The organism is Virgisporangium ochraceum, from assembly GCF_016863655.1.
Lineage (GTDB): Bacteria > Actinomycetota > Actinomycetes > Mycobacteriales > Micromonosporaceae > Virgisporangium > Virgisporangium ochraceum.
On sequence record NZ_BOPH01000108.1, the window covers coordinates 1 to 57671 of the forward strand.

At 73.6% G+C, this 57671-nt stretch carries 47 protein-coding genes and 1 pseudogene (1 of these 48 running past the window's edge); 14 read left to right on the plus strand and 34 right to left on the minus strand.

Annotated elements, in window-relative coordinates:
• Positions 1–7: 7 nt before the first annotated feature.
• Positions 8–2380, minus strand: a complete 2373-nt coding sequence (locus Voc01_RS39300; protein ID WP_203932782.1) for an ATP-binding protein — start codon at positions 2378–2380, stop codon at positions 8–10.
• Between the two features lie 179 nt (positions 2381–2559).
• Between Voc01_RS39300 and Voc01_RS39305 the strand changes: the two genes are divergently transcribed.
• The 6 genes from Voc01_RS39305 (at position 2560) to Voc01_RS39330 (ending at position 8860) form a co-directional block, all read left to right on the plus strand.
• Positions 2560–3738, plus strand: a complete 1179-nt coding sequence (locus Voc01_RS39305) for a S8 family peptidase (protein WP_203932783.1) — start codon at positions 2560–2562, stop codon at positions 3736–3738.
• A gap of 186 nt (positions 3739–3924) precedes the next feature.
• On the plus strand, positions 3925–4740 hold the full coding sequence (locus tag Voc01_RS39310; RefSeq protein ID WP_239160827.1) for a pentapeptide repeat-containing protein: 816 nt from the start codon (positions 3925–3927) through the stop codon (positions 4738–4740).
• 123 nt (positions 4741–4863) lie between these two features.
• Positions 4864–5895 (plus strand): magnesium and cobalt transport protein CorA, encoded by a 1032-nt coding sequence (locus Voc01_RS39315; RefSeq protein WP_239160828.1) that lies wholly within the window; start codon positions 4864–4866, stop codon positions 5893–5895.
• Positions 5896–6045: 150 nt separating this feature from the next.
• Positions 6046–7062, plus strand: coding sequence for a glycoside hydrolase family 11 protein (locus Voc01_RS39320; RefSeq protein ID WP_203932784.1), 1017 nt, complete (start codon positions 6046–6048; stop codon positions 7060–7062).
• Between the two features lie 140 nt (positions 7063–7202).
• The gene (locus Voc01_RS39325) at positions 7203–8291 is read left to right on the plus strand and encodes a cupin domain-containing protein (protein WP_203932785.1); all 1089 of its coding nucleotides are present in this window, start codon (positions 7203–7205) and stop codon (positions 8289–8291) included.
• Positions 8288–8860 (plus strand): maleylpyruvate isomerase family mycothiol-dependent enzyme, encoded by a 573-nt coding sequence (locus tag Voc01_RS39330; RefSeq protein WP_203932786.1) that lies wholly within the window; start codon positions 8288–8290, stop codon positions 8858–8860. The genes Voc01_RS39325 and Voc01_RS39330 overlap by 4 nt, the downstream gene beginning before the upstream one ends.
• Before the next feature lie 39 nt (positions 8861–8899).
• On the opposite strand, the gene Voc01_RS39335 is transcribed toward Voc01_RS39330, so the two are convergent.
• The 6 genes from Voc01_RS39335 to Voc01_RS39360 form a co-directional block, all read right to left on the minus strand.
• On the minus strand, positions 8900–10057 hold the full coding sequence (locus Voc01_RS39335) for a thiolase family protein (RefSeq protein WP_203932787.1): 1158 nt from the start codon (positions 10055–10057) through the stop codon (positions 8900–8902).
• Positions 10054–10896 (minus strand): fumarylacetoacetate hydrolase family protein, encoded by an 843-nt coding sequence (locus tag Voc01_RS39340; RefSeq protein WP_203932788.1) that lies wholly within the window; start codon positions 10894–10896, stop codon positions 10054–10056. Before Voc01_RS39340 ends, Voc01_RS39335 begins: the two co-directional genes overlap by 4 nt.
• Before the next feature lie 10 nt (positions 10897–10906).
• Complete coding sequence (locus Voc01_RS39345) at positions 10907–12121, minus strand: FAD-dependent monooxygenase (protein WP_203932789.1); 1215 nt, start codon at positions 12119–12121, stop codon at positions 10907–10909.
• A 128-nt stretch (positions 12122–12249) separates the two neighbouring features.
• A complete protein-coding gene (locus Voc01_RS39350) occupies positions 12250–13170 on the minus strand; it encodes a PaaX family transcriptional regulator (protein WP_203932790.1) in 921 nt (306 codons plus the stop codon).
• Complete coding sequence (locus Voc01_RS39355; RefSeq protein WP_203932791.1) at positions 13167–14315, minus strand: cytochrome P450; 1149 nt, start codon at positions 14313–14315, stop codon at positions 13167–13169. Before Voc01_RS39355 ends, Voc01_RS39350 begins: the two co-directional genes overlap by 4 nt.
• A complete protein-coding gene (locus tag Voc01_RS39360; RefSeq protein WP_203932792.1) occupies positions 14315–15493 on the minus strand; it encodes a cytochrome P450 in 1179 nt (392 codons plus the stop codon). The genes Voc01_RS39355 and Voc01_RS39360 overlap by 1 nt, the downstream gene beginning before the upstream one ends.
• 82 nt (positions 15494–15575) lie before the next feature.
• Here Voc01_RS39360 and Voc01_RS39365 point away from each other — a divergent pair, with 82 nt between their 5' ends.
• The 4 genes from Voc01_RS39365 to Voc01_RS39380 are packed head-to-tail and all read left to right on the plus strand — an operon-like array spanning position 15576 to position 21076.
• On the plus strand, positions 15576–16622 hold the full coding sequence (locus Voc01_RS39365; RefSeq protein ID WP_203932793.1) for an ABC transporter substrate-binding protein: 1047 nt from the start codon (positions 15576–15578) through the stop codon (positions 16620–16622).
• Positions 16623–16626: 4 nt separating this feature from the next.
• Positions 16627–18387 carry an ABC transporter permease gene (locus tag Voc01_RS39370; protein WP_203932794.1) on the plus strand — a complete coding sequence of 587 codons (1761 nt, stop codon included), beginning with the start codon at positions 16627–16629 and terminating at the stop codon, positions 18385–18387.
• A complete protein-coding gene (locus Voc01_RS39375; protein ID WP_203932795.1) occupies positions 18387–19472 on the plus strand; it encodes an ABC transporter ATP-binding protein in 1086 nt (361 codons plus the stop codon). The genes Voc01_RS39370 and Voc01_RS39375 overlap by 1 nt, the downstream gene beginning before the upstream one ends.
• A gap of 41 nt (positions 19473–19513) precedes the next feature.
• Entirely contained in the window at positions 19514–21076 is a 1563-nt protein-coding gene (locus tag Voc01_RS39380; RefSeq protein WP_203932796.1) for an FMN-binding glutamate synthase family protein, read from the plus strand.
• Here the strand turns inward: Voc01_RS39380 and Voc01_RS39385 are convergent.
• The 12 genes from Voc01_RS39385 to Voc01_RS39440 are packed head-to-tail and all read right to left on the minus strand — an operon-like array spanning position 21073 to position 33107.
• Positions 21073–22317: a 2-hydroxyacyl-CoA dehydratase family protein gene (locus Voc01_RS39385; RefSeq protein ID WP_203932797.1), complete on the minus strand. Its 1245-nt coding sequence runs from the start codon at positions 22315–22317 to the stop codon at positions 21073–21075. The two genes, Voc01_RS39380 and Voc01_RS39385, sit on opposite strands and share 4 nt — an antisense overlap.
• Positions 22314–23273 carry a 2-hydroxyacyl-CoA dehydratase family protein gene (locus Voc01_RS39390; RefSeq protein ID WP_203932798.1) on the minus strand — a complete coding sequence of 320 codons (960 nt, stop codon included), beginning with the start codon at positions 23271–23273 and terminating at the stop codon, positions 22314–22316. Before Voc01_RS39390 ends, Voc01_RS39385 begins: the two co-directional genes overlap by 4 nt.
• Entirely contained in the window at positions 23273–24499 is a 1227-nt protein-coding gene (locus tag Voc01_RS39395) for a CaiB/BaiF CoA transferase family protein (protein WP_203932799.1), read from the minus strand. Before Voc01_RS39395 ends, Voc01_RS39390 begins: the two co-directional genes overlap by 1 nt.
• The gene (locus Voc01_RS39400) at positions 24496–25623 is read right to left on the minus strand and encodes a CapA family protein (protein WP_203932800.1); all 1128 of its coding nucleotides are present in this window, start codon (positions 25621–25623) and stop codon (positions 24496–24498) included. Before Voc01_RS39400 ends, Voc01_RS39395 begins: the two co-directional genes overlap by 4 nt.
• Positions 25620–26396 carry an amino acid ABC transporter ATP-binding protein gene (locus Voc01_RS39405; RefSeq protein WP_203932801.1) on the minus strand — a complete coding sequence of 259 codons (777 nt, stop codon included), beginning with the start codon at positions 26394–26396 and terminating at the stop codon, positions 25620–25622. The genes Voc01_RS39400 and Voc01_RS39405 overlap by 4 nt, the downstream gene beginning before the upstream one ends.
• The gene (locus Voc01_RS39410) at positions 26393–27262 is read right to left on the minus strand and encodes an amino acid ABC transporter permease (RefSeq protein WP_239160829.1); all 870 of its coding nucleotides are present in this window, start codon (positions 27260–27262) and stop codon (positions 26393–26395) included. The genes Voc01_RS39405 and Voc01_RS39410 overlap by 4 nt, the downstream gene beginning before the upstream one ends.
• On the minus strand, positions 27259–28203 hold the full coding sequence (locus tag Voc01_RS39415) for a transporter substrate-binding domain-containing protein (RefSeq protein WP_203932802.1): 945 nt from the start codon (positions 28201–28203) through the stop codon (positions 27259–27261). Before Voc01_RS39415 ends, Voc01_RS39410 begins: the two co-directional genes overlap by 4 nt.
• Positions 28204–28228: 25 nt before the next feature.
• A complete protein-coding gene (locus Voc01_RS39420) occupies positions 28229–28681 on the minus strand; it encodes a MaoC family dehydratase (RefSeq protein WP_203932803.1) in 453 nt (150 codons plus the stop codon).
• The gene (locus Voc01_RS39425) at positions 28678–30171 is read right to left on the minus strand and encodes an acyl-CoA synthetase (protein ID WP_203932804.1); all 1494 of its coding nucleotides are present in this window, start codon (positions 30169–30171) and stop codon (positions 28678–28680) included. The genes Voc01_RS39420 and Voc01_RS39425 overlap by 4 nt, the downstream gene beginning before the upstream one ends.
• Positions 30164–31075, minus strand: coding sequence for an SDR family NAD(P)-dependent oxidoreductase (locus Voc01_RS39430; protein ID WP_203932805.1), 912 nt, complete (start codon positions 31073–31075; stop codon positions 30164–30166). Before Voc01_RS39430 ends, Voc01_RS39425 begins: the two co-directional genes overlap by 8 nt.
• 50 nt (positions 31076–31125) lie before the next feature.
• On the minus strand, positions 31126–32577 hold the full coding sequence (locus Voc01_RS39435) for an MFS transporter (protein ID WP_203932806.1): 1452 nt from the start codon (positions 32575–32577) through the stop codon (positions 31126–31128).
• Positions 32574–33107: a GNAT family N-acetyltransferase gene (locus tag Voc01_RS39440; protein ID WP_203932807.1), complete on the minus strand. Its 534-nt coding sequence runs from the start codon at positions 33105–33107 to the stop codon at positions 32574–32576. Before Voc01_RS39440 ends, Voc01_RS39435 begins: the two co-directional genes overlap by 4 nt.
• Positions 33108–33282: 175 nt before the next feature.
• On the opposite strand from Voc01_RS39440, the gene Voc01_RS39445 reads away from it, so the two are divergent.
• Positions 33283–35199 (plus strand): hypothetical protein, encoded by a 1917-nt coding sequence (locus Voc01_RS39445; RefSeq protein WP_203932808.1) that lies wholly within the window; start codon positions 33283–33285, stop codon positions 35197–35199.
• 6 nt (positions 35200–35205) lie between these two features.
• Here Voc01_RS39445 and Voc01_RS39450 read toward each other — a convergent pair whose 3' ends face one another.
• On the minus strand, positions 35206–36282 hold the full coding sequence (locus Voc01_RS39450) for an Lrp/AsnC family transcriptional regulator (protein WP_203932809.1): 1077 nt from the start codon (positions 36280–36282) through the stop codon (positions 35206–35208).
• A gap of 72 nt (positions 36283–36354) precedes the next feature.
• On the opposite strand from Voc01_RS39450, the gene Voc01_RS39455 reads away from it, so the two are divergent.
• Entirely contained in the window at positions 36355–37770 is a 1416-nt protein-coding gene (locus Voc01_RS39455) for an MFS transporter (RefSeq protein WP_203932810.1), read from the plus strand.
• Here the strand turns inward: Voc01_RS39455 and Voc01_RS39460 are convergent.
• The 4 genes from Voc01_RS39460 to Voc01_RS39475 all read right to left on the minus strand — a co-directional run bounded on the left by Voc01_RS39460 (position 37724) and on the right by Voc01_RS39475 (position 45637).
• Positions 37724–38548 (minus strand): class I SAM-dependent methyltransferase, encoded by an 825-nt coding sequence (locus tag Voc01_RS39460; RefSeq protein WP_203932811.1) that lies wholly within the window; start codon positions 38546–38548, stop codon positions 37724–37726. The genes Voc01_RS39455 and Voc01_RS39460 overlap by 47 nt on opposite strands.
• 89 nt (positions 38549–38637) lie before the next feature.
• On the minus strand, positions 38638–41598 hold the full coding sequence (locus tag Voc01_RS39465; protein ID WP_203932812.1) for a winged helix-turn-helix domain-containing protein: 2961 nt from the start codon (positions 41596–41598) through the stop codon (positions 38638–38640).
• An 83-nt stretch (positions 41599–41681) separates the two neighbouring features.
• On the minus strand, positions 41682–41873 hold the full coding sequence (locus tag Voc01_RS39470) for an MbtH family protein (RefSeq protein WP_203932813.1): 192 nt from the start codon (positions 41871–41873) through the stop codon (positions 41682–41684).
• Positions 41870–45637: a non-ribosomal peptide synthetase gene (locus Voc01_RS39475; protein ID WP_203932814.1), complete on the minus strand. Its 3768-nt coding sequence runs from the start codon at positions 45635–45637 to the stop codon at positions 41870–41872. The genes Voc01_RS39470 and Voc01_RS39475 overlap by 4 nt, the downstream gene beginning before the upstream one ends.
• 168 nt (positions 45638–45805) lie before the next feature.
• On the opposite strand from Voc01_RS39475, the gene Voc01_RS39480 reads away from it, so the two are divergent.
• Positions 45806–48172 (plus strand): ATP-binding protein, encoded by a 2367-nt coding sequence (locus Voc01_RS39480; RefSeq protein ID WP_203932815.1) that lies wholly within the window; start codon positions 45806–45808, stop codon positions 48170–48172.
• On the opposite strand, the gene Voc01_RS54295 is transcribed toward Voc01_RS39480, so the two are convergent.
• From Voc01_RS54295 to Voc01_RS53585, 4 genes and pseudogenes are all read right to left on the minus strand, one after another.
• Positions 48144–48272, minus strand: a complete 129-nt coding sequence (locus Voc01_RS54295) for a hypothetical protein (protein WP_275423804.1) — start codon at positions 48270–48272, stop codon at positions 48144–48146. The two genes, Voc01_RS39480 and Voc01_RS54295, sit on opposite strands and share 29 nt — an antisense overlap.
• A 10-nt stretch (positions 48273–48282) precedes the next feature.
• The gene (locus tag Voc01_RS39485) at positions 48283–51018 is read right to left on the minus strand and encodes a cation-translocating P-type ATPase (protein WP_203932816.1); all 2736 of its coding nucleotides are present in this window, start codon (positions 51016–51018) and stop codon (positions 48283–48285) included.
• 21 nt (positions 51019–51039) lie between these two features.
• Positions 51040–51459 (minus strand): NAD-binding protein, encoded by a 420-nt coding sequence (locus Voc01_RS53580; RefSeq protein ID WP_307781607.1) that lies wholly within the window; start codon positions 51457–51459, stop codon positions 51040–51042.
• Positions 51454–51963, minus strand: a pseudogene (locus Voc01_RS53585) (NAD(P)-dependent oxidoreductase); the annotation flags it as partial. The gene Voc01_RS53580 and the pseudogene Voc01_RS53585, both read right to left, overlap by 6 nt.
• A 20-nt stretch (positions 51964–51983) precedes the next feature.
• Between Voc01_RS53585 and Voc01_RS39495 the strand changes: the two are divergent.
• Entirely contained in the window at positions 51984–52580 is a 597-nt protein-coding gene (locus Voc01_RS39495; RefSeq protein ID WP_203932817.1) for a hypothetical protein, read from the plus strand.
• On the opposite strand, the gene Voc01_RS39500 is transcribed toward Voc01_RS39495, so the two are convergent.
• The 6 genes in view from Voc01_RS39500 to Voc01_RS39525 are tightly spaced (at most 12 nt apart) and all read right to left on the minus strand, a layout consistent with a single transcriptional unit that may run on beyond the window.
• On the minus strand, positions 52562–52897 hold the full coding sequence (locus tag Voc01_RS39500; RefSeq protein WP_203932818.1) for a VOC family protein: 336 nt from the start codon (positions 52895–52897) through the stop codon (positions 52562–52564). The two genes, Voc01_RS39495 and Voc01_RS39500, sit on opposite strands and share 19 nt — an antisense overlap.
• Entirely contained in the window at positions 52897–53877 is a 981-nt protein-coding gene (locus Voc01_RS39505) for an LLM class flavin-dependent oxidoreductase (protein ID WP_203932819.1), read from the minus strand. The genes Voc01_RS39500 and Voc01_RS39505 overlap by 1 nt, the downstream gene beginning before the upstream one ends.
• The gene (locus Voc01_RS39510; protein ID WP_203932820.1) at positions 53874–54830 is read right to left on the minus strand and encodes an enoyl-CoA hydratase/isomerase family protein; all 957 of its coding nucleotides are present in this window, start codon (positions 54828–54830) and stop codon (positions 53874–53876) included. Before Voc01_RS39510 ends, Voc01_RS39505 begins: the two co-directional genes overlap by 4 nt.
• 12 nt (positions 54831–54842) lie before the next feature.
• Positions 54843–55823, minus strand: coding sequence for an LLM class flavin-dependent oxidoreductase (locus Voc01_RS39515; RefSeq protein WP_203932821.1), 981 nt, complete (start codon positions 55821–55823; stop codon positions 54843–54845).
• Positions 55820–57256, minus strand: a complete 1437-nt coding sequence (locus tag Voc01_RS39520; protein WP_203932822.1) for a class I adenylate-forming enzyme family protein — start codon at positions 57254–57256, stop codon at positions 55820–55822. Before Voc01_RS39520 ends, Voc01_RS39515 begins: the two co-directional genes overlap by 4 nt.
• Positions 57253–57671, minus strand: the final stretch of a protein-coding gene (locus tag Voc01_RS39525; protein ID WP_203932823.1) for an LLM class flavin-dependent oxidoreductase. The gene runs 562 nt beyond the window's last position; only the last 419 of its 981 coding nucleotides appear in the window; the start codon falls outside the window, past its right edge; the stop codon is at positions 57253–57255. The genes Voc01_RS39520 and Voc01_RS39525 overlap by 4 nt, the downstream gene beginning before the upstream one ends.

Genomic DNA, 57671 nt, shown 5'->3' on the forward strand with positions numbered 1-57671 from the left:
AGGGCAGCTAGCCGAGCCGGGCCCGGATCGCGTCGGCGTTGGTGTGGCCGAGGGAGTCGAAGACGGCCAGCGCCTCCCGCCACGCGGTCCGGGCCGCGTCCGCGTCGCCGAGCGCGTCGCGGACGTCGCCGACGTGCGTCAGGGCCTGCGCGGTGTAGTACGGCTCGCCGAGCGCGCGGAAGAACTCCAGCGACCGCGTGTGGTACGACGCGGCGCGCTCGTACTCGCCCATCGCGAAGTACACGCATCCGAGGCTGTCGAGCGTGTTGGCCTGGCCGATGTCGTCGTCGAGGCTCCGGTACAGGTCCAGGGCGCGCTGACACTCCGCCACCGCCTGCCCGTGCTGGCCGACCTGCGACAGGTACCACCCGACGACGTTGCGGGCGTGCGCCTGCGCCGGCAGGTTGCCGAGCTCGGTGAACAGCGCCAGGGCGTGCTCGGAGTGGCGCAGCGCGTCGGCGTGGCGGCCCAGGTGGTCGACCGTCCAGGCGATCCGGTAGTGGATCCAGGCCACGCCTTCGCGGTCCCCCCGCCGGGTGTTGATCGCCAGGGCCCGCTCCAGGTGCGTGTACGCCTCGTCGAACCGCCCGAGGCGGGTGCAGGTCTGGCCGAGGTCGCGGCGAACGGCGGCCTCGGCGGCCGGATCGACGTCTCGCACGGCGGCGAGCGCGGCCTCCTGCGTGGCGAGCGCGTCGTGCCAGCCGTCGCGCAGGTGCAGGAAGTAGAACATCGACCAGGCCAGCTGCCACGTGTGCCGGTCGAGGCCGGCGTCGCGCGCGCCGCGCACCGCGGCGAGCAGCACCTCGCGTTCGGCGGTGAACCAGGCGATCGCCGCGCGGTGGTCGGCGACCGGCTCGGGCCGCACGCCGGGCGCCGGCGGGTCGGGGGTCATGTCGTCGCGGGGCGCCGACAGGATCCTGGCGGCGGCGTACGCCGTGTGCAGGTAGTGGTCGAGGACCCGCAGCCGCGCGGCGGCGCGCTCGGCCGGCTCGACCGCTGCGGCCAGCTCGGCCGAGTACTCGCGCAGCAGGTCGTGCAGCACGTACCGGCCGGGCGCGCTCTCGATGAGCAGGTTCGCCCGGACGAGCTCGGTGACCGACGCGCGGGCGTCGGCACCCGCCAGGCTCGTCACGGCCGCGGCGGAGATGTCCGGGCCGGGGTGCAGCCCCAGCAGCCGGAACAGCCGCGCGGTCGCCGGCCGCAGCCGGGTGTAGGACCACGAGAGGACCGTGCGGAGGTCCGTCGTCGGGTCGCCGCCGTCGAGGGCGTCGAGGCGGTTGGACCGGGTGAGCTCGGCACCGAGGCTCGCCAGCGGGAACGTGGGGTTCCCGGCCGCCCGCGCGGCCACGATCGACAACGCGAGCGGCAGCCGGGCGCACGCCTCGATGAGCAGCTGCGCGGCCGCCGGTTCCGCCGTGAGCCGCCCGGCACCGAGCCGGCCGGCGAGCAGGTCGCCGGCCTCGTCGACGCTGAGCAGGCCCAGCGGCAGCGGGCGGGCGCTGTTCACGGTGAGCGCGGTCAGCTGGTCGCGGCTGGTCACCAGCACCAGGCAGCCGGCGGACCCGGGCAGCAGCGGCCGCACCTGGTCCACCGAGGCCGCGTTGTCGAGCACGATCAGCATGCGCCGGCCGGCCATCGCGGTGCGGTACAGCCCGGCCCGGGCACCGGGGTCGGACGGGATGCGGTCGGCGGGCACGCCGAGCCCGTCGAGGACGTGGCGCAGCGCCTCGTCGGGCGGCAGCGGCGGTCCCGTCGGTTCGAACCCCCGCAGGTTGACGAAGAACTGGCCGTCGGGGAACCGGTCGGCGACCCGGTGCGCCCAGTGGACGGCCAGCGCGGTCTTGCCGACGCCGGCGGTCCCCGAGATCACCGCGACGGTGACCTCGGTGGTCAGCAGCCCGTCGAGCAGGGTGAGCTCGACGGCCCGGCCGGCGAAGCCCGCCACCCGGGCGGGCAGCTGGCGGGGGATCGACGGATGCGCACCCGTCACCGGTTCGCCCGCCGCCGGCGGCTCGAGCGCCGGCACCGGACGGCGGCCGGTGGCGTCCTTCTTCGGACGCCGTTGCGTCTCCTCGACGCGGTCGCGCGCCGAGGCGAGCGCGCCCTGTTCGACCGGCGTCGCGCCGAAGAGATGGATGAGCGCGTCGAACCGGTCGGTCGGCGGGAGCGTCTGTCCGCTGAGGTACTGCCCGATGGTGCTGTGCGCCCATCCGGTGCGCGCGGCGAGCTCGCGCAGGGTCCACGGGCTGTCGCGGGCGCCACGCGCCTGTCTGCGTCGCAGCCTGCGGAGCACCGCGGCCAGGTCCTGGACGGTCGTGACCGCCCGCGCCTGGGTGAGCACAGCCTCGGCCAGCACCGCCTCGTCGCCGCCCGTGGTCACCGATCCACCCTATGCACCGGTCCGGGAACCCGCTGAACGGCCTTTCGTACGTCGGCATGCGGACAGCGGTGGGAAGAGTGACATGACATCACGCACCGCCCCGATACCCGTACGGTCGGTACGTCTCCGCCGTGGGCCGCCACCGCTCACGGGTCAGCAACAGGGGTGGGTGAGAAGCCATGCTACGCACGAAGCACGTCATTCTTCGACGCGGCGAGGGCCCGCGGGAACGCGGCACCGCCGGTCCGTCGTCGTTCGCGCCCGACGAGGCCACCGTCTCGGTCGAGGTGGAGTCGCTGACCGCCGGGCGCGCCGCCGAGGTCAGCCGCCGCGCCGACGTCGAGGCGGTCGCGCCGGTCATCCCGATGCGGCTCATCGGTCCGGTGACCCTCGACGAGGCGGTCGAGCCGGCCGCGTCGTCCGTCGCGTGGGGCCTGCCCGCGGTCGGTGCCGACACGTCGCCGTTCACCGGCGACGGCGTCACCGTGGCGGTTCTCGACACCGGCATCGACCCCTCCCACCCGGCGTTCGAGGGCGTCGAGCTGGTGCGGAGGAACTTCACCGGCGAGGGCGACGACGACGAGCACGGTCACGGAACCCACTGCGCCGGCACCATCTTCGGCCGCGACGTGAACGGCAGGCGCATCGGGGTCGCCCGCGGTGTCCGCAAGGCCGTCATCGGCAAGGTGCTGGGCCGCCGCGGCGGCGGAAGCGACACGATCCTCACGGCGATCCAGTGGGCCATCGACGAGGGCGCGCAGGTCATCTCGATGTCGCTGGGCATCGACTTCCCCGGCCTCGTCGCCGACCTCGAACAGGACGGCGTCCCCACCGAGCTGGCCACGTCGATGGCGCTGGAGGCCTACCGCGCCAACATCCTGCTGTTCGAGAAGCTCGCCTCCCTTGTGCAGGCCCGCGCCACGTTCTCGGGCCCGTGCCTGATGGTGGCCGCCGCCGGCAACGAGAGCCGCCGCGACAAGGATCCCGACTTCGTCATCGCGGTGAGCCCGCCGGCCGCCGCCGACGGCATGGTGTCCGTGGCCGCCCTGGGCCCCGACGCCGCCGGCTTCACCATCGCGAGCTTCTCCAACTACGGCGCCCGCCTGTCCGGCCCGGGTGTCAACGTGCTGTCCGCCAAGCCGGGCGGCGGCCTGACGATGATGAGCGGCACCAGCATGGCCACCCCGCACGTGGCGGGTGTGGCGGCCCTGTGGGCCGAGAAGCTCATGAAGGCCAACCAGTTCACGCTGCAGCGCTTCACCGACCGCCTGGTGGGCTCGGCCGTCACCGAGGGCCTGAAGCCGGGCTTCCGCCCCGCCGACGTCGGCAACGGCATGGTCCGCGCCCCCCAGGACTGAGGCTCCTCAGGACCGAGGCTCCTCGGACTGAGGGTCGTTCACCGGGGCCGGAGGCGGCGGACAGCCACCTCCGGCCCCGTCGTACGGTGCCGTCGTGGTCCGAGCCGTTCAGTCGGGCCGCCCAATCGAGCCGCCCAATCGAGCCGCTGAGTCGAGCCGCTGAGTCGAGCCGCCGAGGAGGTCCCGGTGTCCGGTCGTACCACCAGGACGGTGCTGGTACTGCTCCTGGTCGCGGGAGCGTTCGCCGTGGCCGTCTTCGGCCCGCCCGTCATCCTGCGGCTCGACCTGGGCCCGTCGGTCGGCGACCTGTCCACCGCCGAACGGGCGGCGAGCCTCAACGAGATCCGGGCCATGGTCTTCCAGGGCATCGGCGCGTTCGTCGTCCTGCTCGGCGCCTACACGGCCTGGCGGCAGCTCCAGCAGAACGCCAGGGCCGCCGACGAGCAGGCCGAACTGCAGCGGCAGACCCGGCTCACCGACCGGTACGGGCAGGCCGTCGAGCACCTGGCCCACGACAACCAGGCGATCCGCATCGGCGCGATCTACGCCCTCAACCGCATCGCGCACGAGTCGGAGGCGGAGCGGGCCGGCGTCATCACCATGCTGTCGTCGTACATCCGCACCCGCGCGCCCTGGCCACCACCCGCCGGCGCCGCCGACGTCACCCGGCCGACCCAGCTTCCGCTGCGCAGCCGGGCGCAGGACATCCAGGCGGCGCTGTCGGTGCTGACCCGCTGGATCGACGACTCGCAGGACCTGCCGGAGTGGCTCACCGCCGACCTCGCCCACACCGACCTGGAGAACGGGAACCTGCGCGGCCGCTGCCTGTGGCGGGTCCGGTTCCGTGGCGCCAATCTCGCGGGCGCGAACCTGTCGGAGACCGACCTGCGCGGCACCGACCTGCGGGAGACCGTGCTGACCGGCGCCGACCTCACGGGCGCGCGGGCCGACGACACCACCTGGTGGTCGGACGGCGTCGATCCCGCGACGCTTCTCACCTGACGGTCGGGCGCGGCGCCCTCTCCGTTCGACGGCACACCACCGGCATGTGCGGTGTGATTGGCGGGACCGGGGAACGGGCAGAACGGCTCGCAGGCGACGACGGAGGGCGGAACGGTGAGCGGTGTGGAGGTCGGAACGGAGGCGACGCTGGAGTGTCTGTTCTGCGACGGCGACGGCTGGCGCACCGAAACCGTTCCGGTGGACGGGATCCGGGCCGCGGTCGACGGTGGTGGCGGCGTCATGTGGGTGCACCTGTCCGACCCGCCGGCGTCGTCGGTGGCCTCGATCGGCGCCCAGCTCCGGCTGCCGGATCTGGCGGTGGAGGACGCCGTGCACGCGCACCAGCGGCCCAAGCTCGAACAGTACGGCGATCTCACGTTCGTGGTGCTCAAGCCGGTCACCTACGGTCGTGACGGCGACGGGCCGCGCTCCAGCGAGATCGCGGTGTTCCTCGGCGACCGCTTCCTGGTGACGGTGCAGCACGGCGACACACCGGTGCTGGCGGAGGCCCGGCGCCGGCTGATCGGGAGCCGCGAGACCGCGACGGCGACGTCCGCCGAGGTGCTGCACCGCCTGGCCGACGTGATCGTCGACGGCTACGAGGCGGCGCTGGAGGTCCTGAACGACGACATCGACGCGGTCGAGGAGAAGGTCTTCGGCCGCGACGACGGCGACCACGCCGAGCGCGTCTACGAGCTGAAGCAGCACATGGCGGAGCTGCGTCGGGCGGTCGCGCCGCTGACCGTGCCGTTGCACCGCCTCGCGTCCGGTGCCGTTCCCGGTGTGGACGGGGAGCTGACCCCGTACTTCCGCGACGTGCACGACCACGCGCTGCGCGCCGCGGAGGGCGTGGAGGCCGCCGACCGGCTGCTGTCCGACGTGCTGCAGGCCGACCTGTCGCGGGTCAGCGTGCGGCAGAACGAGCTCGCGTTGCGGCAGAACGAGGTCGCGGCCCGCCAGAACGAGGACATGCGCAAGATCTCCGCGTGGGCCGCGATCGGCCTGGTGCCGACGGCGATCGCCGGGATCTACGGGATGAACTTCGACAACATGCCGGAGCTGCACTGGAGGTACGGCTACTTCATCGTGCTCGCGGTCATCGTGTCCGCGTGCCTGGTCCTGTACACGCTCTTCCGCCGCAACGGCTGGCTCTGACGCTCCACTTCTCGAAAGTTTCGGACACCCACAGAGAACAGCTCCGAAACTTTTCCGAAAGTTATTGATGAAGTCCTATGTCGATGGGACGCTGGGGTCCGCACAACCCCACCCCCGGTCATCCGCCACATGACCCGACAAGGAGCGCGAATGACAGACACCCCCACCCGGTCGCCCGGCCGGGTCCGGATGCGACTGATCGTCGGCGCCGCCTGCGCCCTCGTGGTCGCCGCCGGCAGCACGATGATGGCCACGGCCGCGCACGCCGAGGCCGACCGGACCCTCACGTCGAACAGCACCGGCACGCACAACGGCTACTTCTACTCGTTCTGGAAGGACAGCGGAAACGCCAGCATGACGCTGCGCGCCGACGGCCGGTACTCCAGCAACTGGGACCGCAGCACCAACAACTGGGTCGGCGGCAAGGGCTGGGCGACCGGCAGCCGGCGGACGATCAGCTACTCGGGCACCTACAACCCGGGCAACCAGAACACCTACCTCGCCCTGTACGGCTGGACGCGCAACCCGCTGGTCGAGTACTACATCCTGGAGAACTTCGGTTCCTACAACCCGAGCACCGGCGCCACGCCGATGGGCTCGGTCAACGTCGACGGCTCCACGTACAACCTCTACCGCAGCTACCGGAACAACGCGCCCTGCATCGACGGTAACAACTGCAACTTCGTGCAGTACTGGAGTGTGCGGCAGAGCAAGCGCAGCAGCGGCACCATCACCACCGCCACCCACTTCGACGCGTGGGCGCGCGCCGGCATGAACCTGGGCAACCACAGCTACCAGATCATGGCGACGGAGGGCTACCAGAGCCAGGGCAGCTCCGACATCACCGTCCGGGAGGGCGGCAGCCCCGACCCCGGTACGCCGAGCACCCCGGGCAACCCGGGCGGCAGCAACTGCACCGCGACCCTGTCGGCCGGCCAGCAGTTCGGTGACCGCTTCAACCTCAACGTCGCGGTCAACGCCAGCAACTGGACGGTCACCCTGGCCCTCAACGGCGGCCAGTCCCTGCAGAACAGCTGGAACGCATCCGTGAGCACCTCGGGCAGCACGGTCACCGCGAGACCGAACGGAAGCGGCAACAACTTCGGCGTCACGATCATGGCCAACGGCAACTGGACCTGGCCGTCGGTCACCTGCCGAACAGGTTAGTTCCCCTACCGCACCACGGTGGCGCGGCGGCCCTGGGCCGTCGCGCCACCTCTGCGTGTGGGCCCGGCGCCACTATAGACATCTCCCGTGTCGGCCGTTAGCGTTTCGTCTACCAACCGGTGCCGCCCGAGGGAGGACCCATGACCGTGACCCCGGCGACGGGCGTCGACTTCGACAGCCCCGAGCACCAGGAGCGGCTCGCCGACCTGTACCGCGACTTCGACGCGGTGGGGATGACCCCGTTGTGGCGCACCCGCGAGGGGCTGATGCCGTTCTCGCCGGAGCCGCGGGCGGTGCCGCATCTGTGGCGCTGGACCGAACTGCACCCGTTGGCCGCGCGCAGCGCCGACCTGGTCCCGGTGGGCCGCGGCGGTGAGCGCCGCGCGATCGGGCTGGGCAACCCGGGCCTGCCCGGCGACCCGTACGCCACCCCCACGCTGTGGGCGGCCATCCAGTACCTGGCACCCCGCGAGAACGCCCCGGAGCACCGGCACTCCCAGTCGGCGTTCCGGTTCGTCCTGGAGGGCGAAGGCGTGTGGACCGTCGTCGACGGCGACCCGGTGGCGATGCGCCGCGGCGACCTGCTCCTCACGCCCGGGTGGCGCTTCCACGGTCACCAGAACGTCTCCGACGCGCCGATGGCCTGGCTCGACGGTCTCGACATCCCGTTCGTGGCAACGACCGACCAGGGGTTCTTCGAGTTCGGCCCGGAGCGGGTCCGTGATGCCTCCACGCCCGACCGCAGCCGCGGCGAACGCCTGTGGGCCCATCCAGGACTGGTCCCGGTGTCGGCGGCGGGACAGCCGCAACCCTCGTCGCCGCTGATGGCCTACCGGTGGGCGCACACCGACGCCGCACTCGCCGCGCAGCTGGAGCTCGCCGACGAGGGCCACCCCGGCGTGCTCGGGCCAGGTCACGCAGCCGTGCGGTTCACCAACCCGACCAGCGGCGGCGACGCCCTCACCACGATGCGCACCGAGATGCACCGCCTGCGCGCCGGCGTCCGCGCCGACCGCGGCCGCACCACGGCCTCGTCGGTGTGGCAGGTCTTCGACGGCACCGGGACCGTCGTCCTGAACGGCGCCGCGCACCCGCTGTCGCACGGCGACGTGTTCGTCGCTCCATCGTGGACGGAGGTGTCGCTGCGCGCCGACACCGACCTCGACCTGTTCACGTTCTCCGACGCACCGATCGTGGAGCGCCTGCACCTCCTGCGCACCGCGACATGACCGCCCGCACCTGGACGACCCTCGGCTCCGGGCTGTTCCTGGGCCACCTGGAGGACCTCGACGGCCCGTCCCTGCTGCCCGGCTGGACCCGCCGGCACCTGGTCGCCCACGTCCACTTCAACGCGCTCGCCCTCACCCGGCTGGCGTCCTGGGCCGCGACCGGCGTGGAGAGCCGCATGTACGGCTCCCGCGAGCAACGCGCCGCCGAGATCGAGGACGGCTCCCGCTGGGACCCCGACGTCCTGCGTTCGCGGGTCCGGGAGTCGGCCGCTGCCCTCGCCGCGGCGCTCGACGACCTGTCGGAGGACGCGTGGCGGGCCGAGGTCGTCACCGCGCAGGGCCGTACCGTGCCCGCCACGGAGATCCCGTGGATGCGCGCCCGCGAGGTCATGGTCCACACCGTCGACCTCGGCACCGGCGTGACCTTCGCCGACCTGCCGGCCGACTTCACCGCCGCCCTGCTCGCCGACGTCGTCGCGAAGCGGGCCGCGGCCGGCGAGGGACCGGGCCTCGCCGCGTGGCTGACCGGCCGCGCGGAGCGGGCGCCGGACCTCGGACCGTGGCTGTGACGCGGCCGTCCGGCGGCCTCCGCGTCGACCGCGGCGCCATCAGTCGACGGTGACGACGACGGCGCCGGCGGTGTCACCGGCCGCGCATCCGGTGAACAGGCCGTGGCCGCCGCCGCGCGCCCGCAGCGCGGCGACCAGTTCGACCACGGCCCGCAGGCCGGTCGGGCCCTGCGGGTGCCCGTAGACGAGGCTGCACCCGGCGGGGTTCATGCGGTCGAGCGGAAAGCCGGTCTCCCGGCTGAAGTACAGGTCGTTGACGGCGAACGGGCTGTGGGTGGTGACCACGTGGAGGTCCTCGACGCGCAGGCCCGCGTCGGACAGGGCGGCACGGGCGGCGGGCACCGGCGCCTTCGGCATGCGGGCCGGTTCGACGCGGGCGAACGCGACCGACCGCACGTGCGCCACCCCCTCGCCGCCGCCGAGCGCACGGGCGGTGGCGGTGTCGGTGAGCACCGCGCCGGCGGTTCCGTCGCCGGGGTGCGTCTGCGACCCGTACGTCACCACCCCGCCGGGCTTCACCGGGTTCAGCTTCGCGAGCCCCTCGGCGGTGGTGTCGTGCACGCCGGCGTCCGCGGCCACGACGGTCGGGCCACGCCGGCCGGGAACGTGCACGGGAACCAGGTCCCTGGTGCCCGACCGGTACTGCTCGTAGCGCATCAGGGTCACGTCGTCGAGTTCGGCGCGGGTGAAGCCCTCCTCACCGGCGACGTTCTCCGCGGTGTCCAACATGGACTGTCCGGTGCTCGGGTCGCTCTGCATCGGGTCGAGCACCCAGTGCTCGGTGTCGGGCGCTCCGCCGGGCCGCCCCGGGGCGGGCCACACCATGACCGGACCGTTGCTCGTGCGGTCGGCGGCCACCGCCAGCGCGGCCCGGTGCGCGCCGGTCGCCACCTGAGCCGCGGCGGCCTGGAGCACCGCCGCCGAGGTCGCGCACGCCTGCGCGAGTGTCGGACCGGTCACCGCGCCGAGCCCGAGCCGGGCGGCGACGTTCGTGGCGCCGTAGAACGCGGTGCGCTGCGGCACGGTCATCCCGAACGCGAGGTGCCCGATCGCGGCGGTGTCGAACCCGTCCAGCGCGCGACCGGTGACGTCGACGGCGAGGTCGACCGCGCTCAGCCCGGCCAGCGGTCCCTGCCACCGGCAGAACGGGGACGTCCAGGCGGCACCGGCCGGGATCGCGACGTCGTCGAACCTCACGGCTCCTCCGTGACGCACGCGTTGACGCACTCGCCGAGCCCTTCGACCGCGGTGCGCAGGACCTGGCCGGGCCGCAGGAACACCTTCGGGTCGCGGGCCGAGCCGACGCCCCCCGGTGTTCCGGTGGCGACCACGTCACCGGGTTCGAGGGTGACCACCTGGCTGATGTAGGCCAGGGTCTCCGCCGGGGAGAACAGCAGGTCGGACGTGCGGGAGTCCTGCATCACCGCGTCGTCGACCAGGCACCGCACCGCGAGGTCGGGCCCCTCCGCACCGGCGGCGCCCACCTCGTCGGGCGTCACCAGCCAGGGACCGAGCGGGGTGGTCGCCTCGAACGTCTTGCCCTGCAACCACTGCGTGGTCCGCCACTGCCAGTCGCGCATGGTGACGTCGTTGACGATCGTGTAGCCGCCGATCGCGTCGACCGCCTGCGCCGTGGTGGCCCGCCGCAGCCGGGTGCCGACGACGACGCCGAGCTCGGCCTCCCAGTCGGGCTCGGCGCTCACGGCCGGCAGCACCAGCGGGTCGTTCGCGCCGATGAGGCTGATCGGGAACTTGGCGAACAGCGTCGGCGCGGTGGGCAGCGGCCGTCCCATCTCCAGGATGTGGGTCCGGTAGTTCAGCCCGACGCAGAAGATCTTGGCCGGGCGCGGCACGAGCGGCGCGTAGTCCACCGTGGACAGTGCGATCCGCGGCCCCTCGCCGGTGGCGGCGACCGACGGCCAGTCGGCGCGGGCCAGCAACGTGCCGACGTCGGGCGGGTCGAGAACGACGGCGTCGGCGCCGTCGATGCGGGCCGCGCGGGTGTAGCCGTCGATGCGGATGGTGGCCAGGCGCAACGCCGCCTCCTCAGTACTTGTAGATGGTGCTGCCGGGCGGCGCGTCACGCGGTCCGTACGGCGCGATGTCGAGCCAGTGGCCGAGCTTCGGGTCGTCGGCCGACCCCGCGGCCGCCGCGTCGAGCCGGGCCCGTTCGCCGGCGTCGGGGCGCAGGTGGGTCAGTGCGGTGCCGGCGGCGTCGCAGTTGTAGACGGCCGCGCGGCGCCGGCTGATCGCGAAGTCGCGCACCGCGGCGGCGGCCCGCTCGGGGACCACTGTGGACAGTGCGAGGTGGACGGCCGTGGCGGCGGCGTCGGCGTCGGGTACGCCGGAGTTCATGCCGCGCGCGCCGAACGGGGCGAACAGGTGGGCCGCCTCGCCGGTGAGCAGCACCCGCGAACGCGGGTCGGTGAAGTCGGCCGCCACCACCTGGAGGAACTGGTACGTCGACGCCCAGCCGACCCGCTCGGCGTACACCGGCGGCAGCACGGCGCGCAGCCAGTCGCGCAGGCCCTCGCCGTCGCTGAAGTCGGCCGGGTCGTCGCCGTCGTGCAACTGCAGGTCGACCCGCCACCCACCGGCGAACGGCACCAGCAGCACGTTGCGGCCGCCGACGCCGGGGTGGCCGTAGTGGAACACGCGCTCGACCGGCAGCGGGTCGGCCGCGTCCTCCTCGACGTCGACGACGATGTACCAGCCGTCGGACCGGCTCCCCTCCAGGGGAATGCCGAGCGCCCGGCGCACCGCCGACCGCGACCCGTCGGCGGCGATGACGTACGAGGCCTGCCACGTGGTGCCGGTGGCCGTGGTGAGCGTGACCCCGTCGTCGTCGACGGTCACCCCGGACACCTGTTCGTTCCAGGCGAACTCGACGCCGGCGGCCTTGCCTGCCTGCAGCAGCAACCGTTCCGTCTCCACCTGCGGGAGGCTGGTGAAGTGCGGCAGCGTGGTGGACGCCGGCACCGGATAGGTGCGGGCGTACACCTCGCGTCCGGCGTAGAAGGTGCGCTTGGTCTGCCACACCAGGCCGTGCGCGGCGAGCTCGGCGCCGACGCCGGGGCACGAGCGGTCGAGCACCTCGAGGGTGGCGCCGTGCACGAAGATGGCGCGGCTGCCCGGACGTGGCCGGTCCTGGGCGCCGGACTCCAGCACCGTCACCGGACGGCCGAGGGCCCGCAGCGCGAGCGCGGCGCTCAGCCCGACGGGGCCCGCTCCCACCACGACGACGGGTCGAAAGCTGCTCAACGGTGCCCGCTCCCCCACAAGGTTGGCAAACTCAGGTGGCGCAAAGCGTATGGCTATTGCGAGACGCCCGTCAAGATATGTGTCTTATATCAAGGCACGCGTGAGCACCGACGCGGAACAGCGGTGAGTCAGCCGGCGAAGGAGGTGCCGTGGCTGCGGACCAGTGACGCCAGCTCCGGGGCGTACGGCGTCAGCACCTGGCGTACCCGGGCCTCGGCCAGGCCGGCCAGCCCGTCGTAGAGCTCGATGAAGATGGAGCGGGCCCAGGCACGCGGCCACTCCCCCGGCAGCAGCTCCGCCGGCAGCTCCGGGTCGAGGTTCGGGAAGTTGCGCCAGGCGTCCATCAGGGCGGTGCGGGTCAGCAGCGCCTCCTTGGTGCCGATCTGGCCGGCCCGGGCGCGCTCGAGCAGCGGCTCGTACTCCTCGATGAGGGCCAGGTACGTCCCGCGCAGCGCGTCGAGGTCCCAGGCGGCGATCGGGTCGCCGGCCACGGGCGAACCGGCGCCGACGGTCGCGGTGAAGACGGTCGCGTGGGCCACGCCCAGCTCGCCGAACACCGCGGCGACGTCGCCGACCAGGTCGTGGGGTGAGACCCACACGCCGTCGTACAGGGACGCGAAGCCCATCCACCGCAGCCGGGTGCGCAGGCTGTGCCGCAGGTCGCGCTGCTCCTCGGGGATCGAGAACGTGGCGACTGTCCAGTGGCCCGACCACGGCTTGTCGCGGGCGCCGAACGACAGGATGTGCGCGACGCCCTCGCTCAGCACCTGGGCGGCGCGGGGCGACAGGCCGTAGTAGGTGTTGCGTCCGCTCTTGGACGCCTCGAGCAGGTTGCGACGGGCGAGCCGGCTGAGAGCGGCCCGCGCGCTCACGCCGGTCACGTCGAACTCTTCCAGCAGCGCGACGAGCGCCGCCGACGGCAGATGGGCCCGCTGGCCGTACCAGTAGTCGCCCAGGAGGGTGAGCAGCAGGTGCTGCGGGCTGCCGCCGGCCTGGATCCGGGGCAGACCCACGTCGTCGGTCGCGGTACCGCCCGCTGGCTCAGTCACGCGATCACTGTATCGAGGCGCACGGGAAGCCCGACCGGGCCGTACTCGGGCCACCGGGTCATCTCCGGCGGACCGGCCGGGGTGATCGACCGGGTGCGGGCCAGCAGCTCGCCGAGCCCCACGCGCAGCTGCATGCGCGCCAGTTCGGCGCCGGCGCAGCGGTGCGGGCCGAGGCCGAACGCGAGGTGACGGGTCGGCCGGCCGAGCCGGAACTCGTCGGGCGCGGGGAACACGGCCTCGTCGCGGTTGGCCGAGGTGAAGACCATCGCCACCGGCTCGCCGGCGCGGATCGTCCGGCCGCCGACCTCCACGTCGTGACGCGGCGTGCGGGCGAACCCGCGGTACGGCGAGTACAGCCGCAGCAGCTCCTCGATGGCGGCCGGCAGCAGCTCCGGTCCGGCGCGCAGCCGGTCCTGCAGGGCGGGGTCACCGGCGAGGTGGCCGATCGCGCTGGACAGGGTCACCGTCGGCGCGACCATGCCCGTGACCATCACCTGCCGCACGGTGCCCACCACGTACGCGTCGGGCAGGTCCGCGGCGAGCAGCGCGCTGGCCGGGTCGTCCGGCAGGGGCCGCGCCCGACGCTCGTCGACCAGGTCGCGCGCGATGCCGTACAGCACCAGGCTCTGCTCCTTGACGGTCGCGTCGTCGGCGTCCTGCAGGGCCCGGTTGTAGACGAGCCAGGCGCGGCGGATCGTGTCCATCGCCGCGGCGTCGACGTTGAGGAACCGGGCGAACGTGAACACCGGAAGCTGGGCGGCGTACCCGGCGGCGATGTCGACCGGTTCGCCGGTCACCAGGTCGTCGAGCAGTTCCCGCGCGCGGACCCGCACCGCCGGTTCGAACACCGCGGCGCGCGCGGCGGTGAGCAGCGGGTCGAGCGCCCGCCGGTAGGGCGTGTGCTCCGGCGGGTCGAAGTGCAGCGGCGGCCGGCGGCCGGTGAACGCCACCTTCGGCACCACGTTCTGCACCGTCGTGGTGAACGTGCGCGGGTCGGCGGCCACGCGCCGGACGTCGTCGTAGCGGAACAGCGCCCAGAACCCGTTCCACCGGTCGCTGTGTGCCACCGGGCAGGTCCGGCGCAGGTCGGCGTAGCGTGCGTGCGGGTCGTCGAGCACATCCGGGTCGAGCGGGTCGAACTCCATCAACGTCCCTTCGGCAGGGCCGCACGGTCCGCGGCCGGCCAGAGCCGGATCGGCAGGGTGGCGGGGCCGTGCACCGGCCACGGCAGCATCTGCGGCTCGCCGGCCGGTCCGAACTCCGACGTCGCCGCGAGCAGGCGCTCCACACCGATCCGCAGCTCCAGCCGGGCCAGCGCGATCCCGACGCACTTGTGCACGCCGTGCCCGAACGCGAGGTGCCGGTTGCGGCCGCGGTCGAGGGAGAAGCGGTCGGGGTCGGCGAATACGGCCGGGTCGCGGTTGGCCGACGTGTAGACCAGCGCCACCTGCTGGCCGGCGCGCACGGCCTGGCCGCCGACCCGGGTGTCGCGGGTGGCGGTGCGGGCGAAGCCCTGGTTCGGTGTGTGCAGCCGCAGCAGCTCCTCGACCGCGTCCGGCACCAGCGCCGGCTCGGCGCGCAGCCGCCGCTGCAGGTCGCGGTCGCCGGCGAGGTGCCGCACGGCGCTGCCGAGGCCCGCCGCGACCGCGATGTGCCCGGCGATGAAGATCTGCCGGAGGCTGCCGACGATCTCGTCGCCGGTCAGGGCCCGTCCGTCGATCCGGGCCGCGCGCAGCGCCGCGACCAGCTCGCCGTCCGCGGCGCGGGCCGCCTCGCGGGCGTAGTCGTAGAGGACCGCGTTCGCGTGCTCGACGGTCGCGGTGTCCCCGCTCGTCTGCGCCCGTTCGAAGCGGACGCTGTGCTCCTCCAGCCGCTCGCCGAACTCCGCCGGCATGCCCAGGAACAGCGCGAGCACGCGCGAGGCCAGCGGCGAGGCGTAGCCGGCGACCGCGTCGGTGGTTCCGCTCGCGAGCGCCGGCGCCAGCAGGTCGTCGGCGATGTCCTCGATCCGGGACCGGAGTGCGCCGACCCGGTCGGCGTGGAACGGGGCGTTGAGCACCCGCCGGTACGCGGTGTGCTCCGGCGGGTCGAAATGCATCGGCATCCGGCGCCCGGCCAGCGGGTTCATCGGGATCACCACGCCGTGCGAGCTGGTGAAGACGTCGGGCGCGGTGCTCGCGGCGACCACGTCGGAGTAGCGGGTCAGCGCCCAGAAGCCGCCCCACCGGTCGCCACGGGCCACGGGGGTCGTCGACCGCAGCCGGGCGTAGGTCGGATGGGGGTCACGGACCGTCTCGGGATCGAACGGGTCGAACGGGTCCATGCGCCTAGTAAGACATTAGCCATAACGATCGTCAAGGGTTACCGTGTTCGTCAACCGTGCGACCGATCCCGCCGGAGGTCCGATGACCCGCCCGACCGCCCTACGCACGCTCGCCCTCGCCGTAGCCGCCGCTCTCACCGTCGCGCTCACCGGGTGCGGCGACGGACCGCGCGCCGGTACCGGAGCCGACACCTCCGACGCGTCGCCGGAACTGCGCAAGCTCATCGACGCGGCGAAGAAGGAGGGCGCGCTCACCTGGTACAGCGTGCCGGCGGAGAACGCGGCGAAGGCCGCGTCCGACGCGTTCAGCAAGAGGTACGGCATCCCGGTCAAGTACATCCGGCTCACCTCCGGCGACCTGTCGCAGCGCTACGCCGCCGAGGCCGAGACCGGCAAGCCGGCCGCCGACCTGTTCCTGCAGTCGTACACGCCGTTCATCGGGCAGGCCGCCGAGAAGGGCTGGACCACGAAGCTGCCCGACGCCCAGATTCCCGGCTACGGCGAGGGCTACCCGGCCGAGTACCTGTTCCCGAAGGAGGGCACGGCGGTCGTGCAGATCCAGCCGTCGGGGCTGGCGGTCAACACGACCAAGACCAACGGCGTCACCATCAAGGACTGGCCCGACGTGCTCGACCCGAAGCTGAAGGGCCAGATCATCCTCGTCGACCCGCGCACGTCGGCCGCCTACATCCCGTTCTGGAACGTCATCATCAAGGAGTACGGCGAGGACTTCCTCACGAAGCTCAAGGCGCAGAACCCGCGGCTGGGTGCCAGCTCCGCGCCCGCAACCCAGTCGCTGGCCGCCGGCGAGGCGGCCGTCGTGTTCCCCGGCGTGCAGACGATCGTCGAGGACCTCAAGTCCAAGGGCGCGCCGCTCGCCTACGCGCAGCCGGGCGCCACCACCGGGCCGGAGGTCGTGGTGGGCCTGTCGGCCAAGGCCGCCAACCCGAACGCCGCCCGGCTGTTCGTCCACTTCCTCATGAGCGCCGAGGGCAACAGGGCGCTCAACTCGGTGCCCGGGTCGTACTCGCCGCTGGAGAAGTCGTCGCTGCCGGGCCGGTACACGTTCAACAAGGACGCCGGCACCGTCCCGAAGGAGAAGATCTACAGCCTGCTCGGCCTCGGCTGAAACCGTGCCGGTGGACACCCTGCAACCGCCGGCGCCGCCGCGACGCCCGTCGACGGCGGCGCTGGCGCGCACGTCCCCGTTCACGGTCGTCGGTGCCCTCGTCGCCGGCGCGCTGGCGGTCCTGGCCGTCTACCCGTTGCTGCTGGTCGTGGTGCGGCCGTTCTGGACCGGGGACGGGCGGTTCGACGTCACGCCCATCCGCGAGACCCTGGCCCTGCCCGACCTCGGAACGCTGCTGTGGCACACGGCCGTGGTCGTCGGCGCCAGCACCGTGGCCGCGTTGCTGATCGGTTCGGCGCTGGCGTGGGTCAACGAACGCACCGACGCCCGCCTCGGCCTGCTCACCGACCTCGTGCCGCTGCTGCCGTTCCTGCTGCCGCCGATCGCCGGTGCCGTCGGGTGGGCGCTGCTCGGGTCCGAACGGTCGGGGTACCTCAACCTCGCGCTTCGGCCCGTGCTGTCCGCGGTGGGCATCGACCTCGCCGAGGGCCCGCTGAACATCCACTCCTGGTACGGGCTGGTGTTCGTCTACACCGTGTACCAGGTGCCGTACGTGTTCATGATGGTCTCGGCCGGGCTGCGCAACCTCGACGCGACGCTGGAGGAGCAGGCGCGGGTCAGCGGCGCCGGCCTGTTCCGCGTCGTGCGCACGGTGTCGCTGCCGGCGGTGCGTCCGGCGCTCGGCGCGGCGGCGCTGCTCATGGTGTGGACCGGCTTCGGGCTGTTCTCGGTGCCCGCGATCCTCGCCCCGCAGGCCGGCATCGACATCCTGTCGGTGCGCATCGTGCAGCTGCTCTCGTTCACCTACCCGCCGCAGACCGGCGTCGCCGTGGGGCTGAACCTCGTGGTGATGCTCGTGGTCACCGCCGTGTGGTACGCGCAGCTGCGGGTCCTGCGCGCCGGGCGGTCCGCGACGGTGGGCGGCCGGGGAGCGACGGCCCGGCCGGTGCGGCTCGGCCGGTGGCGGTGGACGGTGCGCGCCGCGATGCTCGGCTACCTCGGCCTCGCGTCGGTCCTTCCGCTCGGCGCGCTGGTCCTGGTGTCGCTGACCGGTTTCTGGAGCGACACGATCGACTGGGGGCGCCTGAGCCTCGACGCGTTCCGCCGCACGTTCGCCGACATCGCCACCCGGGAGGCGCTGCTCAACAGCCTGCTGCTCGGCGTGGTCGGCGCCACCGTCGCGACGCTGGCCGCGGCGGTCATCTCGTTGCTGATCCGCCGTGGCGGGCCCGGCACCCGGGGCGTGCGGCTCGTGGTCGACGCGGCCATCAAGTTCCCGCCGACACTGTCGCACCTCGTGCTGGCCGTCGGGTTCGCGCTGGCGTTCAACGGCGCGCCGTTCTGGCTCGGCGGCACGTACTGGATCCTGCTGCTCGCCTACGTCTCGATGCACATGCCGCAGGCCACCACAGCCTCCGACGCCGCGGCCGCACAGGTGGGGCGCGAGCTCACCGAGGCGTCGCGGGTCAGCGGGGCGCCGCCGGGCCGCACGTTCCTGCGCATCGACCTGCCGCTGATGGCGCCCGGTCTGCTCGCCGGCTGGGCGCTGCTGTTCGTCACCATCACGGGCGACATCAGCGCGTCGGCGATCCTCGCCGGCACCAGCAACGAGGTGGTCGGGTTCCGCATCCTCGAGGTGTTCGCCAACGGCGACTACGCGATGCTCGGGTCACTGTCGATCGCGCTCGTCGCGGTCAGCGCCGCGGTGGTGCTTCCGGTGACGTGGTACGCCCGCCGCCGCGGGTCGACGGCTGGGAGACCGTGATGACTTCTCCGGTGATCCGCGTCCACGGGCTGCGCAAGCGTTTCCGCCGCGCCGACCGGACCTTCGCCCACGCCGTCGACGGGGTGTCCCTCGACGTGCGCCGCGGCGAGTTCCTGGTGCTGCTCGGGCCGAGCGGGTGCGGCAAGACCACGCTGCTGCGCTCGATCGCCGGCCTGGAGACGCCCGACGAGGGGTCCGTCGAGGTCGACGGCCGAGTGGTCTTCGACGCCGCGTCCCGGATCGAGGTGCCGCCGGAGAAGCGCGGGCTGAGCATGATGTTCCAGTCGTACGCGTTGTGGCCGCACCTGACGGTGCGCGACAACGTCGCCTACCCGTTGCGCAACCGCCGCGTCGGCCGACGCGACGTCGCCACCCGGGTGGCCGAGGTCCTCGACCTCGTGGGCATCGGCGAGCTGGCCGGGCAGCACCCGTCCGACATGAGCGGCGGCCAGCAGCAGCGGGTGGCGCTGGCCCGGGCCCTCGTCGCCCGCGACGACGTCGTGCTCTTCGACGAGCCGCTGTCCAACGTGGACGCCAAGGTCCGCGAGCGGCTGCGGGCCGAACTCGTGGCGATGCAGCGGCGGCTGGGCTTCTCCGCGGTGTACGTCACCCACGACCAGACCGAGGCGATGGAGCTGGCCACGCGGATCGCGGTGATGCGGGCCGGGCGCGTCGAGCAGCTCGGGCCGCCCCGCGAGATCTACGCGTCGCCGGCCACGAGGTACGTGGCCACCTTCGTCGGCGTCGCGAACGAGATCGAGGGCACGGTGACGTCCGACGGGGCGCTGGACACCCCGGTCGGAGTGCTGCGCGGGTCCCCGGTCGAGGGTCTCACCCCCGGTGACGCCGCGGTGGCGGTGTGGCGCCCGGAGTGCGGACGCCTGACCGACACCGAACCCGACGGCAACCGCTGGCCGGCCACCGCCCAGGTGTCCCTGTTCGCCGGCGCTCACACCGAACACGTGCTGCGCACCGCCACCGGCGACTGTCGCGTGTGGACGTTCGACCGCCGCACCGACCTCGACCCCGACCGGAAGGTGTGGGTCTGCGTCGACCCGGCCGACCTCCGCATCCTCCCGGCGTAGCCGGTCCGGTTGAGCCGCCCACGCCGGGGTACGTCGACCGCATGCGTACCGCCGTCAAAGCCGTCGCCTCCGCGATCGCCGCCGTCGCCGCCCGGGACCTGTTCCAGCGCGACCATGCCCTGCTGCGAAACTTTCCCGTGCTCGGGCACGCGCGGTACCTCATCGAGTCGATCGGGCCGGAGCTGCGGCAGTACATCGTCGCGGGCAACAACGAGGAACGCCCGTTCACGCGCGACCAGCGGCGCTGGGTGTACAGCTCGGCCAAGAACGAGAACAACTACTTCGGGTTCGGCACCGACAACGACATCGAGTACACCGCCGGCTACCCCGTGATCAAGCACCGGACGTTCGGGCGGGCGGTGCCACCGTCGTCGCCGACGGCCGGGCACGACGTCGAGCTGCCCGCGGCGAAGGTGCTCGGTGCCGCCCGCGGCCGGGCGAAAGCGTTCCGGCCCCGGTCGGTGGTCAACATCTCGGGGATGAGCTTCGGCTCGCTGTCGGGCAACGCGGTCGAGGCGCTGAACCGGGGGGCGGCGCTGGCCGGCTGCCTGCAGAACACCGGCGAGGGCGGCCTGTCGCGGTACCACCGCCACGGCGGCGACCTCGTCTTCCAGATCGGCACCGCGTACTTCGGGTGCCGCGACGAGCGCGGCCGGTTCAGCCTCGACCGGCTCAAGGCCCTGGTCGCGGCGGCGCCGGTACGTGCCCTCGAGGTCAAGCTCAGCCAGGGCGCCAAGCCCAGCCTCGGCGGGCTGCTGCCGGCCGCGAAAGTCTCCGCCGAGATCGCCGAGGTGCGGGGCATCGCCATGGGACGCGACTGCGTCAGCCCGTCGCGTCACGCCGAGTTCTCCGACACCGACGGGCTGCTCGACTGGGTCGAGCTGCTGGCCGCCGAGACCGGCCTGCCGGTGGGCATCAAGGCCGCCGTCGGTGACATGGGCTTCTGGGACGAGCTGACCCGGCTCATGCACGATACCGGACGCGGCGTCGATTTCGTCTCCATCGACGGCGGCGAAGGGGGCACCGGCGCCGCCCCGCTCATCTTCACCGACACCGTCTCGCTGCCGTTCCAGCTCGGCTTCAGCCGCGTCTACCGGATGTTCGCCGAGCGGGGGCTGCACGAACGGGTGACGTTCATCGGCGCCGGCAAGCTCGGGCTGCCCGACAACGCGGTCATCGCGTTCGCCCTCGGCTGCGACATGATCAACGTCGCTCGGGAGGCGATGCTCGCGATCGGCTGCGTCCAGGCGCAGAAGTGCCACACCGACACCTGCCCCACCGGCGTGGCGACCCAGAACCAGTGGCTGGCCCGCGGGCTGGTGCCGGGGCCGAAGGCGGAGCGCGTCGCCAACTACATCCGCACGCTGCGCCGCGACCTCATGAAGGTCGCCGAGGCCTGCGGCGTCGAGCATCCCGGGCTCATCGACACCGGATCGGTGGAGATCCTCGACGGGCGCACGTCGGCCACGCCCCTGCACGAGGTGTACGGCTACCGGCCGGAATGGGGACTGCCCGGGCCTGCCGACCGCGCCGAGATCGTACGTCTCATGACCGACCGCGCCCCGCAGGGCGGCTCCGCCCTGCCGTCCGACGACCGCGTCTAGAGTCCGTCGAGCCAGGCGCCGATGTCGGCGGCGACGGCCGCGGTGTCGTAGCCGCGGTCGTCGACGTTGTCGGCGTGCAGTTCCAGCACCGGGAAGCCGGCGTCGCGCAGCGCGCGGGTGGTGAACCAGCTTCCGCGCGGGTCGGCCGACACCAGGTGCACCACGCCGTCGATGCCGTGCGCCCGCGCCTCCTTGACGTACCAGTCGCCGCTCCACGGCGGCATGTACAGCTGCTCGCTGAACGCGGCGAACCGGGCCGCCAGCGCCCGCAACGGGTCGCCGCCGTAGCGGGCGTAGCCGTCGGCGGCGACCGCCAGGTACATCGACCACACGAACACCGCGCCGTGCGACTCCTGGAACCGTTGGTAGAAGCCCATGTCGTACCACAGGCCCCGACCGATCCACATGAGCCGCAGGCGTTCGCCGGCGCACGCGGCGCGGCCGGTGTCGACCCGCTCGCGCACCTCGTCGTGGAAGCGCCGGGCGGCATCGCGGGCCCACGGCGTGCCCCGGTGCCACTGCGGCACCATGACGCTCGGGATGCTGTCGACGACGCTCAACGGCGCCGGCGACGTCGCCGCGATGAGGTCGCGCGAACGGCGGTTCCACTCGGCCTGCTCGTTCACCAGGGCCATCACCTCGCGGAAGCGCGAGTCGCGGAACTCGCGCCCCGTCGTGGTCTCCAGGAAGCGGACCAGGCCGGCGAGCTCGGCGGTGAGCAGGTCGAGCCGCGCGGTGCCGACCGCCTCCTCCCACCGGTGCGGCATCAGCTCCCACCACCGCTGCGGCGCGTCGTTGGAGGCCGCGCTCTCCAGGGCGTAGAACGCGATGCCGGGCTGCTGCCCCCAGACGTCGAAGACCTTGCGGGTGGTGTCGCCGGTGGTCTCGGCGAGCACGATCGTCGGTCGCGGCAGGCCGCCCCACGGCGCCGACGCCGGGTCGTCGTCGAACACCGAGCCGAGCGCGACGGCGTTGTACTGGTCGGAGTCGTCGGGGTAGCCGCGCTCGGCGACCAGCCGCAGGTAGTCGCCGGAGCGCTGCTTCGCCGCCACCACCGAGGCCCACCACTGCGTCACCACGTAAGGGATGTCCATGGCGCGGAAGATCTCCTGCGGCGCGTCGGCGTTCACGAGCGCGAACGGCTCACCGCCGGCGACCCGCTCGCGCAGCGCGCGGAACCACTCCCGTTGGTAGCGGCCGGCCTCGGCCGCCGACTCCAGCTGCTTCACCGCGCGCGTCATGCCGCGCTCCCCACCGGCACCGCGATCGAGCCGTACTCCTGGTTCTTCACCAGCACCGCGGGGATGCCCACGGCGGCCAGCGCCGCGCGCTGCGCGGGGAAGTCCCACGCCGGTCCCCCGTCGTTGCGCCGGGCGTAGGCGATCACCAGTTCCGCGCCGCACGCGCGGGCGGCCGCCGCCGTGTGCGCGGCCCGCGCGGCGATCGGGGACCAGGACGCGGCCGGCCCGTTGTACTGGTACCGCTCGGCGAGGTCGTCCACAGTGGACCCTCCGGGTGGCAGGACCGGGCTGTGGTCCTCCCCCACGACGAGGTACCCGGCGTCCTCCAGCGCGACGTAGACGTGCGGGGTGTCGTGGGAGCTCCCGGTGAGGAACACGCGGCGTCCACCGTGGACCGTCGCCGGTGAAACCGCGCCGCCGTGGACCGTCGCCGGTGGAACCGGGCCTCCGGCGGCCATCGCGAAGGCCTCCACGCCCGTCAGCCGCGGCCTCAGCTCCGCGAGCAGGCGGCGCCGCTCGTCGTGCAGCGCCACGGCGTCGGCGACCGCCCCGTCGGTGACCGGCCCGTACCAGGCCCCGAGCCGCTCCCGCAGCTCCCGCAGCCGGACGCGGTTGTAGGCGGTGGTGGTGCGGTGCGGCAGGTGCAGCACGTCGACGAGGTACGGTTCGGGCAGCCCCGCCGACGGCTCCAGCCGGCGCAGCTCCCGCAGCGCGTAGAACAGCCGCAGCGACGCCTCGCAGTCGTGCGACACCAGCACCCGGTCGACCGGGAAGTCATGCGACAGCAACCGGTTGAGGATCGACACGGCGACCGGGTCGACCCCGCGTCCCAGGTACTCCTCCCCCGCGCCGCCGACCCGGGCCGGGTCGCCGGTGAGCCGCAGCGGGGTGACGCCGGCGGCGGTGAGCAGCTCCACCGGCACGTCCGTGCCGACGTACCCGACCACCGGCGGCATCAGATGACCCCGTCGTCGGCGAGCGTCTTGAGCCGGTCGGCCGGGTAGCCGAGCAGGTCGCCGTACACCGACTCGTTGTGCTCGCCGAGGTGCGGCACGGGGCCGTCGAGGTCGGTGGTCGCCGCGGAGAACCGGATCGGCACGCCGGCACCGAACAGGCCGAGGTCGGGGTCGCCGATCGGGACGACCTCGCCGCGCTCGAGCACCAGCGGGTCGCGCACCGCCTGGGCCGGCTCGCGGACCTCCGCGGCCGGGACGCCGTTGCGGGTCAACGTCTCCAGCACCTCGGCGAGCGGCCGGCCGGCCGCCCACGCCGCGACGAACCCGTGCACCTCGTCGGCGTGCCGCACCCGGGCGTCGCGCGTGGTGAAGCGCGGGTCGTCGAGCAGGTCCGCGCGGCCGACCGCGGTGAACGTGCCGCGGCTGAACGCGTCGGTCGGCGCGCACAGCGCGAACCAGCCGTCGGCGGCGGGGAACACGCCGAACGGCGCCATCCGGGGGACGGTCGCGCCGGTGCGCACCGGCAGGCCGATGCGCTCGAACGCGTCGAACGGCTCGCACGCCACGAGCGAGGTGAGCGCGCCGAGCATCGACACGTCGACGTGCTGCCCCACGCCGGTCGCGTCGGCCTGGATCACCGCGGCGAGCGTGCCGATCACCGCGTACAGCGGCGCGACCAGGTCGGCCACCGGCAGCCCGAACCGCACCGGTGCCTCGCCCGGTGCGCCGGCGGTCATCATCACACCGCTGAGCGCCTGGATGATGGTGTCCATCGCCTTGCCGGAGCCGGGGCCGCCCTGCGCGCCGAACCCGCTGATCGACGTGTACACGATGCGCGGGTTCACCTCCGCGGCGAACGCGTGGTCGATGCCGAGGCGGCCGGTGACGCCGGCGCTGAAGTTCTCGACCACGATGTCGGCGTGCCGCACGAGGTCGGCGAACACGTCGCGGGCATCGGGGTGCTTGAGGTTGAGCGTCACGCTGAGCTTGTTACGGCCACGCACGAGCATCGACACCGACAGGTCGGCCGTCGATCCGCGGGTGGTGACCAGACCGTCGGGGCCCACGTACGGCGAGTTGTTGCGGGCGGTGTCGCCGCCCGCGAGCGGGTTCTCCACCTTGATGACCCGCGCGCCGAGGCCGGCCAGCAGCAGCGTCGCGTACGGACCGGCGAGCGCGTTGGTGAGGTCGACGACCGTGCGTCCGGCCAGCGGTCCCGCCGTCATGTGACGAGCACCTCGTCCCCCTCCCACCGGAACTCCGTGCGCAGCCCGGCTCTGTGCGTGATCTCCTCGACGTAGGCTGCCACCTCCGCGCCACCGTCGCCACGGCTCACCGGAACCGGGCGGCCGTGGTCGTCGATCCAGCACGGCACGAAGCCGGCCGAGGCCAGCCGCACCGCGCCGCCGACCCGTTCGAATCGGCACCGGGCGATCGCGGTGTTGCGGCTCTGCGGATGGAACGGGTAGAACGGCATGTCCGGGTCGGGCGCGAAGCCGTACAGCTCGACGCGGCGGCGGGCCCACTCGGCCCGGTCGGCGCTGTCGTTGCCGGTCGCGCTGAGCGCGTGCGTCACGGTGACGAAGTTGCCGAGCCCGTGGTAGATCGGGCGGCCCTTGTACACCTCGATGCCGCGCATGATGTGCGCGTGGTGGGCGAACACCACCGACGCGCCCGCGTCGACCGCGGCCCGCGCCACGGGACGCTCGTACATCGCGAGCACGGCCGGCGTGTGCCCGACGCCCTTGTGCATCGACACCACGACCACGTCGACCTCGGCGGCCAGCCGCCCGATGTCGTCGGCCATGCGGTCGAGCGTGTCGGGGTCGGCGAACGTGTAGATCCGCGGCGGGCCGCCGGGCGAGGCGTGGTCGAGCTCGTAGTGGGTCAGCACCTGGACGTAGGCGCAGCCGGGCTTCTGCGCCCGCGCCCACGACTCGCGGGGGCCGACGCAGTTGTAGCTGAGCACGCCGACTCGGATCCCGTCCCGCTCCACGATCGCCGGCCGCCGCGCCTCCGTCAGCGTCATCCCGGCGCCGGCGGTCGCCAGCCCGGCCGCCCGGGCGTGCCGGATCGTGTCGGCGACGCCGACGTCTCCGACGTCGTAGACGTGGTTGCCGGCGAGCGTCACCACGTGGAAGCCCGCCCCCGCGACCGCCGCGAGACCGGCGGGATCGGCCGGCGGCGCCGGCACGTCGGTGCTCACCTGGACGGTCGCGGAGCTGTGCGGCACCTCGATGTGCCCCACCACCACGTCGCCGGCGCCGAGCGTCGCCCGGACGGGCCCGAAGTAGGACGCCGGGTCGGGCTCGTCGAGCACCAGGTCGCCGACGCCGAGCACCGTGATCACCCGGTCACCGCCCGGCTGAAGCGGGACAGGAACGCGGCCAGCCGCGGCGACGACGGCCGGTCGAAGAACTCCTCCGGCGGACCGGTCTCCACCACCCGGCCGGCGTCCATGAACACGCACCGGTCGGCCACCTCGCGCGCGAACGCCATCTCGTGGGTCACCACGATCATCGTGATCCCGTCGCGGGCCAGGCCGCGCACCACGGCCAGCACCTCCTCCACCAGCTCCGGGTCCAGTGCGCTCGTCGGCTCGTCGAGCAGCAGGAGCCGCGGCCGGGTCGCCAGCGCCCGGGCGATCGCGACCCGCTGCTGCTGCCCGCCGGACAGCTGCCGCGGGTGGGCGTCGGCCTTGTCGGCGAGCCCGACCCGGTCGAGCAGCTCCATGGCCGCGGCGCGGGCACTGGCCGGCGCCACGCCGTGCACGCGCACCGGCGCCTCGGTGACGTTGCGCAGCACCGTCCAGTGTGGAAAGAGCTGGAACTGCTGGAACACCATGCCCATCCGCCGGCGCTGGGCGGCGACCCGGCGCTCGGTCAGCGGCACCAGCCGGCCCCGGACGTGCTCGTAGCCGAGCAGTTCCCCGTCGAGGTACATGGCGCCGCCGTCGATCGGCGCGAGCTGGTGCAGGCAGCGCACCAGCGTCGACTTCCCCGACCCCGACGGCCCCACGACGACGACCACCTCGCCCTCGGCCACGTCCAGCGACGCGCCGTCGAGCGCGGTCACGGCGCCGAACCGCTTGCGGACGTCCACCATGGACACCACCGGCGTCATACCGTGACCCCCCGACCGAAGCGGCGCTCCAACCGGCGCTGGCCCAGCGACAGCACGGTCACCACGGCCAGGTACCAGATCACCGCGACCAGCAGCATCGGCACCACCTCGTACGTGCGGTTGTAGATGACCTGCACCGCGTGCAGCAGGTCGGCCATCGCGATCACGCTGACCAGCGACGTGCCCTTGAGCAGGCTGATGAACTGGCTGCCGGTCGGCGGGATGATGACCCGCATCGCCTGCGGCAGCACCACCCGGCCGAACGTCTGGCCCGACGTGAAGCCCATCGCCTTCGCCGCGTCGCGCTGGCCCGGGTCGACCGCGAGGATGCCGGCCCGGATGATCTCGGCCATGTACGCGGCCTCGTGCAGCGACAGGCCGAGGATCGCCGCGAACAACGGTGTGATGACCGCGTTCGAGTCCCACGACGCGAACGTCGGACCGTACGGGACGCCGATCGACAGCGTCGGCAGCAGGTACGCGAGGTTGTACCAGAAGATCAGCTGCACCAGCGGCGGCACCCCGCGGAACACACCGACGTACACGGTCGCCGCCCACCGGGCCGGCCCGAACTCGCTGAGCTGACCGGCGGCCAGCACCGTCCCGAGCAGCGAGCCGAGCGTCATGCCGACGACCGTCAGCAGCACCGACATGCCCAGTCCGGCGAGCACCGTGGCGTCGAACAGGTACTCGCCCACGACGTCCCACTCGAACCGCGGGTTGCTGTACAGGAACACCACGACCTGAACAGCGACCGCGAGCAGGAGCGCGCCGGTCAGCCACCGCCACGGCCGGAACCGGGGCCGGGCGGTGGCGACGTCCACAGTGGACACCTTCGCGGTGGTGGTCATGTCGACGGCGGTCATGTCGAGGCGCTGGGCGCCGGCGACCCCGGGCCGGACGTCTTCGGCGCGGCCGTGTTGTAGCCGATCTGCTTCACGGCCACGTTGTCCAACCCGTACTTCTTCATGATCTCCAGGTACTCGCCGCTGTCGAGCAGCACCGTGAACGCGTCCCGGAGCACCGGTCCCAGGCCGCTGGACTTCGGCACCAGCATCGCGAGCTGGTCGACGCCGGCACCCTGCTCGTCGGTCTGGGTGACGTAGGTGTAGGCGTCCTTGTCCTTGGCCTTCGCGTCGATCGCGGCGCCCTCGGTCATGCCGGCGGCGTCGGCCCGGCCGGACTTCGCGGCGAGGATGGTGGCGTTGGTGTCGGCGAGGCCGATGAACGTCACCGCCTGTTTGCCGTTCTTCGTGCACCACGCGGTCAGCTTCTTGATCTGGTCCTCGACGATGCTGCCGGTGACGGCGGCGACCTTCTTGCCGCAGATGTCGGCGCTGGTCCTGATGCCGGCCTTGCTCTCCGTCGGCACCAGGTACGCGGTGCGGGTGGTCATCCAGACCACGGCGTCGAAGTCCTTCTCCCGCTCGGCGGTGTCCTTGACCGGTCCGTTGAACCCGTCGTAGCGGCCGGAGAGCATGCCGGTGAGCGCCGCCGGCAGGCCGTTGACGATGGAGATCTCGGGCTTGAGGCCGAGCACGCGGCCGAGGGCGGCCTGCAGGTCGGGGTCGAGCCCGGTGACGGTCTTGCCGTCGGTGCCGACGGAGCGGTACGGCGGGTGCGAGTCGCCGGCGAGGCGCAGCACGCCCGCCTTGCGGATCGCCTCGGGCAGGCGGTCGACGAGTTCCTTCACCGGCCCGTTGCCGGCGGCCGGCGCGGCACCCGGGGACTTCTCCGGGTCGGAGTTGCAGGCGGACAGGACGGTCGTGGCGAGCAGAAGGGCGAGAACAGCGGACAGTCTTCTCATGGCACGCTCCGGGGTGGCGGGGAGCTCAGGGGTGGTAGCGGTACACCGCCTGGGCGACGGCGGCCGGCTTCGGACCGCCTTCGATCTCGACGGTGAGGTCGGCGACGAGTTCGACGCCGTTCCCGGCGACCGGGCGGACCGACGCGACCGTCGCCGCGAGGCGGATCTTCGAGCCGACCGGTACCGGTGCCGGGAAGCGGACCTTGTTCAGGCCGTAGTTGACGGCCATGCCGACGTCCTCGATGCGCAGCAGGTCGGTCCACAGTGGAATGACGAGGGACAGGGTCAGGTATCCGTGTGCGATGGTCGTGCCGAACGGACCCGTCGCGGCGCGCGAGGGGTCGACGTGGATCCACTGGTGGTCGCCGGTGGCGTCGGCGAACCGGTCGATCCTGTCCTGGGTGATCTCCAGCCACTCGCTGGTGCCGAGGTCGCTGCCGGCGAGCCCGGACAGGTCCGAGAAGACGACTGTGGTCATGTGGTTTCCTCCCCGTGGGTGGTCCGCAGGCGGCTCTTGAGCACCTTGCCGGAGGCGGTGCGCGGCAACGTCTCCGTCAGCACGACCGACTTCGGGATCTTGTACCGCGCGATGCGACCGTCAAGGAACGCCAGCACCTGCGCGGGATCGACGGTCGAACCGGTGCGGGGCACGACGACGGCGCGGCCGACCTCGCCCCACCGGTCGTCGGGTACCCCGATCACCGCGCACTCGGCGACGTCGGGGTGGCCGGACAGCGCGTCCTCGACCTCGGCCGGGTAGATGTTCTCCCCGCCCGAGATGATCATGTCCTTGATGCGGTCGCGCACATGGGCGAAGCCGTCGCCGTCGACGACCGCGACGTCGCCGGAGTGGAACCACCCGTCGCCATCGAACGCCGCGGCCGTGTCGTCGGGCCGGTTCCAGTAGCCGGGCGAGACGTTCGGGCCGCGCACCAGGATCTCGCCGGGCTCGTCGGGCGCGACGTCGGTGCCGTCGGGCCGCACGACACGCACGTCGCCGAAGAACACGGCGGTGCCGGCCGACCCGGCCCTGCGCCGGCTCTCCTCCGCGCGCAGGAACAGCACGCCGGGCGCCGCCTCGGTCATCCCGTAGCCCTGCAGGAACGTCAGGCCGCGCCGGTGGTAGGTGGCGATCAGCGACTCGGGAACCGGTGCGCCGCCGCACATCAGCGTGCGCACCGTCGACAGGTCGGCGCCCGCCCATTCGTCACAGGCGGCGATCGTCTGGAACATCGCCGGGACGCCGAACATCAGTGTGACGCCGTGGGTGGCGATCAACCGTAGCGAGCCGGCCGGGTCGAACCGGGGCACCAGCACCGACCGGCCGCCCTTGAGGAACGTCGGCAGCACGGTCTGGTTCAGCGCGGCGACATGGAACATCGGCGCGCTGACCAGGGCCACCTCGTCGGCGGTGAGGTCGACGTCGAGCAGCAGGTTGAACGCGTTCCAGGCGAGGTTGGCGTGGGTGAGGACGACGCCCTTGGGCCGGCCGGTCGTGCCCGAGGTGTAGAGCAGCAGGCACGGGTCGGCGGGGTCCACCGGTTCGTCGAGCGGGGCGGTCGGCGCCGCGGCGAGCACCGCCTCATACGGTGCGGCGATCGGGTCGGCGACGCCGAGCGCGGCGGCCGCGTCGGCGTGCTCGGACGAGTGGACCAGCGCGGTGGCGCCGCAGTCGGCCACGATCGTCGCCAGTTCCGGGACGGCCAGCCGGGTGTTCAACGGGACGAAGACCGCGCCGAGGAGCCCCGCGGCGAACATCGTCTCGAGGAACTCCGGCCGGTTCGGGCCGAGGAACGCCACGCGGTCACCGGCGCGCACCCCGCGTTCGCGCAACACGTACGCGAGCCGGGTGGAGCGGCCGGACACGTCGGCGAACGTCCACTCGCGACGCACGTGCACGAGCGCGACGCGGTGCGGCGACATCCGCGCCCGGCGCGCCGGCCACGAGCCGACCCCCCGGTTACGCACCGGGATCCGCCGGCACGGGTACCCCCACCGTCTGCGTGGCGGTGCCGAGCGAGGTCGGCCACGCGGTGGCGATGTCGTCGGCCGACCAGCCGCCGTCGCGGTACACGGCGGCGACCTCGGTGGGATGGCTCCACAGCGACAGCTTGTCGCCGCCGACGCCGATCGCCTGACCGGTGACGTCCGCGCTCGCCGCGGAGGCGAGGTACACCACCAGGCCGGCCGCGTCGTCGGGGGTGCCGAAGCCGGCGCCGGCACGCAGCCAGGCGGGCATGGGCGTCCCGTCGCGTTCGAACGCCTCGACGTGCGGCGCGAACGCCGGGATCGTCGCGGTCATCGCGGTCGCCGCGACCGGGACCACCGCGTTGACGGTGATCGACGCCCGGCCAAGCTCCATCGCCCACGTGCGGACCATGCCCACGATCGCGGCCTTCGCCGCCGAGTAGTTGGTCTGCCCGACGTTGCCCCGCTGGCCGGCCGGCGACCCGACGACGACCACGCGCCCGCCACCGCCCTGCGCCCGCATCTGCCCCACGGCGGCGCGCACGCAGGTGAACGTGCCGCGCAGGTGCACGTCGACGACGGCGTCGAACTCCTCGTCGGACATCTTCCACAGCATCCGGTCGCGCAGGATGCCCGCGTTGGTCACCAGCGCGTCGAGGCGTCCGAACGTCGACACCGCGCGCCCGACGATCCGCTCGGCGACATCGGACGGTCCGACCGCGCCGGCCTCGGCGACCGCGGTGCCGCCGGCCGCGACGATCGCGTCCACGGCCGCACCGGCGGCCGCCCCGTCGGCGTCGTTGACCACGACCGACGCGCCGGCGGCGCCGAGTGCGGTGGCGTACGCCAGCCCCAGCCCACGTCCCGCACCGGTGACGACCGCGACCCGCCCGCTGAGATCCATGTCCGCAAAGCTAGGCGATTCAATTACGACCGTCAAGAATCTGCCTAGCTTTACCTCCGCTGACGCTGCGTGACAGGTGTGCCGTCGGTGAGGAGGACCGCGGTGCTGATCGCGGCCGCCGTCAGCAGCAGCGCGCTGACCTCGAACACGACCGCGTAGCCGTGGGTCACCGCCGCAGCCCCGCCGATCGCGTGACCCGCCGCGGCGGTCGTGGCGACGGTGTTGAGCAGCGCGGTACCCAGCGAGCCGCCGACCTGCTGGCTCGTGTTGACCAGCGCGCTCGCGATCCCCGCGTCGTCGTCGGCCACCGCGGTGAGCGCGGTGCCCGACAGCGGGCCGAACGTCAGGCCCATGCCGACGCTGATCAGCAGTTCGGCGGGGAGGATGTGGGTCCAGTAGCCGGAGTCGACGTCGAGGTGCGACAGCAGGAACATCCCGGCGCTCGACGTCGCGAGCCCGGTGACCATCGCCAGCCGCGGTCCCAGGTGCGGCAGCGCCCGCACGACGACCACCGAGCCCGCGACGACTCCGGCGGTGAACGGCAGGAACGCCGCGCCCGCCTCGATCGGCGTGTACCCGAGTGTGCGCTGCAGGTGGTAGGTGAGGAACAGGAACACGCTGAAGATGGCGACGCCGACGAGCAGGCGGGCCAGGTACGCGCCGGCGCGGTCGCGGTGGGCGAGGATCCGCATGGGCAGCATCGGCTCCGCGGTGCGCACCTCGATGACGACGAACCCGGTCAGCAGCAGCGCCGACACACCGATTGCCGCCAGGGTCACCGGAGCACGCCAGCCGTCGGTGCCGGCGAGGCTGAAGCCGTACACCAGCGCGACCAGCCCGGCGGTGCCGGTCAGCGCGCCGGGCAGGTCGTAGCCCACGCGGGCGTCGCACCGGCTGTCGCGCACGTAGCGCAGGGCGGCCACGGCGGCGGCCGCCGCGATCGGCGTGGCGACGAGCAGCGTCCAGCGCCAGGAGGCCACCTCGGTCAGCACGCCGCCGAGCAGCAGACCGAGGGCGCCCCCGCCACCGGCGATCGCGCCGTAGAGCGCGAACGCGCGGGCCCGCTCCGCCGGGTCGGTGAACGCCACGGTGAGCAGCGACAGCGCCGCCGGCGCGAGCAGCGCGGCGAACGTGCCCTGCAGGGCCCGGGCCGCGAACAGGGTGCCGGCGTCGACGGCGAGCCCGGCCGCGGTCGAGGCGACGGCGAACCCGACGAGGCCGACGACGAACGTCCGCTTGCGCCCGGCGCGGTCGGCGATCCGGCCGCCGAGCAGCAGCAGGCCGCCGAACGTCAGCGTGTAGGCGGTGACGACCCAGTGCCGGTCGGCGTCGGCGATGCCCAGGTCGTGCTGGGCGGTCGGCAGCGCCACGTTGACGATCGTCATGTCGAGGATCAGCAGCAGCTGCGCGACCCCGATCACGGCCATCGACCGCCAGCGCATCGGGTCAGGCGGCGGGCGGTCGGCGACGGCCGGCCGGGACGCCGACGCGTAGATCGTCATGCCGCGGGGTCCAGGGCCGCGGGGTCCAGGATCGTCGGGACCCGCAGCACGATGTCCACGACGGACGCCGGCCCGTCGACGTCGACGGTGCAGCCCGGAAACTCGCGCCGCAGCCAGTCCAGCACCCGGGTGTTGGTCGTCAGCACCGCCGCCACCAGCCGACGGTGACCCGACGCGTGGGCGGCGACGACCAGCTCACCGAGCAGGCGCCGGCCGATCCCCCGCCCCTGCGCGGCGTCGACGACCTCGAGCGCGATCTCCGCCCGGCCGTCGCCGAACGCCATCAGCCGGCCGAGGCCGTCGGCGGTCCAGCCTCCGTCGTGCCGGCGCTCGGCCACCAGCACCGCGCGCCGGTCACCGTCCACTGTGGCCAGTTCGGCGCGCTGGGACGCGGTGAGCCGCGGCATCCCGGTGTGGAAGCGCTGGTAGCGCGACCCTGCCGACATCCCGTCGAACACACACTGCACCGCACCGGCCGCCTCACCGGCCCGCAGCCGGCGGATCCGGCCGTGCCACCCTGTCGACCCCATCGCCGCCCACCTCCAGCACGCCGGCGTTCCGACGACGTTCCACCACGGCCGGAACGGGCGTGGAACACCGCACCGGCGAGAGAGGGTGGTGGCTGATCCGTGCGTTCGACCGCGCTCCGATGGGGGATCCGGGCAATACCTGGCCCGGCTCCGCGACCGTGCACACCATCGCGGTGTGACGATGGTGACCGAGCCTGCCGCGACCGGACCGTTCCTGTCCACTGTGGACGACGGGACCGGTCCGGACGAGCTGACCTGGGCCCTGGGCAAGGGGGAACGGGCGCTGGCCGCCGGTGACCCGGCCGCCAGCCGGCCCTGGTTCGTGATCGCCTACCAGGCCGCCGGGGAGCGCGGCGACGCCGCGGCGATGGCGCGCGCCGCCCTCGGCCTCGGCGGCGTCTGGGGAACCGGCGACCGGTCCACCACCGGCGCCGCCCTGCAGCGCAGCCGGCTGCGTCGCGCGCTCGACGCCCGGCCGGCGGACCCGTCGCTGGTCCGGCGGCTGCGCGGCCGGCTGGCCGCCGACCGGGGCGACCCCGGCCCCGTGCTCGACCTCGCGCGGGAGGCCCGGGCGGCCGGCGACCACGAGGCGTGGGTCGACCTGGCGGGCCTGGCCCACCACCGCATGCTCGGACCCGACCACGCGGCCGGGCGGCACCGGCTCGCGCTGGACCTCGTCGCCGAGGGCGCGCACACCGGCCGCCCGGCGGTGCAGCGGCTCGGACTCATGTGGCGCACGGTGGACCTGCTGCTCGACGGCGACCCGCGCGCCGACGCGGCGCTGGCCGAGCTGCGCGCCTCCGGCCCGTCCGACCGCCACGACGCGGCCGGCACCGTGGTCCGCGCGGTCGACGTCATGCTCGGCGTGCGGGCCGGCCGGCTCGCGTGGGCCGGTGACGAGGCCGACCGCCTCGCCCGGGCCGGCGTCGCCGCCGGCGACCCGCACGCGCCGCGGTGGCACGCCAGCCAGGTCCTCGCCGTCCGCTGGTACCAGGGCCGGCTCGGCGACACGGTTCCGCGGCTCACCGAACTCGCCGCGTCCGGGTCCGGCGACGACCGCGACGCCGTCACCGCCGTGCTCGCGGTGGCCACGGCGCTGGCCGGCGACCACCGGCGGGCCGCCGGAGCGCTCGCCCGCCTCGGCGGCGGCGACCTGGGCCGGGTCTCCCGCACCGGCACCTGGCCGCTGACCCTCTACGCCGCCGTCGAGGCGGCCGCGCTCCTCGGCGACGTCGAGACGTCACGCACCGCGTACGACCTGCTCCTCCCGTTCGCCGACCGGCCGATGGTCGCCAGCCTCGGCGCGGTGTGCCTGGGCTCGACGCACCACGCGTTGGGCGTCGCGGCGATGACCCTCGGCCGGCCCGGCGTCGCCGTCACCCACCTACGGCGGGCGCTGCGGGCCAACCTCGCGCTGGAGCACTGGCCGGCCGTCGCCATGACCCGGTGGCGGCTGGCCGAGGCGCTCGACCCCGTCGACGGACCCGAGGAGGCCGCGGCCCTGCGGACGACCGCCCGCCAGGAGGCCGACGAGATCGGGCTGCGGCTGCCGGACTCGGGCCCGCCGCCGCGGTCCGGTCTGTCCTGGCGCCGCGGCGGCACGCACTGGACGGTGACGTTGGGCGGCCGGACCGCACACGTGCGCGACGGCCGGGGCGTGCGCTACCTCGCCGTGCTGACCGCCAACGCCGACCGGGAGATCCTGGCCGCCACGCTGGTCTCCGGCCTCGCCGGCGACTGGGACGGCGGCACGCCGCCCGCGCCGCAGCCCGTGCTCGACGACGTGGCCCGACGCCGGTACCAGGCGCGACTCGCCGAACTCACCGAGGCGATCGAGACCACCGGCGACGTGGACCGCCACGACCGGCTCACCCACGAGCGCGAGTGGCTGCTGCGGGAACTGGCCACCGCGGCCGGCTTCGGCGGGCGGGCCAAGACGTTCGTCACCAACGAGGAGCGCGCCCGCATCGCGGTCGGCAAGGCGATCCGCCGCGCGATCGGCCAGCTCGACCGGGTCTGCGCCGACATCGCCGGGCATCTGCGCGAGCACGTGCGGACCGGCCGGTACTGCGTCTACCTCACCGACCTGTAGAACGGGTCAGGCGTCGCGCAGGCGCTGCAGGAACGCCGACTCGGCGTCGGCGGCCTTGCTGTCTGGCCACGGGCCGACCGGCACCAGCCGGATGTGCCGGCCGCGCGGGTCGAGGATGTGCCCGCCGTGCTTGAGCGGCCACAGCGTCACCGCCCGGTCGGCGATGACGAGGTCGGGGATGCGCGTGGTCAGGTTCGTCTCCAACGCCTCCACGTCGTCGAGCGAGGGCACCCAGACCGTGAACGTGAGGTTGTGCCGCCCGGTCAGCGACATGCACATGCGCACCTCCCGCAGCCCGGCGAGCTGCGCCGCGATCGGCGCCACCCCGCTGGGCGGCACCGAACCCCACAGCGTCACCGCCACCGGCCACCCGGACAGGTCGCGGGCGACCTCGCAGCGGTAGACCAGCAGCCGGTCGGCCTCCAGCCGGGCCAGGCGGCGCTGCACCGTCGTCGGGCTGAGCCCGGCCCGGTCGGCGATGTCCACGATGGACTGCCGGCAGTCGGTGCTCATCGCCGCGATGACGGCCATGTCGGTCTCGTCCGGGTCGGCCACCGGCCGGCCGGTGCCCGGGCGTGGAGGGCGGCCGCGCTGCAGCGCCGCGAGCGTGTCGCCGGTGAACCGGTGCAGCCGCCACCGGGTGCCGTCGGCGTGCAGCGTCGTCGCGACCTGTGACCGGATCCCGGTCACCCCGTCGAGCTCGCCGAGCCGGAAACCGACGTAGCGGGCCAGCGACGCGTGGTCGGCGAAGGCCGCCGTGACGAGCAGGTCGCAGGGACCGGTGGTGTGCACGACGTTGATGGCGTGGGGATCGTCGAGAAGGTGCTCGGCCACCGAGTACAGCCGCGCGGGCGCGCAGTCGACCTCGATGACCGCGATGATGGGCGACACACCGGGCAGCCGCATCGGATGGCAGCTGATCCAGGCCAGCCCGGCCCCGGTCATCCGGGCCCACCGCCGCGCCGCCGTCGACGCCGACACCTCCACGGCCTGCCCGATCCGTTGCCAGTCGGCCCGTGGCGCCACCTGCAGGGCGGCGACGATCCGGACGTCGACATCGTCGAGCTCGCCAGGTTCGCGCATCGCGGCCCTTTCCATCGTCGAATGTAGACATTCTGATCGCGGTGAACCGGCGGGAGCCACAGACTGTCGGGCATGCGCTACGCCCCCACCACCCGGACGGGCGCCGGCGTGCGCCTGCTCGTGCTCGTCGAGGTCACCAGCGGCTTCCTCCAGTACGGCCTCGTGCCGTTGCTGCCCCGGATCGGTGACCGGCTCGACGTGTCCGACGCCGCGCTGTCGTGGGTGATGGCCGTGCACCTGCTCGCCGGTGCGGCCTGCGTGCCGGTCCTGGGCCGGCTGGGCGACCGGCACGGACACCGGCGGCTGCTGCGGGTCAGCGTGGTGCTGGTCGCCGCGGGCACGCTTCTCGTGGCGCTCGCCCCGACGTTCGGGCTGCTCCTGCTGGGCCGGGTGCTGCAGGGTCCGATCGCGGCGCTGCTGCCGCTGGAGATCGCGCTCGTGCGCGGCGCGTTGCCGGTCGCCTCCGCCCGCCGCGCGGTGTCCCTGCTGGTCGGCGGGCTCACGTTCGGCGCGCTGCTGGGCGCGGTGACGACCGCCGCCGTCGAGGCGGTCACCGGCGAGCTGTGGTTGGCCCTGCTGGTGCCGGCCGCCATGACGCTCGGCTGCGTGGTGCTGTGCCTCCTCGGCGTACCGGAGTCGGTGCCGCTGCCCGGCGTGCGGATGGACTGGCCCGGCGCCGCCCTGCTCGCCGCCGCCACGGTCGGCCTGCTGGTCGGGCTGTCCACTGTGGACAGCAATGCTGCGGTGGCGCTCGTCGGGGCCGCGGCCGGCGTCGCGCTGCTGGCCGTCTTCGGCGCCGTCGAGCTGCGGACCGGGGACCCGCTGGTCGACCTGCGCGGGCTGACCGACCGGCGGGTGCTGCCCTACTACGGCGCGAGCGCGCTCTTCGGCGTGGTGTACTTCGGCACCCAGGCACCCCAGAGCGCGTTCCTGGCCGCCGATCCCGGCACCGACGGGTACGGCTTCGCGCTGAGCCCGATCGCCATCTCGCTCGTGCTCCTGCCGGCGATCGGGTGCAGCATCGTCGCGTCGCTGTCGTCCGCGCGCCTGGCCCGGCGCGTCGGCTACCGCGCCTGCGTCGTCGCGGCGTTCGCGGTCCTCGCCGCCGGGTTCGCCGCCATGGTCGCGGCGCGCGGCAGTCTCCCCGCGCTGTGCCTCACCGTCGCGGTGATCGGCAGTGGCGTCGGCCTGGCGCTCGGCACGCTGCCCACCGTCATCGTGGAGAGCGCTCCGCCGGAGCGGTCGGGCATCGCCACCGCCCTCTACAACAACACCAAGATGGTGGGCGGCGCCGTGGCCGGCGGCGCCTTCGCGGCGTTGACCGCGTGGCGGACGCCGGCCGGCACGGACGTGCCTGACGAGTCGAGCTTCCTGGCGATCTGGGTCGTCGCCGCCCTGGGCGCGGCCTGCGCAGCGCTCGCGGCCGCGCGGGTGCCGGCGGTCAGAACCGGTAGTGCAGCACGACTGTCCCCCGCCGCGACCAGGTGAGGCTGCGCGCGGCCAGCCGGTGGTACAACCGCCACACCCACGGGAACTCGGCGACCTCGGGCTCCCGGCTGAGCAGGATCTCCCGCACCAGGCGCAGCCGCGGGTTCCAGCGCTCGGGTTCACGCGGGTCGTCCATGCCCGGAAACCGGATCAGGTCGGCGACCGACCTGGTGCCCGGCGTGTGCCTCGTCAGCCAGACCACCGACCGGCTGTAGCTGTTGAAGACCAGCTCGCCGCCCGGGAAGTGGCTGATGAGCCGGTTCCACAACGCCACCAGCTCCGGCTTGGTCAGGAAGCCCATCAGTCCGTCGGCCACGACGAGCGCGGGCCGGTCGGTCGGCACCGCGGTCAGCCAGTCCTCGGTGCGCACGTCGGCGCCGATGACGTGTGCGTGGGGCCGCGCGGGAACCAGCCGCTCACGGGCCGCGGCGACCGCGGGGAGGTCGACGTCGTACCAGTCGACGGTGTCGGGGACCTCGATGCGGGTGTGCCGGGTGTCGAGGCCGGCGCCGAGGTCCAGCACGACGGCGTCCGGGTGCCGGGCGATGAAGCCCGCGGTCACCTCGTCGAGCTTCTTCGCCCGCAGCGCGGCGCTGACCCGCATGTTCGGGTCGATCGTGAGGCTGCGGTAGTCGTAGTCGAGCGTGCGCACGATCCGGTCGGCCGCGGCGTCGCCGAGGATCGGGCGGGCCGAGCGGTAGTCGAGGGCCCGGGCGCACAGCGTGACCCACAGGCTGTTCTCGAGCGGCGTGAACGCGGGCAGTGTCGTGGCGGTCATCGTCCGTCCTCCTCCATGGTGTCGCCATCAGCCTGGCCGCGCGTGGGCGATGGGACGTCCACCGGAAGGTGGAGCGCGGGGTGGAACCGTCAGTCCAGCAGCCCGATCGCGCGGGCGCGGGCCACCGCCTCGGTGCGGCGGCGGACACCGAGCTTGCCGTACAGGTGGATGAGGTGCGTCTTGACCGTGCTCAACTCCACGTACAGTTCGGCCGCGATGCCGGCGTTCGACCGGCCGACCGCGAGCAGCCGCAGAACGTCGAGCTCGCGGGCCGTCAACGGCGCGACCGGCCCGCCCCGGCCCGGTTCCCGTGCCTGTTCCCGTGCCGCGAGGAGGGCCGCGATCGGCTCGCCCTCGTCGCGGAAGGGACGGGTGACGCCCTCCGGCCCGGCCAGGGTGACCGCCTCGCCGGCCGCCGCGAGCGCGGACCGGCGATCGCCCCGGGCGTCGGCCGCCAGGGCCCGCAGGATCAGCACCCGCAGCCGCAGCCAGCCCAGTCCCGCGTCCTCTGCCAGCCGGGCGGCGGCGTCGAGGTGCACCCGTGCGCGGTCGAGCAGCTCCGCGTCCCCGGTCACCCGTCCCTGTGCCACGAGAACCCGCGCCGGTGTGACGGCGCCGGCCTCGACGGCGGCCGCGCCGAACCGGAGCAGGTCCGGCAGCGCCGCGGCGGCGACCGGCGCTGTCCAGGCGACAGCGGTGGCCCACCCGACGGCGGCGGCTCCGTCACCGGTCGCCAGCAGTACCCGCGCCTCGGCCGCCTCCAGGAGCCGCGTCACCATCGCGTACGGCCCGTGCCGCACCAGCGGCCCGACGTCGTCGAGCAGCGCCCGCGCCGCGGCCGCGTCGCCAGTCGCGAGGTGCAACCGGACGACCGGCAGGCACGCCAGCAGCACCAGCGGTGGCGCGTTGCCGAACTCGCGCGGCGCGACCAGCCCTCGCATCGCGTGGGGCCGCGCGGCGTCCAGGTCGTCGGCGTCGATCAGCAGGTCGGCGAGCGCGGCCTCCAACCGCCCCAGAATCGAGGGGACCGCGTGCGCGCTGGCCCAGTCCAGCGCCGCCCTCGCGGTGGACAGCGCCTCCCGGCGGGCTCCCCGCAGCCGCAGCACGGTGACCTGTTGCGTGGTCGCGGTGAGGCTGCCCTGCACCAGCCCGGCGGCCCGGTCGGTCGCGGCGGCGCCGGCGAAGGCCCGCTCGGCCCGGTCGAGCCGGCCCGACGCCAGCGCGGCCTGGCCCAGGCTGACACCGGCGATGCCCCGGAACGCCGGCTCGTCGGGCGGGAGGTCGGCGAGCGCGCGCTCCGCCCAGGTGACGGCCAGCTCCGGCGCGGTGTCGGGCGAGACGGTCGCCAGGTAGGCACGCGTGGCCGCGACCGCTCCCCGGGCGCGGGCGCCGTCGGTTCCGGACGGCGCGTCGCCGGCCGCGGGCAGGGCGGACGCGGCGGCCTCCGTCCAGGCGGTGGCGGGCTCCAGGTCGACCCGGTGGATGAGCAGCCACGCGTGGGCCAGGCACAGCATCGGCCGGCCGCGGACGACGCGCTCCGGCAGCGCCGCCAGGCCGTCGGCCAGGATCCGGTGGACGCTCATCGTCGCGAACATGGCCGGGGCCAGCGCCTCGACCCAGGCGGCGGCGTCCTCCGTCGCCCCGCCGGCCACGGCGTGACCGATTGCCTCCGGCAGCAGGCCCTCCCGGCCCAGCCAGGCGCTGGCCCGCCGGTGCAGGGCCGCCACCGCCTCCGGGCCGGCCTCGCGGGCCAGGCGGGCCCGCAGCGCGTCGGCGAACAGGCGGTGGAAGCGGTACCAGACCCGGTGGGTGTCGAGCGGCACGACGAACAGGTTCGACCGCTCCAGGTCCTCGAGAAGCTCCTGGCCCGACGCGGTGCCGACCACGGCGTCGCACAGCGGCGCGCACAGCCGGTCGAGCACGCTGACCTGGAGGAGGAACCGGCGCGTGGCCGGCGGTTGGCGCTCCAGGACCTCGGCCAGCAGGTAGTCGGCGACCAGCCGGTGCCCGCCGGTGAATGCGGCCACGACCGACGACGGGTCGGCGCGCTCGCGCAGGGCCAGCCCGGCCAGCTGGAGGCCGGCGGCCCACCCCTCGGTGCGCTCGACCAGGTCGGTCACCTGCGCCGGCCGCAGGCTCAGCCCGTCCAACAGTGTCTGTGCCTCGCGGACGCTGAAGCTCAGCTCGGGAGCCCGCACCTCGGTCAGCTGGCGCCGGGCGCGCAGCCGCGGCAGGGGCAGCGGCGGGTCCTCCCGGCTGGCGATCACCAGGTGCAGCGCCGGCGGCAGGTGGTCGAGCAGGAGCGCGATGGCGGTGTGCACGCCCGGGTCGCGGACCGCGTGGTAGTCGTCCAGCACCAGCACTCCGGGCGCGGGAAGGTCGACCAGGTCGTTGACGAGCGCGGTCACCACGACCTCGGGCCGGGCCGGGCGCGGCGCGTCGAGCCAGGCCCGGGCCGTGCGCCCGCAGCCCGGCGCCACGCTCTGGCAGGCGGCGACGAGGTAGCGGAGCACCTGGTCGGCGGTCTGGTCGCGGTCGTCGAGCGTGAGCCACGCGACGCGCCGGTCGACCTGCGCGAGCCAGGCGGCGAGCAGGCTGGTCTTGCCGGCACCGGCCGGCGCCGACAGCAGCGAGCAGCGGCCCGTGGCGAGGCCGGCGTTGAGCCGGGCGACGAGGCGGGGCCGGGGCACGAGGTCGGCGCGCGGCTGCGGCACGAACCACTTGGTCGCCAGCAGCAGCACCTCGGCGCCGGCCGGTTCCACCCGCGCGATCCGTTCGCTGAGCGTGGTGGCCGCACCGACCAGGCGCTCGTGCGTGAGGTCCTCGCCGCGGCCCAGGTACACCTTGTGCTGGCGGCCGGCGGCGGTGCGGTACGCGACCCAGTAGGCGCCGCCGCGCCGGCGGCGCTCCTTGCGGGCGGTGAAGACCCCTTCGGGGGACCGGAACGCGAACGACCGGGACGCCCCGTCATCCAGCCACGCGAACCAGGCCGGCGAGCCCACGGCCGGGCCGGTCGTGCCGGGGGCGTCCCGCAGCTGTCCCTCTGCCACCGAGGGGATCCGCCTCATCCCGTCCCCATCCGCGAGCGAGTACCCAACGTACCCAACCCACGGCCCGGCGGTCGAGAGCGCGGCTACCCCGGGTCGGGGTCCGCGGGCGCGAGACCGGTCCGGCGCAGGTGGTCCAGGCACGCGGCGCGGCCGGTCGCGGGGTGCACCACCGTCCAGCCCGCCGGTACGTCGACGAACGTGGGCCACAGGGAGTGGTCGCCGTCGGCGTTGGTCAGGACGACGAACGTGCCGTCGGGATCGTCGAAGGGGTTCACCGGGCCTCCAGTCGGGCGCGCACGGCGTCCCAGACGCGTTTGAGGATGTCGGGCCGGGTCATCTCGTCGTGGGCGCACGGCAGGCGCGTCTCGAGGACCTGGCCGGAGACGCGGCCCCGCCACCGTGCGGGGGTGACCCGGTCGGCCGGGTCGTTGCGGTCGGCCACCATCAGGAGCAGGTCGCCGTCGACGCGGCCGAACTCGTGGGTCCAGGCCAGCATCCGGTTGTCGCGGATCACCGCGGCCACATGGGCGGCGTCGTACCCCGAGGCGTCCAGGCGCCCCATCGCCTGGCGTACCAGGCGGTCCGGGTCCACCGGACGCGGCACGGTCGCCCGGTCGGGCGGTGCCGCGTCGAGCACGACCAGCGCGCCGACCCGCTCGCCCGCGGCCTGCAGCTGCCGGGCCATCTCGTGCGCCACGAGCCCACCGAACGACCAGCCGAGCAGGTGGTACGGGCCGGTCGGCTGCACGGTCCGGATCCGGTCGAGGTACGCGGCGGCCATCGACGCCAACGACCCCGGCCGCGCACCGGTGCCGTCGAGGCCGGCGGCCTGCAACCCGTACAGCGGCAGGTCGGCCGGTGTGACCCGGGCCAGCGGGGTGTAGCACCAGCCCAGTCCGCCGGCGGGGTGCACGCAGAACAGCGCGGGTCGGGTGCCGCGGCGCCGGATCGGCAGCAGGGGTTCGAAGGCCGGTGCCGAATGCAGCCGGACGACCAGGTCGGCCACGGTAGGCGCCTCGAACACCAGCGACACCGAGGCCGGCCAGCCCCGCGCCCGCAGCTCCGACACCACGGAGACCGCCAGCAGCGAGTGCCCGCCGAGCTCGAAGAAGTTGTCGTCCACCCCCACCGAGGGCAGGCCGAGCGCTTCGGCGAGGACCCCACACAGCACCTCCTCGGTCCACGTCGACGGCGCCCGTCCGGTCGCGGCGTGGGTGGGGCGGGGCAGGGCGCGGACGTCGAGCTTCCCGTTGGACGTCACCGGCACCTCGTCGAGGACCATCACCGTGGCGGGCACGAGGTGGTCGGGCAGGATGCTGGCCACCCGCGCCCGCAGCGCCGACGGGTCCGGCCGGACGCCGGCCAGCCTCGGGACGACGTACGCGGCCAGCCGGCGGTCGCCGGGGCGGTCCTCGCGCGCCACCACCACGGCGCGCCGGACGGTCGGCTCGGCGGCCAGCACGGCCTCCACCTCGGCCGGCTCGACCCGGTAGCCCCGGATCTTCACCTGCCCGTCGGCGCGGCCGCGGTACTCCAGCTCGCCGTCCCCGGTCCAGCGGGCGCGGTCACCGGTGCGGTACATGCGGCCTCCGGGCGCGCCCCACGGGCACGCCACGAACCGTTGCGCGGTCAGGTCGGGCCGTCCGAGGTAGCCGCGGGCCACCTGGACGCCCGCGACGTAGAGGTCGCCGTCGATGCCGGGTGCGACCGGTCGCAGCGCGGCGTCGAGGACGTACACGCGGGTGTTCGGCAGCGGACGCCCGATCGGCACCGGCCCGTCGCCGACCGCCCGGCCGGGTCCGACGACGTGGTGGGTGCAGGCCGCCGTGGTCTCGGTCGGACCGTAGCTGTTGACGACCGTCACGTCCGGGTGGCGGTCGCGCCACTCGCGCAGGGCGGCACCGGTCAGCGGCTCGCCGCCCAGCACGAGCCGCCCACCGGGTACGACCGCGCCGGGCAGGACGCCGAGGCGGGGAAGGTGGCTCGGGGTCGCCTTGAGAAACGTGGACCCGCCGCCGCGCTCGTCCAGCGGGGCGAGGTCGACGCGGCCGCCGGCGACGAGCGTGCCGAGCAGCGTCACCACGCTGAGGTCGAACGAGAACGAGGTGTGCAGCAACGAACGCCCAGCGAGCTCCGGGTACGCCCGCCGGCAGTGGGACAGGTAGTTGACCAGACCCGCGTGGCGGACGACGACGCCCTTGGGCCCGCCGGACGTGCCGGACGTGTAGATGACGTACACCGGATGCCCGGGCCGCAACGGCGACCGGCGGTCGGCGTCGGTGAGACCGCCCGCGCCGTTCGCCGGGTCGCGCGCGGGGCCGGCCGCGTCGGGGGTCAGGAACGGCACACCGGGAACCGACGGTATGTCCACTGTGGACACCGCCAGCGCCGGGCGGGCGTCGCGCAGGATGTGCCGCACCCGGTCGGCCGGGCCGTCCGGGTCCACGGGCAGGTACGCGCCGCCGGCCTTGACGACGGCGAGCACGGCGACCACCAGGTCGACCGACGGCCGCAGGAGGACACCGACCACCGATTCCGGCCCGACGCCGCGCCGCACCAGCACGCGGGCCAGCCGGTTCGCCCGCTCGTCGAGGGCGGCGTAGGTCAGGGATCCGACCGCCGCGGCGTCGGGTGTCCGTCGGACCTGCTCCTCGAACAGGTCCGGCAGCGTGCGCGGTGGCACCGGGCGGGCGGTGCCGTTCCAGTCGACCAGCACGCGGCGGCGGGTCGACGCCGGCAGCGGGTCGAGGCGCCGCAACGGTTCGTCCGGACGCCGGACCAGTTCGGCGAGCAGGTGCCGGAAACCTTCGTGGTGGCGGTCCAGGTCGGGTTCGCCGTACACGTCCGGGCCCGCGTAGGTGTCCAGGCGCAGCCGGCCCGGTACCGGGCCGACGAAGGCGGTGAACGCGAGGTCGTCGACGGGACCGGTCGACAGGACGCGCACCGTACCCGGGCTGGCGCCGAACATCAGCGTGCCGGGCGTCGGCAGCACGTTGACGCGCGGGCCGAACAGCCGCGTACGCGGGTCGTGGCCGCGCAGGTCGCGCCGCAACTCCTCGCACCGGTACCGCTGGTGGGCGATCGTCCGCCGCACCTCCCCCGACACGGTCCGCACGATCTCGGCGAACGGCGCGCGGCCGTCGATGCCGACCCCGATCGGCAGCACGTTCGTCATCATCGTCGGCACGGCGCGGGCCAGCGCGCCCGTGCGACCGGTCACGGTGAGACCCAGGTGCGCGTAGCCCGGCTCGCCGACGTACACCGCGGCGGCCGCGACGAGGAGCCCACCGACCGAGGTCCGCAGCGACCGGGCCACCGACCGGATCCGCGCCTGCTCCTCCGCGTCCAGGTGCGAGGTGCGGCGCAGCACCCGGGTGGAGACCCGCGGCGGCCGGTCGGACAGCCCGGTGACGGCGGGCCGGCCGGTGAGCCGGTCGAGCCAGAAGGCGCGGTCGGCGTCGAACGCCGCCGACCCGCGGTACCGCCGCTCCTCGGCCAGCAGGTCCGCCAGCCCGCCGAACGGGCCCGGGCCCGGCGACCGCCCGTGTAGCAGCGCCGTGTAGGTCTCGGCCACCCGGGCGGCGAGCAGCGCCACACTGTAGCCGTCGACGACGATGTGATGCCCGCGCGTGTAGAAGCGGTAGGACGCGGCGCCCACGCGCAGCAGCGCGAAACCGAGCAGGCGGTCGGTCGTCGGGTCCAGCGGGCGGGCGAGGTCGGCCGCCATCCACCGCGTCGAGGCCGCACCGGGATCCGGGGTGCCGGTGAGGTCGTGGACCGCGTGGTCCCAGGTGTCGCCGTCCGCCATCACCTGACGCGGGCCGGCCGACGTGTCGAGAAAGCGCGTGCGCAGGCAGTCGGCCTCCGACACCACGCCGCGCAGCGCCCGCTCGAACAGCGCCTCGTCGACCGGTCCGTCGATGTCGATGACCTGCGCCAGGTTGTACGTCGGGCTGGTCGGCGCCATCCGCTGGCCGAGCCAGACCCCCGTCTGCGCCACCGACAACGGCAGCCGACGTTTGTCCACAGTGGACTCCACGTGGTCTCCTCCTCCGCGACCGTCGTCGCTCGCGCAGGTGGTGTGCCACGGTCGTTCCGGGGGCCGGTTCCGTTGGGACCCCGACAGTGGCCAGCCGGTCTCCGGTGCGAGACTCGGTGGTGGCAGGCCACCGGACAGCACCGGACAGGACAGGATGGGGGCCCAACGGTGACGTCACAGGAGCTCCTGGTCGCGTTCTGCGGCGACCTCCGGCAGCTGTGGAAGTACGCGGGCGGCCCGAGCCTGCGGTCGCTCGCCCCGGAGGTGGGGCTGAGCAAGAGCCAGCTCGGCGCGATCCTCGCCGGCGAGGTGCGGCGGCCGCCGGACTGGCGGGTGGTGCACGGGCTCGTGTCGGCGATGGCGCGGTTCGCCGGTAGCCGCGGCCGGACGGTCGCCGGGGTGGGCGCGGCCGCCGGCGGCGGCCTCGAGGAGCACTGGCGGCACCGGCACACCACCGTCGAGCGCGCGTTCACGGGCCCGGAGCCGGTCCTGCAGCCGGCCCCGGAACCTCTACCGGAGCCGGTTCCCGTAACGCGGACGCCGGCACCGCCGGGCGCCGGGCTGCCGCCGCCCGCTGCGGGCTTCGCCGGCCGGCGCGAGGAGCTCGCCGCGCTCGACGGGTTGCTCTCCACCGACGGCGCGGGAACGCGGATCGCCGTCGTGTCGGGTACGGCCGGCATCGGCAAGACCACGCTCGCGGTCCACTGGGCGCACCGCGTGGCCCACCACTTCCCCGACGGCGTCCGGTACGTGAACCTGCGCGGGTTCGACCCCTCCGGGTCCACAATGGACATTCGCGAGGCGGTCCGGACGCTCCTCGACGCGCTCGGCGTCCCCGGATCCCGCATCCCGCCGGGGCTGCCCGCGCAGACCGCGTTGTACCGCGGCGTCCTCGCGACGCGGCGGGTACTGCTCGTCCTCGACAACGCCCGTGACCCGGGCCAGGTGCGCGGCCTGCTGCCCGGGCCGGGCGACAGCGTCGTGGTCGTCACCAGCCGCACCACGCTGCTGCCGTTGATCGTCGTGGAGGGCGCGGTTCCGGTGGTGCTCACCCTGCTCACCCCCGGCGAGGCGCGGGACCTGCTCGCCCGGCGGCTCGGCGACGAGCGGGTCGCCGGCGAGGAGCGGGCGGCGCGGGAGGTCGCCGTCCGCTGCGCCCACCTGCCGCTGGCCCTCGCGGTCGCAGCGGCAAGGGTCGCCACCCGGCGGGTCTACACGCTGGCCGCGCTCGCCGCGGACCTCGCCGACGGCTCCATGGACAGCCTCGCCAGCGACGACCCGCACACCGACGTCCGAGCCGTGTTCTCCTGGTCCTACGCCGCGCTGAGCGACGGCGCCGCCCGACTGTTCCGGCTGCTGGCCCTGCATCCGGGCCCCACGCTCGGCCGTGCCGCCGCCGCGAGCCTGTCGGGCCGGCCGCCGGCGGAGGTGCGCCGGCTGCTCGACGAGCTGACCGACGCGCACCTCGTGGTCGAGACGGCACCGGCGCGTTACGCGCTGCACGACCTGATGCGCGCCTACGCGGCCGAGCTGAGCGGGCGGTCCGACGATCCGGCCGGGGCCCTCGACCGGCTCCGCGGGCACTACCTGCACTCGGCCGCGACCGCGGTCGTCGCGCTCGACGCACGGCGACCGCGGATCGACCTGGAACCGGCCCGTCCCGGGGTGGTCGTCGACGTGGTCGCCGACCACGACGCCGCGATGGACTGGTTCGCCGTCGAGCTGCCCGCGCTCATGGCCATCGCCGGCACCCCGGGCGGCGCCGCGCGCACCTGGATGCTGGCCACCGTCGTCCAGCCGTACCTCGACCGGCGCGGCCGGTGGGCCGACCTCATCGCGCTCAACGAGCTCGCCGCGCGGGAGGCCGTCCGGCTCGGCGATCCCGCCGCGCTGGCGCACGCGCACCTGGGACTCGGGCTCGGCCACTACCGGTCCGGCGACGCCGCGACGGCCGGACCGCTCTACGAGAGCGCCGCCGAACGGTTCCTGGAGGCCGGCGACCGGGTCAACGCGGCGCGCTCCTACATCAGCCTGTCCTCACTCCGCGACCCGCCCGGGCGGCCGGGTCGCGGGCTTCGGCACGCCCGGCGCGGCTACGAGCTGTACCGCGACGCCGGCGACCCGCGACAGGCCAGCGCGTTGAACGCGATCGGCTGGCTGTACGCACTGGCGGGCGAGTACGGGGCCACCCTGGAGCACAGCGGCCGGGCGCTGGCGATGCACCGGGAGAGCGGCGACCGCATCGGCGAGGCGGCCGCCTGGGACAGCGTCGGCTACGCCCACCACCACCTCGGCCGGCACGACGAGGCGATCGCCTGCTACCGCGGGGCGTTGGGCCGGTTGCGCGACCTCGGCTTCCGCTACCACGAGGCGGAGGTGCTCACCCACCTCGGCGACACCCACCGGGCCGCGGGCGACCCGGACGCCGCCCGGCCCTGTTGGGAGGAGGCGTTGACGATCCTCGACGAGCTGGCACATCCCGACGCCGACGCCGTGCGCGGGCGGCTCACCACTGGAGGGTCTGCTCCTCGGTGAACTCGAGGATGCCGTCGAGCCCGAACTCCCGTCCGATCCCCGACCGGGCGAGCACATCCTGATCGACGCCGAGCCGTACCGGGCACTGGCCCGGCACCACCGTGGGGAGCTCACCGCGCTCGACGACGCAGGACCGCCTTGACCACCTCGCCGGTGACGAGGATCGACGACGCCACTCCGACGCACACCAGCCACTGACCGGCCGTCAGGTCGACGGTGCTGAACAGGCCGTGCAGCACGTCCATCTGCACCAGGCACACCAGCAGGCCGACCACCGCGCCGGTCGCGACGAACGCCGACCGGTTCTCGAACGTCTCGCGGCTGAACACGCTGCGCATGTCGGAGCGGACATTGAGCAGGTTGAACGCCTGGAACATCACGAACGTCGTGAACGCCATCGTGCCGGCGACCGTCGCCGTGCCGAGCTCCGCCTCCGGGCCGGGTGCGAGGACGAGCACCGCGAGCGTGCCGAGCGCCATCACGGTGCTGGCGAGCAGGATGCGCAGCAGGCGCGGCCGGTTGAGGATCCGCTCGTCGGCGTGCCGGGGCGGCTTCGTCATCGCGTCGGGGCTGACCGGCTCGACGCCGAGCGACATTGCCGGCGGCCCGTCCATCACGAGGTTCACGAAGAGGATCTGCAGCGCGGTGAACGGCGCCCCGCCGGCGATCCCGGTGACCGAGGCCACGAGGAACGTCACCACGAACCCGAGCGCCGTCGAGACCTGGAACCGCGTGAAGTTGACGATGTTGGCGTAGACGCCGCGGCCCTCCCGCACGGCGGCCACGATGGTGGCGAAGTTGTCGTCGGTCAATACCATGTCGGCCGCCTCCTTCGTCACCTCCGTCCCGGTCACGCCCATCGCCACACCCATGTCGGCCCTGCGCAACGCGGGCGCGTCGTTGACGCCGTCGCCGGTCATCGCGACGACCTCACCGCGCTCCTGGAGCGCGCGCACGATCCGGATCTTGTGGTTCGGCGAGACCCGGGCGACCACGCCGATGTCGTCCAGGCGCCCGGCCAGCTCGGCGTCGTCGTCGACCGCGTCGAGGTCGGCGCCGGTGACGGCCCGGCCCGGGATGCCGAGCTCGCCGGCGATCGCTGCGGCGGTGACCGCGTGGTCGCCGGTGAGCATCCGCACCCGGATACCGGCCCGGCGACACTCCTCTATGGACAGTCGCGCCTCCGGCCGGGGCGGGTCGACGATGCCGACGAGGGCCACCATCACCAGCCGCCGCACCAGGTCCGTGGGATCGTCACCCGGCTCGAACGGGTCCAGGTCGGCCGACGCGACGGCCATCACGCGCATGCCCTGCCCGGCGAGGTCGGCGTTGGCCCGGTCGAACCGGTCCCGCGCGGCGTCGTCGAACGGCTCGACGCCCGCAGCGCCCAGGTACCGGTCGGCCCGTTGCGCCAGCACGTCGGGCGCGCCCTTCACGAAGCACCGCACCACCGCGCGACCCCGCTCGTCGGTCCAGTCGTGGAACGTCGCCATGAACTTGGTGTCGGAGTCGAACGGGATGTCGAGCACCCGGGGACGCTCGCGGCGCAGGGCGGTGACGTCGATCCCGCCCTTCTCGGCCAGCACCACCAACGCGCCCTCGGTGGGGTCGCCGACGATCTCGGCGCCGCTGTCGCCGCCGCTGTCGGACGGGCGCAGCACCGCGTCGCTGCACAGGGCCATCGGCAGCAGCGCCTCGTCGAGCGTGGTCGGCAGCGGGAGCCCGTCGGTGGTCCGGATCCGCCCGTCGGTGGAGTAGCCCTCGCCGGTCACCGTGAAGCGCCGGCCCGCCACGAGCAGTTCGCGGGCCGTCATCTGGTTGAGCGTGAGCGTGCCGGTCTTGTCGGTGCAGATCTGTGACGTGCTGCCGAGCGTCTCCACCGACGCCAGCCGCTTGACGATCGCGCCGCGCCGCGCGAGCCGGCCGGTGCCCATCGCGAGCGTGAACGCCACCACCGCCGGCAGCCCTTCCGGGATCGCGGCGACCGCGAGCGAGATCGCGCTGACGAACAGGTCCGTGAACTCCTGCCCGCGCACCAGGCCGAGCACGAACACCACCACGATGACCGCGCCCGCGATCATCGCCAGGGTGCGGCTGAGCGCGTCGATCTGCTTCTGCAGCGGCGTCGCGCCGGGCTTCGCCTGGTGCAGCAGGTGCGCGATGCGGCCGGTCTCGGTGTGCATGCCGGTCGAGGTCACCACCAGTTCGCCGTGCCCGCGGGTCACCGCGGTGTTCATGAACACCGAGTTGACGCGGTCGCCGAGCGGCGCGTCGGCCGCGACGCCGGCGGACGCCGACTTCGCCGACGGCTGCGCCTCGCCGGTGAGCACGGCCTCCTGGACCTCGAGCGACGTCGCCGACAGCAGCCGGCCGTCGGCCGGGATCCGGTCGCCCGCCTCGACCACGACCACGTCACCGGGCACCAGGCCGACCGCATCGAGTCGCACGATCCGCCCGTCGCGGCGCACCCGCGCGCTGGTGACGCTCATCCGCCGCAGCGCGTCGAGCGACGCCTCCGCCTTCGACTCCTGCACGAACCCGATGGTCGCGTTGAGCAGCACCACCACCGCGACGGCGATCGGCGTCTCCCATTCACGGCTCACGATGAGCGACACAACCGCGGCGACGAGCAGGATGATGATCAGCAGGTCCTTGAACTGGCGGAGGAACGCCCGCCAGCGCGGCTCCTTCGGCGCCTCGGCGAGCTCGTTGCGGCCGTACTCCTCCAACCGGGCCGCGGCCCGCGCCGTCGACAGGCCCTCGGCCGGGTCGACGTCGAGCTCACGGGCCACGTCGGTGGCCGGCCGGGTGTGCCAGTGTGTCGGGGTGACCGCGTCGGTCGACATTCCCTCTCTATACCGGACGCGTCAACACCCGTCGGTACGGTGCTCGATCGCCCGGATCACCGCCACCATGTCGCTGCCGTGCAGACCCATCCCCCGGGTCTCGGCGAACAGCGCGTGGCAGACGTCCAGCAGCGGCGAGGCGATGCCCGCCTCGCGCGCGGCCGCGGCGATCAACGCGTTGTTCTTCAGGACGTCGGTGATCGAGGCCTGCACGTCGAAGTCGTCGGTGACGAGCTTGTGTGCCTTGTTCCGGGAGACGTCGCTGGCCATCGGGCCCGCGTCGAGCACCTGCCGGAAGCGGGCCAGGTCGATGCCGTGCCGCTCGGCGAAGTGGGTCGCCTCGGCCAGGCCGGTGACCATCGTGATGAGGAACAGGTTCACCGCGAGCTTCATCAGCAGCCCACCCGGCACCGGGCCGCAGTCGGTCGTGGCGCGGCACATCGGTGTCACCAGTGGACGGACGAGGTCGACGTCGGCGGGATCGCCGGCCAGCATCGCCACGAGGTCGCCGGACTCGGCCGGCAGCCGCGACCCGGACACCGGCGCCTCCACGTACCGCCCGCCGGCCGCCCGCACCACGCCGTCGAGGTGTCGCGAGTACCCGGGCGCCACCGTCGCGGTGTTGACCAGCACGCGGCCGGTCAGGTCGCCGGCCCGGGCGAGCACCGCGTCGAACGCCGCCTCGTCGGCGAGCATCGCGAACACGACACCGGCGCCCGCGAACACCTCGGCCGGGGTCGCGGCGACCCGCGCGCCGGCCGCCCGCACGGGTTCCGCGCGCGCGGCCGACCGGTTCTATACCACCAGCGGCGTCCCCGCGCGGGCGAGGTTGACCGCCATGGGCTGGCCCATGACACCGAGACCGAGGAAACCCACCAGCACCCGGTCATCGTCGCCAGGCGCCCGGACCCGGTCCAGGTCCAATCCCGCCGGATTGGTTCGCATTCATGGTTCACAATGGGTGGGTGGCTTTCGTCTGGTTGGTGGGCGCGGTGGTCCTGGCGGCCGCGGCAGGACTCCTCGAGGCGCACCGGTCGCTGCCGCTCGTCTACGTCGGGATCGCCCTCGGCCTCGCCGCCGTGTTCGCCCACGTGGTCGCGGCCGTCTGGCCGGGGCACGGCCCGTCGAACCGCGTACTGGTGACGCGCGGCGTGCTGGGCCTGGTGGTCGGCGTGCTCGGGTTCGGGTTCGGGGGCGGCTACGCCACCAACCACCTCAACTGGTTCGGCGACCGGGTCGTCGCACAGGTGACCGACAGCCGCACCAGGTGCGGCGTCAACGATCCCCGCTGCGGCCTGTCGTACCGCGTCTCGTACGAGGGCCGCGACCTCGGCTGGGTGTCCGCGTCGTGCGGTGGACCGATCGACGGCCGGATCGCCGTCGATGTCGACCCGCTCGGTTGGGTGTCACCGTCCTCAGTGGACTGCGGTGACCCGCAGACCTCGGCCCGGTGGGTCACCGGGGCGTGGCTTACCGGCGTGGCCGCCCTCGCGGTGTTGATCCTCGGTAGCCTCGCGGTCGAACGCGTGCGCCTCAGGGCTGGTCAGGCGAGCCGTTCGTAGACGACCAGCGGGTTGCCGCCCGGGTCGGTGACGACGGTGCGCCGCTCGTGCGGTCCGGTGACCGTCTCACCGGCCTTGCCGCCGACCGCGACCAGCGCGACCACCGTGGCCTCCAGGTCCGCGACCCCGATGCTCAGCATCGTGCGGCCCGCGACGGGTTGCTGCGTGGCGTCGGCGAGCCCGATGGTGACCGCGCCGTCGGTGACCGCGGCGTACCGGTCGCCGTCGCGGAACACCGTGGTGAGGCCGAGCGAGGTGTAGAACGCCAGCTGGGTCTGCACGTCGTTTGCGGGAACGATGATGTGACCGATCCTCATCAGCGGAACCTCGGCATGATCTCGCGGGCGAAGCGATCGACGATCTCGACGGAGCGCTCGATCGGCAGCCCCAGCCACTGGGCGCGGAAGACGAAGTGGTTGTAGCCGGCGGACGCGAAGTCCTGGATCTTCGCGGTGATGTCGTCGGGCGAGCCGAAGAACAGCGCCTTGTGCTTGATGCCCTCCCACTGCGACTCGAAGTAGTCCATGCCGTACTGGACGTACTCCCCGTACGAGCGGCGCGCGTGAGAGCCGGCGATCGCCCACGCGTCGTCGAAGGAGTCGGCCACGCACAGGTCGCGCTGGATCGGGAACGTGGCGTCGTCGTCGGAGAAGCCGGCGTCCTTGCGGTGGGCGCGGTAGTCGTTGAGGTTGCCGACGGCCCAGTTGCGGCGGACGTTCGACGGCGCGAGCCAGGGCAGCCCGGAACGGGCGATGCGTTCGATGCCGATGGGACCGTTGGCGCCCACCCACACCGGCGGGTGCGGCTTCTGCGCCGGCAGCACGCTGCACCTCACGCCGTCGAGCGCGAAGTGCTGCCCGTGGTGGATGACCCGCTCGCCGGTCCACAGCTTGCGCATCACCTCCAGCGACTCGTTCATCCGCGAGACGCGCGTGCGGCGCTCGACCTGGAACGACCAGAACTCGTCCTCGCGGTAGCCCGACCCGATGCCGAGCACGAACCGCCCACCGGACATCTGGTCGATGGTGGCGATCTCCTCGGCCCAGTGCACCGGGTGGCCCAGCGGCAGGATGAGGATGCCCGTGCCCAGCAGCATGTCGCCGGAGTGGTCGATCAGCCTGCTGAGCAACGGCAACGGCTGCGGCGTCGACAGCGACGACAGGTAGTGGTGGATGCCGAAGACCGAGTCGTAGCCGAGGTCGCGGATGTGCTGGGTGAACTCGACCAGCTCACCGGTGCGGCGCCCGATGTCGTCGCCCGGCTCGTACTGGTGGTCGAGGAGGATGCCGAACTTCACTCGCTCGAACGGCTCTCGCTGAGGCGGAAGTACGGCGCCACCAACCGGTCGCGGTCGGCCAGCGCCTGCGCGATGCCCTTCTCGCGCCGCTCCTTGAGGAAGTTCCAGTCACCCTCGTCGAAGCTGACGTTCGTCGCCCAGCCGTGGCCGACCCAGCCGGTCATCGCGCCGAGACCCTTGCCCCGCGCCTCCATCACGACCTGCATCATCGACTTGCCCATCATCAGCGAGTCGAGCGGCATGACGGCGATCGCGTCGGCGTAGTCGTCGACCCACTTCTCCAGCTCGTCGAGGGGCACGACCTTGGTGACCAGACCCTTGCGCTCGCCCTCCTCGGCGCCGATCGCGCGCATGGTGAGCATGACGTCCTTCATGGTCGTCAGGCCCACCTTCTCGATCCAGTGGTACATGTCCTGCGGCGCCGGGCCGAGGTACCGGAACGCCGGGTGCGTGAACCGCGCGTTCGGCGCCGCGATCACGATGTCGGCCGACAGCGCGATCTGGAAGTGGCCGCCGTAGCAGTAGCCCTGTACCTGGCAGATGGTCGCCTTCAGCGACTCGATGATCGGACGGGTGAAGCCGGAGCTGAGCACGTTGCGGTCGGGCAGGATCCGCTGCCGCTGGGCGGGGCGCCTCTTCGTGCCGGCCTTGTAGCCGATGTAGTGGCCGAGCTCGGCCGCGTCGGCGCCGGTCCCGAAGTGCTTGCCCTCGCCCTTGAACACGATGACCTTCACCCGGTCGTCGGCCTCGGCCTCACGGACGAGGTCGCCGATGCGCTCGAAGGCCGCCACCGGAATGGCGTTGAGCTTGTCGGGCCGGTCGAACGTGATCGTGGCGACGTGCCGCTTCGCGTCGACGTCGTAGCGGACGTACCGCGCGAGGACCTCGGGGTCGACCTCCATGTTCTCGACGTCCCACTGGTTCTCGAGCAGTTCGGCTTCGGTCTTCTTCATCTCTAACCTCGATCAGCGGAAGGCGGGAAAGACTTCGGTGGCGAACAGGCGCAGCGACGCGCGGACCATCTCGGCCGGCATGCCCAGCCAGCCCGGGCGGAAGATGATGTGGTTGAACCCCATGTCCCGCAGCGTCGACAGGCGCTCGATGAGGTACTCCGGCGACCCGAGCGCGAGCGTGTTGCGGATCAGCTCGTCGAACCGGTCCGACTGCCACCGCAGCGCCGGGTACTCGGCGTAGGTGGAGTACTCGGTGCGGGCTTGCGGCAGGGCCTCGTCGACCGCGCGCTCGGTCGTGGGCGCGCAGTACAGCTCCAGGCCGATCGGACGGTCCACAGTGGACTTGCCGTACTCCTCCAGCGCCGCGTCGTAGACCGCGAGATGCTCGGGGAGGTAGCGGGGGCTCGGCGCGTTGCCGGGCGCGTACCAGGCGTCGCCCAGCCGGGCCGCCCGGCGCACGGCCCGCTTGCTGCCGGCGCCGACCCAGATCGGCGGGCCGCCCGGGGTCAGCGGCCGGATGCCGATCCGGGCGTCGGTCTGCGGGTACAGGCCGCCCTCGGTGGTCACCGGCTCGCCGGTCCACAGCGCGCGGATGAGCTTGAGACTCTCGTCGAGCCGGCGGAACCGCGTCGGCGGGTCGATGCCGAACGCGGCCAGCTCGTTCTCGCGGTAGCCGGCGCCGACGCCCAGCACGACCCGGCCGCCCGAGAGGTGGTCGAGCGTCGCGAACTCCTCGGCGATGTGCACCGGGTGGAACATCGGCATCAGCAGGATCCCGGTGCCGAGCGTCATGGTCCCCGACCGCGGGATCAGCGCCGCCATCATCGAGATCGGCTGCGGGGTGGCGAGGTTGGACTGGAAGTGGTTGATCGTCCACACCGAGTCGTAGCCCAGCTCCGCGGCCAGCTCGACGGTGCCGAACAGGTCGTCGAGGTGCTTGCCGAGGTCCTCGTCGTGCGGGTACTGGTGCGAGGCCATGATGCCGAACTTCACGCTGGACCCCCTACACGGCTGATCTTTCCGGCGGCGCTGCGCTCCAGGGCGGGCACGAACTCGATCCGCCGCGGCGCCTTGAAATGGGCGAGCTTCTCGCGCGCGAACTCCACGAGCTGTCGGCTCAGGTCGTCGTCCGGCAGTTCGGACGGTTCCCGCACCACCTGCGCGACCGGGATCTCGCCGAGCCGGTCGTCGGGGCGGCCGAGCACGCGGATGTCGCGCACCAGCGGGTGGGCACGCAGCTCGTCCTCGATCTCCTCGGGCCACACCTGGAACCCGCCACACTTGATCATGTCGCGCTTGCGGCCGACGAGGAACAGCACGCCGTCGCCGTCGACGTAGCCCATGTCGCCGGTGTGCACCCAGCCGTCGCGCACGAGGTCCTTCGACGCCTCGGCGTCGTCGACGTAGCCGCGGGTCAGCTCGGAGCGCACGACGATCTCGCCCTCCTCGCCGACGCCCAGCGCGGTGCCGTCGTCGGCGCGGATCTCCAGGTCGACGCCCGGGTACACCCTGCCGGCCGAGCCGGGCTTCCACAGGCCGGCCTTCATGTCGCGGCCGGTCCAGCCGGCGATGTGACCCGCCTCGGTGGACCCGTAGTTCACCAGGATCGGCACCCTGTACCGCTCCTCGAACGCCCTCCGGACCGTCCACGAGATCGCCTGCCCGGCGACCAGCACGGACTTCACGCCCTCGAACGGCAGCTCGCGAGGCGAGTGCACGATGTCGAACACCATCGTGGGCAGGAAGAAGAAGTTGTCGAACCGGAACCGCTCCATGAGGTCGGCGAGCCGGTCGACGCCGAAGCGCTCCCACACCACGGCCGCCCGACCGACGTGGAACGCGAACAGCAGCGAGTGCTGCCCTCCACTGTGGAACAACGGCAACGCGATGAGGTTCGGCTTCGCGTCGGGCGCGGCGGTGCCCTCGGCGTCGGTCCCGGTGGAGACGCGGGCCAGCCGGGCCAGCGAGGAGCGCGTGCCGCCGTGCGTCACGCTCACGGCCTTGGGACGCCCGGTGGTGGTGCCACCGGTGAACAGGATGCACGCCTCGGCCCCGGGATCGACGTCGACCGCCGCGACGGAGGCCCGGGCCGAGATGTCGAGGGTCGACGAGACCACCAGCTTGGGCGCGGTCTTCGCGAGGGACTCGGCGAGCTCGGACTCGTTGTAGAGGCTGGAGATGGTCACCGGGACGGCGCCGAGCTTCCAGGCGCCGAAGAGGAAGAACGCGATCTCCGGGCCGTTGGTGAGGTAGCACGCGACCCGGTCGCCGGGCCCGATCCCCTGCGCGCGCAGGGACTCCGCCACGCCGCCGGCGATCAGGTCGAGCTCCTCGAACGTCCACTGTCGACCGTCGTCGCCGTACAGGCCGACGGCGTCGCCACGGTCGGCGCGGCGCCCTTCGAGGATGCGGGCGAGGTTGGTCATGAGGCCACCTTCGGGATGACCTCGGAGCCGAAGCGGGCGAGCTGGTCCATGGCCTCCTCCTGGCTGGCGCCGACGAACTGGTGGCGCAGCGACACCTCGGTGACGCCGAGGTCGCGCTCCCAGCGGCGCAGCTTCTCGACGATGTCGTCGGCGGAGCCGACCAGGCAGTCCTCGGCCAGGTAGCGGTCGAGGTCGATCTTCTGGGCGTCGTCCCAGGACCGGTAGCCGGCGTACTGGCGCTGCAGGTGCGGTGCCACGCCGGCGACCGCGGCGGAGTAGCTGTCGGCGATGAAGGCCTCGCGGCTCATCGGGTACTCGCGGTCCAACGACAGGTCGTTCTCGGCCAGAACCGACCGGTACACCGTCAGGAGCCGGGCGAGCTCGGCGTCGTCGCCCTTGGGGCCGATCAGCCACG

Bases quoted from the DNA above. Each gene is read 5' to 3' on its own strand.
- Voc01_RS39380 (WP_203932796.1), top strand. From the start codon at position 19,514: ATGCGTACCGCCGTCAAAGCCGTCGCCTCCGCGATCGCCGCCGTCGCC.
- Voc01_RS39410 (WP_239160829.1), bottom strand. From the start codon at position 27,262: ATGACCGCCGTCGACATGACCACCACCGCGAAGGTGTCCACTGTGGAC.
- Voc01_RS39440 (WP_203932807.1), bottom strand. From the start codon at position 33,107: ATGGGGTCGACAGGGTGGCACGGCCGGATCCGCCGGCTGCGGGCCGGT.
- Voc01_RS39390 (WP_203932798.1), bottom strand. From the start codon at position 23,273: ATGCCGCCGGTGGTCGGGTACGTCGGCACGGACGTGCCGGTGGAGCTG.
- Voc01_RS39450 (WP_203932809.1), bottom strand. From the start codon at position 36,282: ATGCGCGAACCTGGCGAGCTCGACGATGTCGACGTCCGGATCGTCGCC.
- Voc01_RS39405 (WP_203932801.1), bottom strand. From the start codon at position 26,396: ATGACGCCGGTGGTGTCCATGGTGGACGTCCGCAAGCGGTTCGGCGCC.
- Voc01_RS39415 (WP_203932802.1), bottom strand. From the start codon at position 28,203: ATGAGAAGACTGTCCGCTGTTCTCGCCCTTCTGCTCGCCACGACCGTC.
- Voc01_RS39365 (WP_203932793.1), top strand. From the start codon at position 15,576: ATGACCCGCCCGACCGCCCTACGCACGCTCGCCCTCGCCGTAGCCGCC.
- Voc01_RS39320 (WP_203932784.1), top strand. From the start codon at position 6,046: ATGACAGACACCCCCACCCGGTCGCCCGGCCGGGTCCGGATGCGACTG.
- Voc01_RS39460 (WP_203932811.1), bottom strand. From the start codon at position 38,548: ATGACCGCCACGACACTGCCCGCGTTCACGCCGCTCGAGAACAGCCTG.
- Voc01_RS39375 (WP_203932795.1), top strand. From the start codon at position 18,387: ATGACTTCTCCGGTGATCCGCGTCCACGGGCTGCGCAAGCGTTTCCGC.
- Voc01_RS39430 (WP_203932805.1), bottom strand. From the start codon at position 31,075: ATGGATCTCAGCGGGCGGGTCGCGGTCGTCACCGGTGCGGGACGTGGG.
- Voc01_RS39360 (WP_203932792.1), bottom strand. From the start codon at position 15,493: ATGGACCCGTTCGACCCGTTCGATCCCGAGACGGTCCGTGACCCCCAT.
- Voc01_RS39420 (WP_203932803.1), bottom strand. From the start codon at position 28,681: ATGACCACAGTCGTCTTCTCGGACCTGTCCGGGCTCGCCGGCAGCGAC.
- Voc01_RS39305 (WP_203932783.1), top strand. From the start codon at position 2,560: ATGCTACGCACGAAGCACGTCATTCTTCGACGCGGCGAGGGCCCGCGG.
- Voc01_RS39455 (WP_203932810.1), top strand. From the start codon at position 36,355: ATGCGCTACGCCCCCACCACCCGGACGGGCGCCGGCGTGCGCCTGCTC.
- Voc01_RS39355 (WP_203932791.1), bottom strand. From the start codon at position 14,315: ATGGAGTTCGACCCGCTCGACCCGGATGTGCTCGACGACCCGCACGCA.
- Voc01_RS39510 (WP_203932820.1), bottom strand. From the start codon at position 54,830: ATGAAGAAGACCGAAGCCGAACTGCTCGAGAACCAGTGGGACGTCGAG.
- Voc01_RS39395 (WP_203932799.1), bottom strand. From the start codon at position 24,499: ATGACGGCGGGACCGCTGGCCGGACGCACGGTCGTCGACCTCACCAAC.
- Voc01_RS39385 (WP_203932797.1), bottom strand. From the start codon at position 22,317: ATGACGCGCGCGGTGAAGCAGCTGGAGTCGGCGGCCGAGGCCGGCCGC.
- Voc01_RS39325 (WP_203932785.1), top strand. From the start codon at position 7,203: ATGACCGTGACCCCGGCGACGGGCGTCGACTTCGACAGCCCCGAGCAC.
- Voc01_RS39500 (WP_203932818.1), bottom strand. From the start codon at position 52,897: ATGAGGATCGGTCACATCATCGTTCCCGCAAACGACGTGCAGACCCAG.
- Voc01_RS53580 (WP_307781607.1), bottom strand. From the start codon at position 51,459: ATGTGCCGCGCCACGACCGACTGCGGCCCGGTGCCGGGTGGGCTGCTG.
- Voc01_RS39520 (WP_203932822.1), bottom strand. From the start codon at position 57,256: ATGACCAACCTCGCCCGCATCCTCGAAGGGCGCCGCGCCGACCGTGGC.
- Voc01_RS39485 (WP_203932816.1), bottom strand. From the start codon at position 51,018: ATGTCGACCGACGCGGTCACCCCGACACACTGGCACACCCGGCCGGCC.
- Voc01_RS39435 (WP_203932806.1), bottom strand. From the start codon at position 32,577: ATGACGATCTACGCGTCGGCGTCCCGGCCGGCCGTCGCCGACCGCCCG.
- Voc01_RS39330 (WP_203932786.1), top strand. From the start codon at position 8,288: ATGACCGCCCGCACCTGGACGACCCTCGGCTCCGGGCTGTTCCTGGGC.